The 56536-nt window shown below is 53.5% G+C and carries 66 protein-coding genes (2 of these 66 only partly in view); 1 reads left to right on the forward strand and 65 read right to left on the reverse strand.

The features are described 5' to 3' along the window. The 19 genes from KDC22_RS20675 to KDC22_RS20765 all read right to left on the reverse strand — a co-directional run. Nucleotides 1–87 carry the 5' end (the start) of an AAA family ATPase gene (locus tag KDC22_RS20675; RefSeq protein ID WP_173128979.1) on the reverse strand. 1416 nt of this gene lie to the left of the window's left edge, so the window shows 87 of its 1503 coding nt (coding positions 1–87); its start codon is at nucleotides 85–87; its stop codon lies off the left edge, out of view. Further along, the gene (locus tag KDC22_RS20680) at nucleotides 80–622 is read right to left on the reverse strand and encodes a hypothetical protein (protein WP_173128981.1); all 543 of its coding nucleotides are present in this window, start codon (nucleotides 620–622) and stop codon (nucleotides 80–82) included. The genes KDC22_RS20675 and KDC22_RS20680 overlap by 8 nt, the downstream gene beginning before the upstream one ends. Nucleotides 623–799: 177 nt before the next feature. After that, on the reverse strand, nucleotides 800–1573 hold the full coding sequence (locus tag KDC22_RS20685; RefSeq protein WP_211720194.1) for an aminoglycoside adenylyltransferase domain-containing protein: 774 nt from the start codon (nucleotides 1571–1573) through the stop codon (nucleotides 800–802). 219 nt (nucleotides 1574–1792) lie between these two features. Beyond that, nucleotides 1793–2314, reverse strand: coding sequence for a cell wall elongation regulator TseB-like domain-containing protein (locus KDC22_RS20690; protein ID WP_246552790.1), 522 nt, complete (start codon nucleotides 2312–2314; stop codon nucleotides 1793–1795). 26 nt (nucleotides 2315–2340) lie between these two features. Further along, the gene (locus KDC22_RS20695; protein ID WP_211720195.1) at nucleotides 2341–3642 is read right to left on the reverse strand and encodes an amidohydrolase; all 1302 of its coding nucleotides are present in this window, start codon (nucleotides 3640–3642) and stop codon (nucleotides 2341–2343) included. After that, nucleotides 3629–4282 (reverse strand): redox-sensing transcriptional repressor Rex, encoded by a 654-nt coding sequence (locus KDC22_RS20700; RefSeq protein WP_173128992.1) that lies wholly within the window; start codon nucleotides 4280–4282, stop codon nucleotides 3629–3631. Before KDC22_RS20700 ends, KDC22_RS20695 begins: the two co-directional genes overlap by 14 nt. A gap of 176 nt (nucleotides 4283–4458) precedes the next feature. Further along, on the reverse strand, nucleotides 4459–7320 hold the full coding sequence (gene dinG / locus KDC22_RS20705) for an ATP-dependent DNA helicase DinG (protein ID WP_211720196.1): 2862 nt from the start codon (nucleotides 7318–7320) through the stop codon (nucleotides 4459–4461). Nucleotides 7321–7440: 120 nt separating this feature from the next. Then, entirely contained in the window at nucleotides 7441–8055 is a 615-nt protein-coding gene (locus KDC22_RS20710) for a tetratricopeptide repeat protein (RefSeq protein WP_211720197.1), read from the reverse strand. A gap of 138 nt (nucleotides 8056–8193) precedes the next feature. Then, nucleotides 8194–8577, reverse strand: a complete 384-nt coding sequence (gene panD / locus KDC22_RS20715) for an aspartate 1-decarboxylase (RefSeq protein ID WP_173129001.1) — start codon at nucleotides 8575–8577, stop codon at nucleotides 8194–8196. Then, a complete protein-coding gene (gene panC / locus KDC22_RS20720) occupies nucleotides 8570–9460 on the reverse strand; it encodes a pantoate--beta-alanine ligase (protein ID WP_211720198.1) in 891 nt (296 codons plus the stop codon). The genes panD and panC overlap by 8 nt, the downstream gene beginning before the upstream one ends. Before the next feature lies 1 nt (nucleotide 9461). Next, nucleotides 9462–10328, reverse strand: a complete 867-nt coding sequence (gene panB / locus KDC22_RS20725; protein ID WP_173129006.1) for a 3-methyl-2-oxobutanoate hydroxymethyltransferase — start codon at nucleotides 10326–10328, stop codon at nucleotides 9462–9464. A 325-nt stretch (nucleotides 10329–10653) separates the two neighbouring features. Continuing rightward, nucleotides 10654–11454 carry a biotin--[acetyl-CoA-carboxylase] ligase gene (locus KDC22_RS20730; RefSeq protein ID WP_211720199.1) on the reverse strand — a complete coding sequence of 267 codons (801 nt, stop codon included), beginning with the start codon at nucleotides 11452–11454 and terminating at the stop codon, nucleotides 10654–10656. Next, on the reverse strand, nucleotides 11447–12727 hold the full coding sequence (locus tag KDC22_RS20735) for a CCA tRNA nucleotidyltransferase (protein WP_246552792.1): 1281 nt from the start codon (nucleotides 12725–12727) through the stop codon (nucleotides 11447–11449). The genes KDC22_RS20730 and KDC22_RS20735 overlap by 8 nt, the downstream gene beginning before the upstream one ends. Nucleotides 12728–12737: 10 nt before the next feature. Beyond that, nucleotides 12738–13895, reverse strand: coding sequence for an N-acetyl-alpha-D-glucosaminyl L-malate synthase BshA (gene bshA / locus KDC22_RS20740; RefSeq protein ID WP_173129013.1), 1158 nt, complete (start codon nucleotides 13893–13895; stop codon nucleotides 12738–12740). Between the two features lie 92 nt (nucleotides 13896–13987). Next, on the reverse strand, nucleotides 13988–14692 hold the full coding sequence (bshB1, locus tag KDC22_RS20745) for a bacillithiol biosynthesis deacetylase BshB1 (protein ID WP_211720201.1): 705 nt from the start codon (nucleotides 14690–14692) through the stop codon (nucleotides 13988–13990). After that, nucleotides 14689–15114, reverse strand: a complete 426-nt coding sequence (gene mgsA / locus KDC22_RS20750) for a methylglyoxal synthase (RefSeq protein ID WP_211720202.1) — start codon at nucleotides 15112–15114, stop codon at nucleotides 14689–14691. The genes bshB1 and mgsA overlap by 4 nt, the downstream gene beginning before the upstream one ends. 15 nt (nucleotides 15115–15129) lie before the next feature. After that, the gene (dapB, locus tag KDC22_RS20755) at nucleotides 15130–15933 is read right to left on the reverse strand and encodes a 4-hydroxy-tetrahydrodipicolinate reductase (RefSeq protein ID WP_173129022.1); all 804 of its coding nucleotides are present in this window, start codon (nucleotides 15931–15933) and stop codon (nucleotides 15130–15132) included. Between the two features lie 32 nt (nucleotides 15934–15965). Further along, nucleotides 15966–16487, reverse strand: coding sequence for a tetratricopeptide repeat protein (locus KDC22_RS20760; protein ID WP_211720203.1), 522 nt, complete (start codon nucleotides 16485–16487; stop codon nucleotides 15966–15968). A 59-nt stretch (nucleotides 16488–16546) separates the two neighbouring features. Further along, nucleotides 16547–16876 (reverse strand): nucleotide pyrophosphohydrolase, encoded by a 330-nt coding sequence (locus tag KDC22_RS20765; RefSeq protein WP_211720204.1) that lies wholly within the window; start codon nucleotides 16874–16876, stop codon nucleotides 16547–16549. A 133-nt stretch (nucleotides 16877–17009) separates the two neighbouring features. Here KDC22_RS20765 and KDC22_RS20770 point away from each other — a divergent pair, with 133 nt between their 5' ends. After that, entirely contained in the window at nucleotides 17010–17882 is an 873-nt protein-coding gene (locus KDC22_RS20770; RefSeq protein ID WP_173129031.1) for a YitT family protein, read from the forward strand. A gap of 94 nt (nucleotides 17883–17976) precedes the next feature. Here KDC22_RS20770 and KDC22_RS20775 read toward each other — a convergent pair whose 3' ends face one another. From KDC22_RS20775 to KDC22_RS21000, 46 genes are all read right to left on the reverse strand, one after another. Continuing rightward, nucleotides 17977–18840, reverse strand: coding sequence for a sporulation protein YpjB (locus tag KDC22_RS20775; RefSeq protein ID WP_211720205.1), 864 nt, complete (start codon nucleotides 18838–18840; stop codon nucleotides 17977–17979). A gap of 88 nt (nucleotides 18841–18928) precedes the next feature. Further along, nucleotides 18929–19609: a DUF1405 domain-containing protein gene (locus tag KDC22_RS20780; protein WP_425516956.1), complete on the reverse strand. Its 681-nt coding sequence runs from the start codon at nucleotides 19607–19609 to the stop codon at nucleotides 18929–18931. 68 nt (nucleotides 19610–19677) lie between these two features. Further along, nucleotides 19678–20550: a menaquinol-cytochrome c reductase cytochrome b/c subunit gene (locus tag KDC22_RS20785; protein ID WP_173129037.1), complete on the reverse strand. Its 873-nt coding sequence runs from the start codon at nucleotides 20548–20550 to the stop codon at nucleotides 19678–19680. A gap of 23 nt (nucleotides 20551–20573) precedes the next feature. Beyond that, nucleotides 20574–21245 carry a menaquinol-cytochrome c reductase cytochrome b subunit gene (gene qcrB, locus KDC22_RS20790; RefSeq protein WP_173129040.1) on the reverse strand — a complete coding sequence of 224 codons (672 nt, stop codon included), beginning with the start codon at nucleotides 21243–21245 and terminating at the stop codon, nucleotides 20574–20576. A 5-nt stretch (nucleotides 21246–21250) separates the two neighbouring features. Further along, entirely contained in the window at nucleotides 21251–21811 is a 561-nt protein-coding gene (locus tag KDC22_RS20795) for a Rieske (2Fe-2S) protein (protein ID WP_173129043.1), read from the reverse strand. 221 nt (nucleotides 21812–22032) lie between these two features. Beyond that, on the reverse strand, nucleotides 22033–22458 hold the full coding sequence (locus tag KDC22_RS20800; RefSeq protein ID WP_173129047.1) for a DUF2487 family protein: 426 nt from the start codon (nucleotides 22456–22458) through the stop codon (nucleotides 22033–22035). A 138-nt stretch (nucleotides 22459–22596) separates the two neighbouring features. Further along, the gene (locus KDC22_RS20805; protein ID WP_039309877.1) at nucleotides 22597–22776 is read right to left on the reverse strand and encodes an IDEAL domain-containing protein; all 180 of its coding nucleotides are present in this window, start codon (nucleotides 22774–22776) and stop codon (nucleotides 22597–22599) included. An 18-nt stretch (nucleotides 22777–22794) separates the two neighbouring features. Next, entirely contained in the window at nucleotides 22795–23301 is a 507-nt protein-coding gene (locus tag KDC22_RS20810; protein WP_173129050.1) for a gamma carbonic anhydrase family protein, read from the reverse strand. A gap of 11 nt (nucleotides 23302–23312) precedes the next feature. Beyond that, entirely contained in the window at nucleotides 23313–24401 is a 1089-nt protein-coding gene (locus tag KDC22_RS20815) for a hypothetical protein (protein ID WP_173129053.1), read from the reverse strand. A gap of 90 nt (nucleotides 24402–24491) precedes the next feature. Further along, nucleotides 24492–25079 (reverse strand): histidine phosphatase family protein, encoded by a 588-nt coding sequence (locus tag KDC22_RS20820; protein WP_211720206.1) that lies wholly within the window; start codon nucleotides 25077–25079, stop codon nucleotides 24492–24494. A 105-nt stretch (nucleotides 25080–25184) separates the two neighbouring features. Beyond that, a complete protein-coding gene (locus KDC22_RS20825) occupies nucleotides 25185–25775 on the reverse strand; it encodes a zf-HC2 domain-containing protein (protein ID WP_173129059.1) in 591 nt (196 codons plus the stop codon). A gap of 5 nt (nucleotides 25776–25780) precedes the next feature. Further along, nucleotides 25781–26368 carry an RNA polymerase sigma factor gene (locus tag KDC22_RS20830; RefSeq protein WP_211720207.1) on the reverse strand — a complete coding sequence of 196 codons (588 nt, stop codon included), beginning with the start codon at nucleotides 26366–26368 and terminating at the stop codon, nucleotides 25781–25783. Between the two features lie 563 nt (nucleotides 26369–26931). After that, nucleotides 26932–28026: a prephenate dehydrogenase gene (locus tag KDC22_RS20835; RefSeq protein WP_211720208.1), complete on the reverse strand. Its 1095-nt coding sequence runs from the start codon at nucleotides 28024–28026 to the stop codon at nucleotides 26932–26934. Between the two features lie 54 nt (nucleotides 28027–28080). After that, a complete protein-coding gene (gene hisC, locus KDC22_RS20840) occupies nucleotides 28081–29178 on the reverse strand; it encodes a histidinol-phosphate transaminase (protein ID WP_173129068.1) in 1098 nt (365 codons plus the stop codon). 45 nt (nucleotides 29179–29223) lie between these two features. Next, nucleotides 29224–30045: a tryptophan synthase subunit alpha gene (gene trpA, locus KDC22_RS20845; protein WP_211720209.1), complete on the reverse strand. Its 822-nt coding sequence runs from the start codon at nucleotides 30043–30045 to the stop codon at nucleotides 29224–29226. After that, complete coding sequence (trpB, locus tag KDC22_RS20850; protein ID WP_173129075.1) at nucleotides 30042–31241, reverse strand: tryptophan synthase subunit beta; 1200 nt, start codon at nucleotides 31239–31241, stop codon at nucleotides 30042–30044. Before trpB ends, trpA begins: the two co-directional genes overlap by 4 nt. Then, nucleotides 31238–31918: a phosphoribosylanthranilate isomerase gene (locus tag KDC22_RS20855; protein ID WP_211720210.1), complete on the reverse strand. Its 681-nt coding sequence runs from the start codon at nucleotides 31916–31918 to the stop codon at nucleotides 31238–31240. The genes trpB and KDC22_RS20855 overlap by 4 nt, the downstream gene beginning before the upstream one ends. After that, a complete protein-coding gene (trpC, locus tag KDC22_RS20860) occupies nucleotides 31911–32741 on the reverse strand; it encodes an indole-3-glycerol phosphate synthase TrpC (RefSeq protein WP_173129081.1) in 831 nt (276 codons plus the stop codon). Before trpC ends, KDC22_RS20855 begins: the two co-directional genes overlap by 8 nt. After that, nucleotides 32731–33771: an anthranilate phosphoribosyltransferase gene (gene trpD, locus KDC22_RS20865; protein ID WP_173129084.1), complete on the reverse strand. Its 1041-nt coding sequence runs from the start codon at nucleotides 33769–33771 to the stop codon at nucleotides 32731–32733. Before trpD ends, trpC begins: the two co-directional genes overlap by 11 nt. 143 nt (nucleotides 33772–33914) lie before the next feature. Beyond that, nucleotides 33915–35468 carry an anthranilate synthase component I gene (gene trpE, locus KDC22_RS20870; protein ID WP_173129087.1) on the reverse strand — a complete coding sequence of 518 codons (1554 nt, stop codon included), beginning with the start codon at nucleotides 35466–35468 and terminating at the stop codon, nucleotides 33915–33917. A 353-nt stretch (nucleotides 35469–35821) separates the two neighbouring features. Continuing rightward, nucleotides 35822–36193 (reverse strand): chorismate mutase, encoded by a 372-nt coding sequence (gene aroH / locus KDC22_RS20875; protein WP_173129090.1) that lies wholly within the window; start codon nucleotides 36191–36193, stop codon nucleotides 35822–35824. Then, nucleotides 36187–37290 carry a 3-dehydroquinate synthase gene (aroB, locus tag KDC22_RS20880; RefSeq protein ID WP_211720211.1) on the reverse strand — a complete coding sequence of 368 codons (1104 nt, stop codon included), beginning with the start codon at nucleotides 37288–37290 and terminating at the stop codon, nucleotides 36187–36189. Before aroB ends, aroH begins: the two co-directional genes overlap by 7 nt. 1 nt (nucleotide 37291) lies before the next feature. Beyond that, on the reverse strand, nucleotides 37292–38461 hold the full coding sequence (gene aroC / locus KDC22_RS20885) for a chorismate synthase (RefSeq protein WP_173129097.1): 1170 nt from the start codon (nucleotides 38459–38461) through the stop codon (nucleotides 37292–37294). A 185-nt stretch (nucleotides 38462–38646) separates the two neighbouring features. Then, nucleotides 38647–38823: a hypothetical protein gene (locus tag KDC22_RS20890; protein WP_173129100.1), complete on the reverse strand. Its 177-nt coding sequence runs from the start codon at nucleotides 38821–38823 to the stop codon at nucleotides 38647–38649. Nucleotides 38824–38934: 111 nt separating this feature from the next. After that, entirely contained in the window at nucleotides 38935–39738 is an 804-nt protein-coding gene (locus KDC22_RS20895; RefSeq protein ID WP_246552797.1) for a CheR family methyltransferase, read from the reverse strand. A gap of 27 nt (nucleotides 39739–39765) precedes the next feature. After that, nucleotides 39766–40209, reverse strand: coding sequence for a nucleoside-diphosphate kinase (gene ndk / locus KDC22_RS20900; RefSeq protein WP_173129103.1), 444 nt, complete (start codon nucleotides 40207–40209; stop codon nucleotides 39766–39768). Nucleotides 40210–40316: 107 nt separating this feature from the next. After that, a complete protein-coding gene (locus KDC22_RS20905) occupies nucleotides 40317–41285 on the reverse strand; it encodes a polyprenyl synthetase family protein (RefSeq protein WP_173129106.1) in 969 nt (322 codons plus the stop codon). Then, complete coding sequence (locus KDC22_RS20910) at nucleotides 41282–42142, reverse strand: menaquinone biosynthetic enzyme MqnA/MqnD family protein (protein WP_211720212.1); 861 nt, start codon at nucleotides 42140–42142, stop codon at nucleotides 41282–41284. The genes KDC22_RS20905 and KDC22_RS20910 overlap by 4 nt, the downstream gene beginning before the upstream one ends. A 3-nt stretch (nucleotides 42143–42145) precedes the next feature. Then, nucleotides 42146–42748, reverse strand: a complete 603-nt coding sequence (locus KDC22_RS20915; RefSeq protein WP_173129112.1) for a UbiX family flavin prenyltransferase — start codon at nucleotides 42746–42748, stop codon at nucleotides 42146–42148. Next, nucleotides 42745–43620 (reverse strand): UbiA-like polyprenyltransferase, encoded by an 876-nt coding sequence (locus KDC22_RS20920; RefSeq protein WP_173129116.1) that lies wholly within the window; start codon nucleotides 43618–43620, stop codon nucleotides 42745–42747. The genes KDC22_RS20915 and KDC22_RS20920 overlap by 4 nt, the downstream gene beginning before the upstream one ends. Next, complete coding sequence (locus KDC22_RS20925) at nucleotides 43613–44365, reverse strand: demethylmenaquinone methyltransferase (RefSeq protein WP_173129119.1); 753 nt, start codon at nucleotides 44363–44365, stop codon at nucleotides 43613–43615. The genes KDC22_RS20920 and KDC22_RS20925 overlap by 8 nt, the downstream gene beginning before the upstream one ends. 3 nt (nucleotides 44366–44368) lie before the next feature. Then, nucleotides 44369–45238, reverse strand: coding sequence for a heptaprenyl diphosphate synthase component 1 (locus KDC22_RS20930; RefSeq protein WP_173129122.1), 870 nt, complete (start codon nucleotides 45236–45238; stop codon nucleotides 44369–44371). Between the two features lie 114 nt (nucleotides 45239–45352). Further along, entirely contained in the window at nucleotides 45353–45892 is a 540-nt protein-coding gene (locus KDC22_RS20935; RefSeq protein WP_173129125.1) for a hypothetical protein, read from the reverse strand. A 78-nt stretch (nucleotides 45893–45970) separates the two neighbouring features. Next, entirely contained in the window at nucleotides 45971–46219 is a 249-nt protein-coding gene (mtrB, locus tag KDC22_RS20940; RefSeq protein ID WP_173129128.1) for a trp RNA-binding attenuation protein MtrB, read from the reverse strand. A 102-nt stretch (nucleotides 46220–46321) separates the two neighbouring features. Further along, a complete protein-coding gene (locus tag KDC22_RS20945) occupies nucleotides 46322–46594 on the reverse strand; it encodes an HU family DNA-binding protein (RefSeq protein WP_019909963.1) in 273 nt (90 codons plus the stop codon). Between the two features lie 377 nt (nucleotides 46595–46971). Continuing rightward, on the reverse strand, nucleotides 46972–48450 hold the full coding sequence (gene spoIVA / locus KDC22_RS20950; RefSeq protein WP_173129131.1) for a stage IV sporulation protein A: 1479 nt from the start codon (nucleotides 48448–48450) through the stop codon (nucleotides 46972–46974). Between the two features lie 668 nt (nucleotides 48451–49118). After that, nucleotides 49119–49886: a DUF3939 domain-containing protein gene (locus KDC22_RS20955; RefSeq protein WP_246552799.1), complete on the reverse strand. Its 768-nt coding sequence runs from the start codon at nucleotides 49884–49886 to the stop codon at nucleotides 49119–49121. Between the two features lie 52 nt (nucleotides 49887–49938). Then, nucleotides 49939–50307: a 2Fe-2S iron-sulfur cluster-binding protein gene (locus KDC22_RS20960; RefSeq protein ID WP_173129134.1), complete on the reverse strand. Its 369-nt coding sequence runs from the start codon at nucleotides 50305–50307 to the stop codon at nucleotides 49939–49941. Nucleotides 50308–50335: 28 nt separating this feature from the next. Then, nucleotides 50336–50953: a hypothetical protein gene (locus KDC22_RS20965; RefSeq protein ID WP_173129137.1), complete on the reverse strand. Its 618-nt coding sequence runs from the start codon at nucleotides 50951–50953 to the stop codon at nucleotides 50336–50338. Between the two features lie 79 nt (nucleotides 50954–51032). Then, the gene (locus KDC22_RS20970; protein ID WP_173129141.1) at nucleotides 51033–51212 is read right to left on the reverse strand and encodes a DUF2768 family protein; all 180 of its coding nucleotides are present in this window, start codon (nucleotides 51210–51212) and stop codon (nucleotides 51033–51035) included. 189 nt (nucleotides 51213–51401) lie between these two features. After that, the gene (locus KDC22_RS20975; protein ID WP_173129144.1) at nucleotides 51402–51677 is read right to left on the reverse strand and encodes a stage VI sporulation protein F; all 276 of its coding nucleotides are present in this window, start codon (nucleotides 51675–51677) and stop codon (nucleotides 51402–51404) included. Between the two features lie 66 nt (nucleotides 51678–51743). Further along, a complete protein-coding gene (locus KDC22_RS20980; RefSeq protein WP_211720213.1) occupies nucleotides 51744–52784 on the reverse strand; it encodes an NAD(P)H-dependent glycerol-3-phosphate dehydrogenase in 1041 nt (346 codons plus the stop codon). Further along, nucleotides 52777–53394, reverse strand: coding sequence for a glycerol-3-phosphate 1-O-acyltransferase PlsY (plsY, locus tag KDC22_RS20985; protein ID WP_173129150.1), 618 nt, complete (start codon nucleotides 53392–53394; stop codon nucleotides 52777–52779). The genes KDC22_RS20980 and plsY overlap by 8 nt, the downstream gene beginning before the upstream one ends. Before the next feature lie 12 nt (nucleotides 53395–53406). Continuing rightward, entirely contained in the window at nucleotides 53407–54732 is a 1326-nt protein-coding gene (der, locus tag KDC22_RS20990) for a ribosome biogenesis GTPase Der (protein ID WP_173129153.1), read from the reverse strand. 173 nt (nucleotides 54733–54905) lie between these two features. Next, nucleotides 54906–56087, reverse strand: coding sequence for a 30S ribosomal protein S1 (gene rpsA / locus KDC22_RS20995; RefSeq protein ID WP_425517066.1), 1182 nt, complete (start codon nucleotides 56085–56087; stop codon nucleotides 54906–54908). A 291-nt stretch (nucleotides 56088–56378) separates the two neighbouring features. Then, nucleotides 56379–56536: the final stretch of a lysophospholipid acyltransferase family protein gene (locus tag KDC22_RS21000; protein WP_173129159.1), read on the reverse strand. It continues 430 nt past the right edge of the window; only the last 158 of its 588 coding nucleotides appear in the window; its start codon lies off the right edge, out of view — the gene reads right to left on this strand; its stop codon occupies nucleotides 56379–56381.

Consider the following 56536-nt stretch of genomic DNA (forward strand, 5'->3'; position numbering starts at 1 on the left):
CGGAAAGATATTAATTCCGACAAAAACCATAAAAATCAGCATGACCGGAACAGCTCCGGCTAGTATTTCTTTCCAATACTTAAGCATTGTTCCACACTCCCATCTTGGCTGCCACACGCGGTAAAATAATAAACTTGCTCTCCGTGCCATTGCTCAGGCTCACATACACATTATTATCATCAATCTCTGTTGTAGCGGTAACCCCGCTGTACTTGCTGTCCTGCTCCTTAAGTCCATCAAGCTTGGCGGGGATTAATGTATACTTCCGGCTCTCCATGGCTTCCGCCACAGAGAACATCGCTTTATCCCAATATTCATCCAGCAGAGCGCTGGTATCCTGTTCCACATCAAGCTTCAGTGTCCGGCCATTAATGGCTGCACTGCCTTCCTTGGACACATACTGTACCAGCTCACGTAATTTCGTGCCCGGCTGCAATTCAAGTTTCAAAGTGACTTCATTGCGTTTAATAGTAATATGGGAATCCTTCACTCCCTCATAAGAAGATACCAGCTTATGCAGCGGCTCCTGCACCACAAATTGACGGTAAGCATACCAGCCACCAAATAATAATGCAGCAGACAGCAGAGACGTTAGCAGTACAGGCACAAGACGCAGTTTCAAGAAACGTCCTCCTCTCAATAATGACCGAACATCCATCTATAATAATGACCAACCAGCGTGTCTAGCGCCCATCCGAGACTGACATGCTCTTAAGCATGTCTTGATACAAGTAGTAGTATATCACAGGTGTATATACGATTTTACATAAAAGTGTGAATATATTTAAAATTTTTGATACTAATTTCTGGATGTTTCAGTAGAGAGATTGATTTCCTTAGCCATATACTCAGCGAATTCTATCCATAGCTCAGGGTTGCTGCCTATGCTGCTGACCGCACCGCTATATTGATCCAGACAGTCCTTCAGCAGCCCGTGATAGCACTGTGGCACATGCTTCAATCCCCACTCTCCGCCTTCCTTTTTGGAAGACACCACTTCTTCACGCGCATAATACAGCACCCGGCACAGATTCAGTGTGTAATACACCGGAGCATCAATAATATTCTGCCTGGCATCCTCAATATCGCCCAGAATGGAATCGAGAACATATTGCCGGTCTACCGGCAGGAAGGCTTCGCGTATGGGTTCGCCGTACAGAATGAATCCCCGCTGATAGACGACAGCAAAGTGAGCCGCAAGATCCCCATCCTCCAAACCGCCGCAAATGTAATCCTCCTCCAGACTGTAGCGCTCCAGATGACCCTTCGAGAAATGGAATTCAAACGGCGTCGGATGCACAAAGTTCTTCAGATAACTTGTCAGGACAACACTTAGTTCAACTCCCCCCTGATTCGGCAGGCTATTGTGATACGCTACTATTCTCTTCGCAAGTCTCTTACTGACCTCTCCAGATAACTTGTCATGGACAACAATCAGCAAGTCGATATCGCTGGTATTCGGATTGAAGCAGCCCATCGCCAGCGACCCGTGCACATAAATCCCGGACAGATTTGCCCCGAGTTCCTCCTTGAACAGTTCTACCGCTTGATCCAGATATGCTAAAATTTCCATTTCAAAATTTCCTCCTGCTTCATAAAATTCCGCGTAGTATTGCTGATCCGATATACATGAATGATATTGCTATGAGTGTATACTTCCGTGTAAACGAATGAACAGCAGAGCAGCGTGGAGCCGCTTCGGTAACAAAAAAGCGGGAGAACAGTTGTAACTGTATCCCCCGCTTCTGCTATGGTTCAAGCCCTGCCACCCGGCCGCTTATTATGCAGACGATTAACGGTTAGGCAAACTGTACCCTTCGCCGATGGCGCTGCCGTCTGTGAAGCGGTAGAAGTTGTAATAGTAACGCCCGTCTTTTTTGTAAAATAGCTGCCAGGCATATTCCCCGTTGTACACTCCTGGCAGCAGGCGTTTAATCGTAATACCCGGCAGCTGGGCGGTAATGATCTCGCGCATTTTCGCTTCCGGGGTTCCTTTGCTCAGCTCTTCAGCATATAGATCATTGGCGCCTCCGGCAGGCTTGCCTTCCGTGGTAAAACGGACCCACACCATGATCTCCGTCCCTGCCTCATTCTTGCCGGTCAAGACCCAATAGATTTCATTCTCATTCCAGACTGATTTCTGGGCCTTGGTGACCTCTGTTAACCCGGCACGCGTTCTGGCCAGCTCTTTGGCTTCACTCCGCTCGTTCCACTGATCCTTCATAATGTAGGCATAAAACTGGCTTAGTCCGAACAGAAGGAGCAAAACCAGGGAGATCCCCAGCAGAAGCCATTTTCTCCTCTTCTTCACCATGCAGCTCCCTTTCCAAAACCTCTGTATTACCGTTTAAGCAGGCTCTCGAATGTTTCCTGTGCTTTGCGGCGGATCGCTTCCTCATCGAGTGTCAGGCATTGCCCGTGCTTCACCACCTGCTTGCCGTTGACCCATACATGCTCCACATCCTTGGCACTTGCCGAATAGACGGCGTGGGAGAGCAGATCGCTATGGGGCAGCAGATGCGGCTGGTCAATATCAAGCGCAATGAAGTCGGCCTTCATCCCTGCTGCAAGCCTGCCTACCTGCTTCAGAAAAATAGACTGCGCTCCATACTCCGTCGCCATCAGCAGCGCTTCAGGTGCGGGTACCGCTGTAGGATCGCCGCTTACGCCTTTGTGGATCAGCGCCGCCAGTCTCATCTCTTCAAACATATCCAGGTTGTTATTGCTTGCTGCGCCATCAGTACCCAGCGAGACCTTAACCCCTGCTCTAAGCAGCTCAGGGACACGGGCTACACCGCTGGCCAGCTTCAGGTTGCTGCCGGGATTATGTGACACGCCAACGTGATGGCGGGCCAGGATGCCGATCTCTTCATCGTTCAGATGGACACCATGCGCAATCAGCGAAGGACGGGTGAACATCCCCAGCTTCTCCAGATGCGCTACCGGACGGAGTCCGTAGTCGGCAACATTCTGCTCCACTTCATGGCGCGTCTCGGACATATGGGTGTGCATCGGGAGATCCAGATCATGCGCAGCCTCTACAAATTTCACGAAAAACTCTGGAGGACAGGTGTAAGGGGCATGCGGCGAGAGCATCGTAGTAATTCTGCCGTCGGCCTTGCCATGCCAGTCACGGGCAAATGCAATCGCCTCTGCGAGCTTGGACTTCTGCTCCTCTTCCGGGCATAGCCCGATCACGCCGCGCATCAGCACAGCCCGAATCCCGGATTGTCCGGTCACTTCTGCTACCCGGTCCATATGATCATACATATCGAGGAAAGTCGTCGTCCCGCCCTTCAGCATTTCCAGCACGGACAACGAGGTTCCCCAATATACATCATCACCAGTGAATTTCGCTTCCATCGGCCACATCTTCTCCTGCAGCCAGGTCTGAAGCACCATATCATCACCGTATCCGCGCAGCAGCGACATTGCCGTATGCCCATGGGTATTCACAAGACCCGGCATGAACAGCAGACGGCTGCCGTCCACCACCCGAGCATTCTCTTCCATGACAGGCTCAGCTTCACCTATGTAAGTAATCAGATCGTCCTCAATGGTCATATACCCGCTTAGAACCGGCTTGTCACTGCCCGGAACCAGGAAACGGCCATGCTTGATTATCGTCTTATTGCTGCTCATCTTCGGTCTCTTCCTTTCCATCATGCAAATAATAGGCCAGGCTCTGCAGATCGGTGGTAAAGTCTGCGGCATGAATCCGGATATTGGCAGGAGTCTTGAGAATAACCGGTGCGAAGTTCAGAATAGCCTCGATGCCGGAGTCTACAAGAATATCAGCTACGTTCTGGGCTTCGCTGTCCGGTACGGTAATGATCCCGATGCGGATTCCCTGGGAACGGATCGTATCGCCGAGCTCTTCCATCGGCTGCACAACCAGTGAGTTGATCTGCTGGCCCACCTTCGGCGGGTAAGCATCGAAGACGGCCGTAATCTTCATCGTATCCTTCAGATAGGCATTGTAATTGGACAAGGCATGGCCAAGATTACCGGCGCCTACCAGAGCGACGTTGATTTGCTGGTCAAGCTTCAGGATATGACGGATTTTCTCGATCAGATAGGATACATCATAACCGATGCCTTTTCTGCCGAAATCACCGAAATAAGCCAGATCCTTACGGATCTGAGCAGGGTTCAGATCAAGCTTCTGGCCCAGCTCCTGAGAAGAAACGGTTGAGATTTCGCGTTTTTGGAGATCGTTCAGGAAACGCAGGTACACTGGAAGCCTGCGGACGACAGCCTCCGATATTTTATCCGATTTCATGTTTTCTCCTCCTAAAAGTTTGGATAGCATACGCTTCCTTGTATAACTTCGCTAAACTTGCCTCGAAAGCCAATTATAGGAACCGTGCCCCGCCGCCTGCCTGACTCAGCAGCTACAGCCGGGGCGCGGATCTTCAGGTTAACCATAACTTATTCATCATATCAATAGCAGAGGAATTAGGAAACCCCGCCTTCTTCCAGCCATTCGGCGATCCTCGGGACCATCTGATCCGTCAGCATATGCTCCATCTTGGGGCCGGGCAGAGAATACAGGAAGTATTTGCCATAATAAGATTCAATGACCCTGGTATCATATACAATAACGATTCCGCGGTCCTGCGCCGTGCGGACCAGCCGCCCGAAGCCCTGCTTGAAGCGGATGACGGCCTGCGGGACGGACAGCTTCATGAACGGATTCTTCTTCTGTGCCTGGAGCAGCTCCGACTTCGCCTCAGCCAGCGGATGATTCGGCGGCTGGAACGGAAGTCTGACGATCGCCAGGCAGGTCAAGGCTTCCCCGGGGATATCCACCCCTTCCCAGAAGCTGCTGGTCCCCAGCAGCACAGAAGCCGAGCTGTCCTGGAAGCGACGGATCAGCTTGCTCCGGCTGCCGCCCTCCACCCCTTGTCCAAGCACCGCGATATCCTGCGAGGCAAGCGCCTCCTTCAGCGGATCATAGACCTGGCGCAGCATCTTGTACGAGGTGAACAGCACCAGCATCCGTCCCCGGGTAGCTACAGCGGTCTCAGCAAGGGAATGCACCAGCGTGTCCACAAAACGGGCATCCCCTATACTTCCCTTGACGCTCGGGAAGTCACGGGGGATCACCAGCAAAGCCTGCTCCCGGTATTTGAATGGCGACGGAAGCAGTGCGGTCATCAGCTGCCCTTGCTCCGCAGCCTCGCCAAGACCCAGATTGTCAATCATGAACTGGAAGGACTTATCTACGGACAATGTGGCCGAGGTCAGGATAACGCTCTTCTTCTTGTCGAAGAACAGCTCCCTGAGCTGGGTGCTGACATCCACGGGAACGGCGTACATCTGCAGCGACTTGCCTTTATAGTTGCCGCTTCCCTCCAGCCAGTACACGATATTCTCATCATTCAGATTCATGAAGAAACGAATCTGTTCCCTGATGGAGGCCAGATCCTTGAACAACCCGCTAATATCCGTGACAAGACCGTCCGAGGAGGACTGGCTGTCCGTGTCACGCATCTCACTGAGCATCTTGTCACCCCTGCGGATGATATCGCTCAAGCTGAGGTTAAGCGTATTCTCCAGGGCAGCCAGCTCTTCCCAGTCTTTGGGCTTCTTGCCCGGCTGCAGCCGGGCCACCAGCTGACCGGCTTCCCCGGCACCGGCATCGCTGCGCTCGGGCAGCAGCCCGAAGAGCCTGTCGCTAAGCGCATCCCAGGACTCCTTCACCGTCAACAGATCGGGATAGATCCGGTCGATCACTCCGCTCCATTCGGAAGCCTGCTCACTGCCGGAAGACTGCAGAGCCATGCGAAGAGCAGGCAGCTGGCCGCTCCGGCTATCCTTGTACAAGCGGGTAAGCGTATGGGCAACAGTGAAGTATTTCATCTGCATGCCAAGATGCTTGCCGGCGATATCCTCCAGATGATGAGCTTCATCAATGATGAGATGCTCATAAGCCGGAAGGAGCTGATGGCCGGCCTTGACATCAGCGAACAGCTTGGAGTGATTGGTAACCACAACATCGGATATCCCGGCTTCGTGTTTGGCCCGGTGGTAATAACATTTGCGGAACCAGGGACAGGCCCGGCCCAGACAGGAATCGGTGTCACTGGCAACGGTCTCCCAGAAATCACCGCCGCGTCCGCTTAAGTTAAGCTCCTCGTCATCCCCGGTCTCCGTCTGGGTAAGCCAGACGATCATTTGGGCAGCCGTAAGCGCTTCTTCCCTTGGACTTGTGAAGTCTTTTTTGTTAATTCTGTGTTCAAACTTGCGCAGGCACAAATAGTGCCCTCTTCCCTTGAAGATCGAAGCCTTGAACGGGAACGGCACCACACTGGTCAGCAGAGGGATGTCCCGCTCCCGCAACTGGTCCTGGAGGTTGATCGTATGCGTGCTGACCATAACCTTCTGGTTGCTGCGGACACTGTGATAGATAGCCGGAAGCAGATATCCGAGCGATTTGCCGGTGCCTGTTCCCGCTTCAATCAGCAGATGCTTATCCTGCTCCAGCGCCGTCATGACCTCATGGATCATCAGCTCCTGGGCCTCACGGCTCTCATACTGGGGAAGAGCAGCCTTCAGCCGCTTGGTTACCTCGTCCATATATTCCTGGAAGGTAATGTTCTCCAGCGGATTACTGCTGCCTTCCTCCCGCGGGGAAGGCAGCTCGGCCCAGTCGCCCACGGCAAGCGCCAGCTGACGGTAGAAGGTCAGCTCGCCTTCCGGCTGAAAGGTCTCCATCTCCCGCTCTCGCAGCAGACCGTCGAAATACCAGGCCAGGTCACTGTCTTCGTCCGCGAACAGCTCATTCAGCCGCTGAATCGTCAGGAGCGGCAGACTGTGCAGCTCCTCCAGACATTTAAGCAGCACAATAGCCGTGGCCAGCGCATCGCTGTCCGCCTGATGGGGACGCTCATGCGTGATGCCGAAATGTTGGCTCACCGCGCCAAGCTGATAGGTGCTCAGCGAGGGGAAGCATATTTTGAGAAAATCAATTGTATCCAGAATACGCCCCTGAAACGGCAGGTAGCCGCAGCGGTCCAGCGCATTCTGCAGGAAATGAAAATCAAAGGCTACATTGTGACCAACGAGGACAACATCATCCAGCAGCGGCACCAGCTCCATCATCATCTCATCCAGCTCCGGCGCATCCTGCACATCACTGTCAGTAATTCCGGTCAGGCCCGTAATAAAAGGAGGAATTGGTGCTCCGGGCTTGACGTAGGAACCATACACCCTGGAGATAGTCCCGTCTTCTTCTATAATGGCAAGGCCAACCTGGATGATTTCACCCACAGATTGGGTTCCCGTAGTTTCAAAATCAAGCACGGCAAATTTCATTATAAGTTCTATTCCCTTTCACTTGAGACTCTTTATCAGCATAACAGAAGTTACGAAAAAAGGCGATGCAAACCCCCGGGAAGTGGGGAGGTCGCATCGCTTGAAGGAACCGGAGATAAATTATAAAAGCGAAACCAGCTGATGTCCGAACTGGAGCTTCCCGCCCCGCCTGCGGCACACCTCCAGATTAACGTTCGGCTCCGGAAGGGCCGGATCATGCTGCAAGGCCTGGCTGAACAGCTCACTGGCTTCATTGAAACGTTCCTGCGAAGCACGGATACAGCCAAGCGCATTATAAATCATCGCCTTCAGCTTCGCCTCACGGATCAGGCCCAGCATATGGTTCAGGTGTCCCCAGGCTGTCTCCGCCTCGCCTTCCTGCAGATAAGCCATGGCCAAATATAGGCGGGCTGCCAGACTGTCAGGGTGTTTATCTGTGACCTGCCGGAACTGTTCAATACATTTGCGGTACATCAGCAGCTTGTAATAGCCCTGCCCCCTGACAAAAGCGTCCATGCCAAGCTCAGGCGCTTCCTCTTCGGGCAACTCCTCCGGCGGAACCTGAAAGTCCGCCTGTTCACGGAATTCGCTAAGCTTTTCGGCAAAGACCAGCCACTCATCCATTACATTATCGCTGATCCAGTGGAGCATATTATACTTGGATAAAAGGTCGCTTCGGCGGTCACCCTCCGCAGTAGGGAAGTCGGTTTGGATCTCCTGCAGCATCTTGTTCATCTCAGCAAATAAATGTTGAAACACCGGACATCCCACCCTTACTGATAATGAAGTCAGCTTAAGCTTGCCTGCCTTCATTTTTCACAAGAACAGGTGTCTTCATCCCTGCCATTGATTACATGGCTCAAACAGCGGGATTTAGGCAATCGTCGCGTGTAGCTCATGATCCGCCAGCTTCACCGGCTTATTGTCCGCATCGACAAACACTACAGTGGGCTTGTGTGACGCCAGCTCCTCGGAGGACATCACAGCATACGAGATAATAATGACGGTATCTCCAGGCTGCACCAGGCGGGCTGCCGCCCCGTTCAGGCAGATGACGCCGCTGCCGCGCGGGCCGGGAATGACATAGGTCTCCAGCCGGGAACCGTTATTATTGTCCACGATCTGCACCTTCTCATTCTCCAGCAGGTCTGCGGCTTCCATCAGGTCCTCATCAATGGTAATGCTGCCCACATAATTCAGATTGGCTTCAGTGACCGTAGCCCGGTGGATCTTGGATTTCATCATATGTCTAAACAAGTGCGTGTGCCTCCTTAGGAATAAAAACATTATTGTCAATCAGCCGGGTTCTGCCGAACTTCACGGCAAGTGCGATAATAACTTCGCCGTCCGCTTCGCTCAGCCTGCTGCCGCCTTCCAGACTCTCAAGGTCAGGGAAGGTTAGAATCTCTGCGTAATCAATGACCGCGAGGGAAGATTCAGCAATCACCGAACCCAGCATACCGCGCGCTTCATCCACCGTACTGATTCTGCCCTCTTCAATAGCCTGACGCACTTCACGCAGCGAACGGGACAAGACCAGGGCCTGTCTGCGCTCTTCCGCGCTCAGATAGACATTGCGTGAGCTTAACGCCAGCCCGTCTTCCTCACGGACAATCGGACATGCGATAATCTCTACATTCATGTTCAGGTCAGCTACCATCCGGCGCAGAACGGCAACCTGCTGGGCATCCTTCAATCCGAAGAAGGCATAGTCGGGCTGCACAATATGAAACAGCTTGCTGACCACAGTAGTTACTCCGTCAAAATGCCCCGGCCGGGACGCACCGCAGAGCTGTGTGGTCAGTGAGGAGACCGAAACCCCTGTACGGATCGGCTGCGGGTACATCTCTTCCACACTCGGAATAAACACCAGATCGGCACCCTCGCGTTCGGCCAGCTCCAGATCACGCTGCTCATCGCGGGGATAGGATGCAAAATCCTCATTCGGCCCGAACTGCAGCGGGTTGACGAAAATACTCATCACCACGGTGCCGCTCTTCTCCCCCGCCTTGCGCAGCAGGCTGGCATGTCCTTCGTGTAAATATCCCATTGTAGGCACAAACCCAACGGGACCGTGGCCTCCTTGACGCATATATTCAAGCGCTTCGCGCAGTTCTGCAATTGTTCTGAGGACTCTCATCTTATTTCGCTCCTTTGCCGGCATTGCCGTATAAAGATTCCAGCACCGTCTCGTCCGCATTAAACACATGCTCCTGCGCCGGGAACGAGCGGTCCTTCACTTCCTGAACGTAGCTGCTGATTCCTTCACGGATCAGACTGCCTACATCCGCGTAGGTCTTGACGAACTTCTTCTCCCGGTAAGGAGAGGCATAACGCAGAACGTCATGGAACACCAGCACCTGACCGTCACAATAACGTCCAGCACCGATCCCGATAGTCGGAATGCTGACTGCCTTAGAGATGGCCGCAGCCACTTCCTCTGTCACCAGTTCAAGCACGATCCCGAAGGCTCCGGCAGCTTCCAGCGCCTTGGCTTCATCCATCAGACGCTGTGCATCCTTGGGGTCCTTACCCTGAATCCGGTAGCCGCCGATCATATTGACCGATTGCGGGGTTAAGCCGATATGGCCGAGGACCGGAACTCCCGCAGACACAACTGCGGAGACGGTGGAGCAGATCTCTAGTCCGCCTTCCATTTTGACCGCATGGGCCTGACCTTCCTGCATCAGTCTGCGCACGCCGCGCAAGGTCTCATCTACACTGCCGTGATAGGTCATGAACGGCATATCCGCGATAATAAAAGTATGCTGTGCTCCGCGTTTCACCGACCGGGTATGGTAGACCATATCCTCTATGGTAACCGGTAACGTTGTATCATAACCAAGCACGACGTTCCCCAGTGAATCGCCTACCAGAATCAGGTCTATTCCTGCTTCCTCAGCCAACAGGGCTGAAGGATAATCATAAGCGGTGATCATGCTTAGGGGCACACCATCCGTTTTCATTTTTTTCATTTTGATAATATTCAGTGCATGTTTGTCTGCCATTCGCTCTCATTCCCCTTTTCCATAAAATACGCGTTCTCCGCGCAAACAAAAAAACCCTTTAGCATTAGTCCGCTAAATAGGTCCGAAGGGCAAAAAAGAGTCACTCGCGATCGTCCCTTCTGTCTCGGTCCTTACGGCTCAGAGCAGAATCCAACGTAACCGTCACATCCAGTTATGAAGGTATATCCGGTAACACAACTTCCTGGTATAAGCTTCTCTTACACAAGTACAGCTCGCCAATGCGATGCCGCCTATGAACACAGTATATCAAAAAATTACAACAAATAACACCAAAAAATATGACAAGGGCTGTGACCCTTGCCATTCAGATCATTTCAACTTCACCGGACAGCACGCTGGTAATACCGCCTGTCCCGCTGCGCACCAGCAGTCCGCCGTTATCATCAAGCCCGACAGCAGTCGCCTCGGTGCGTCCCTGGGGAGTGTTCACGCTCACCTGGCGGCCCAGTGTGACCGACATCGACTCCCATAGCTCCTTCACAGGCTGGAAGCCCCGCTCCTGGTACAGGGCATACAAATATTCGAGTTCCTCCAGCACGGCTTCCGCAAGTCTTGTCCGGTCTACCGGAATGCCGCCGCCTTCAATCAGCAGCGAGGTTCCAATTCCCTTAAGCTCCTCAGGATAATCCGCCTCTGTCAGATTGGCGGCAATGCCGATACCGGCGATGCAATAATGAAGCCCGCCTTCTCTAAGCGAGGATTCAAGCAGGATTCCGCAGATTTTGCGGCCTCCCGCCAGCAGATCGTTGGGCCACTTGATTCCGGCAGGTACACCGGTAACCTCACGGATGGCTGTGCAGACAGCCACACCGGCCAGTAAAGTCAGCTGCGGAGTTAAGGCCAGCGGCAGCTCCGGACGCAGCACCAGGCTCATCCAGATCCCTTTGCCATGCGGGGAATGCCATTTACGGCCCATCCTGCCCCGGCCGCCGGTCTGTTCCTCAGCCATTACCGTCGTGCCCTCGGGGGCACCGATCTCCGCCAGCTTCTTGGCTTCCTCCTGGGTGGAGGCTACCACATCCATCCGTACGATCTCGCCAGGCCAGCCCGATACGAAATCCTCCCGCAGCAAGGCGCCCGGAGGCTGAACATGTTTGTTATTCATCTCGATCCATCCTTTGCGCTGCCTGCAGCAGTGATTGGGGGTCATTCGCAAGGTCTCCGGCAGCCACTGCCTGAAGGAGCCGGTGCAGCAGCACGCCCAGCCAAGGGCCGGGCCGCTTATCCAGCACCGCCGTCACCTCATGGCCGGTCACCCCCAGCTCCCCGAGTGTGCGGATCGGCATAGCTGCGGCCCAGGACCGCAGCTGGCTGGTGGTGACCGCGGCGGCTGTGGCCCCCGCCGCCTCGAGCAGCGTCAGCCACCCTTCGGCGGCTGACGTGCCGTGGGCCAGCACGGCGGCGATCCACCGCCGCCGCAGCAGATCCCCGGCGCCCGGAGCCTCCGGCGCCGCCGAAGACAGCGCCGCGTCCCAGGCTTCGCGGACGCGCAGCACGGCGACGACGCCAGCACGCGTCGCCCCGGGGAACGTCCATGCCCGCAGGAGCTCATCGGCCGCAGCGGCCGACGATCCCAGGGCATGCAGCAGGAGCGCCCAACGCAGGCGGGCGTCCTGCAGGTCCCCGAGACCGGCTGTGCGTGCGGCGGCTGCCGCCAGCTCACGGCCGGTCCAAGGGAACGGCGCTTTGCCGCGCGGCAGCAGGCCGCTGCGCAGCAGGAGACCCAGCCCGCGCTGCGGGTGCGGGCCCAGGACGATGCGCTCTACCTCCGCGCGCACCCGCTCCACAGCAATATGCGCCAGCTTGTCCCGCTGGCGCAGCAGTCCGCGCCAGGTATTCTTCGCCACGGCGAAATCCAGCACGGAGGCAAAACGTACGCAGCGCAGCATCCGCAGCGCATCCTCGTCGAAGCGCTCCTCCGCTTCACCTACACAGCGGATCATACGGAGCTTAAGATCACGCTGTCCGCCGAAGGGGTCGATCCGCTTCCCGTCCAGGCCGCAACAGATGGCGTTGATGGTGAAATCACGGCGGCGGAGATCCTCCCGCACATCCCTCACAAACACGACATGCTCCGGACGGCGGTGATCGGCATAGCCGCTCTCCGTCCGGTAGGTCGTAACTTCCAGGCTGTGGCCTGCCTCCAGCACAGTAATAGTGCCATGCGCCAATCCTGTAGGGACACAGCGGGGGAACAGGTCCATAACCTCCTGCGGCAATGCCGAGGTAGTAATGTCTATATCATGCACCGGACGGCCGAGCAGCTCATCACGCAGGCAGCCGCCCACGAAATAAGCTTCATGGCCGCCTGCCAGCAGACCTGCAACTACAACGCCGGCGGCTTCGGCCATGCCGGATGGTGCCATTGTCCATTCCATACGGTGCTCCTTACCCCCGGACTCCATCGAGTCCGAGTACCTTGCGTCCAAGCACACGGTAATAGATATCTTCATATTGATTGGTAATCATATCCCGGCTGAAATCATTGCACGAGCGCTCCAGACAAGCCCGCCGGAAGCTCTCTACCATCGCATCGTCCGACAGAAGCCGGATGGCATAATCCGCCATAGATACTGTATCGCCGACCGGTGCAAGGAACCCGGTCTTACCATGCTGAATCAGCTCCGGAATCCCTCCGGTCTGCGAGCCGACGGTTGGAACTCCGCAAGCCATCGCTTCCAGAGCGACAAGCCCGAAGCTCTCCTTCTCTGAAGGCAGCAGCAGCAGATCCGCCAGAGAGATCACCTGGGCAATCTCGTCCTGCTTGCCCAGGAATCTGACCTTGTCATCCAGGCCCATCTCGCTGATCTTGGCCTGGATCTTCGGCAGGTCAGGCCCTTCGCCGACCAGCAGCAGTCGGGATGGTATCCGCTGGCTTACCCTGGCGAATACATCCACTACGTCACTCACCCGTTTGACCGGGCGGAAGTTACTGATATGCATGAGAATCTTTTCATCCGGCGAGGCGAAATCGCCGCGCAGGTCAGTGACATCGCGGGGATAATACACCCGTTTGTCCACGAAGTTATACGTCAGATCTATTTCGCGCGTAATATCCAGCGCCTTACGTGTTTCGTTGATCAGGTCCCGGGAGACCGCCGTTACGGCATCGCTCTCGTTAATGCCCAGCCGGATCAGATCCTTCAGGGATTCATCCTGGCCCAGAACCGTAATATCCGTGCCATGCAGGGTGGTAACCACTTTGATGTCGTTGCCCAGAATCTGCTTGGCCAGAAAGGCACATACCGCGTGCGGCACCGCATAATGCACATGGAACAAGTCCAGGTTCTGCATTTTGGCAACCTGAGCCATCTTGGTCGCCAGGGCCAGATCGTACGGCGGATAACGGAACACATAATAATCGTTAACCTCTACCTCGTGGTAGAATATATTCTTCTGAAACGTTCCCAGCCGGAACGGGATGCTGTGGGTAATGAAGTGGACCTCATGACCTTTTTCGGCCAATAGCTTGCCCAGTTCAGTTGCCACAACCCCCGAGCCGCCCAGAGACGGATAACAGGTGATGCCTATTTTAAGCCGCTCCATAGCTCCGCCCCTTCATCTAACATAGGTCTATTACTTCAAGTAATGATATGAATTTATTATAGTTGATTTCCGGGCTTTTTCAAAGGCTTCATTTATTGACGGGCAGCATTGAACACATCTACAGTATAGGGCACCTTGCTGGCGAACCCTTCGGCATACGGAATCAGTCTCCGCTGACCGAGCAGCATGTCTCTTGAACGGACGCGGTCTATATACCCTTCGGTTAAAGGAGTTGACACGGCATCCTCTCCGGGAGCGACCGTGAACTGTGAACGGTAGCAGGACAATGCCTGCTCCTTCAGCGGATACTGTGCGGTCACATCGACAATCAGATCGGTCCGTCCAAGATCATTAATGAAATAGAAATATAATTGCGGTTCAGGAATGGAAGGCTTGTCCGGCATATATTTGCGCAGCTTGGCGTTGAACACAGCTTCCTCCACCAGTCTGCTGCAGGCAATATGATCCGGATGACGGTCTTCCCAGTAAGGAGCGAACACAATGGACGGAGCGAAACGGCGGATCTCCGCAGTCACAGCTGCCAGATGGTCCTCTGTCATATACAGGCCACGGTCAGGCAGTCCGAGATTAGTACGCACAACCGCACCCAGCAATTCAGCAGCCTGCTGCGCCTCCTGCTTACGAAGCTCCACGGTTCCGTTCGAGGACATCTCAGCCTGTGTCAGATCACACATTCCCACCTTGAAGCCAGCAGCGGTATGCTTGGCAATCGTTCCCGCCATACCGATCTCGGCATCATCCGCATGGGCGCCGAATACCAGAATATCGAGCTTCATGACTCATCCACACCCGGTTTGTATTTATGTACCAGCTCACGCCAGCCGAAATCTCCGCGGTCGATGGCTTTTACCAGAATCTCTGCTGTGGCAATATTGGTGGCTACCGGAATTCCGTATACATCACACAGACGCAGCAAGGCCGTAATATCCGGTTCATGCGGCTGGGCCATCAGCGGATCACGCAGGAAAATAATCAAATCCAGCTCATCCGTGGCCACCATGGAGCCAATCTGCTGGTCTCCGCCCAGCGGACCGGACATATAGCGGTGGATGGTAAGCTTGGTTGCTTCCATAATACGCTGACCGGTGGTTCCGGTGGAAAATAACTGATGCCCATGAAAGACATGCTCATAAGCGGTAACAAAATTTACAATTTCATCTTTCTTGCGGTCATGTGCGATAAAAGCGATTTTCAACATATAGCTCTCCCCTGTCTATTCTATAAAATGCTCAAACCCGTAGATGAGGCCGGTGTAGCCCATCACCTTCTGGATGCCCAGCTTGACTCCCGGCATATAACCGGCACGCTCATAGGAGTCATGGCGGATCTTCAGCGACTGTCCGAAGCCGCCGAATACCACTTCCTCCTGGGCGAAAACTCCCGGAAGACGTACGCTGTGAATGCGGAAGCCGTTATAATACCCTCCGCGTGAGCCTTCAATAAGCTCTTCCTCCTTGGGATGTCCCTGGCGAAGCTCCTGCCGCGCCTCAGAGATCATCTCTGCCGTCTTGATCGCCGTACCTGAAGGAGCATCCAGCTTCTGGTCTCCGTGATATTCGATAATCTCGAGATGAGGGAAATACTTGGCGGCCTGTGCAGCAAATTTCATCAGCAGAATCGCACCGATCGAGAAGTTCGGCGCAATCAGCCCGCCGATTCCCCGCTCCTGGCATTGCTTGTCCAGCCCGGTGATCTGCTCGGGCGTGAATCCGGTAGTTCCGATCACCGGACGAACGCCGTATTTGATAGCCAGTGCAGTATTGCTGTAAGCGGACTGCGGAATAGTGAAGTCCACCATTACATCCGCAGCCGTATCCGCAAGCGCGGCTTCCAGATTCGAAGTCACGCGCACCCCGCAATCCTCAAGGCCAACCAGACGGGCGGCATCTCTGTCTTGTGCAGATCGGTCAACCGCCGCTGCCAGTTCCAATTCATCATCCTGCAATACCAGCTTCACAACCTCTTTGCCCATTCTGCCTCCTGCTCCGGAAACAATAACTCTGATCTTGTCACTCAAATGAATTCTCCCCGCTTTCCCTGTCTCATCTATTATTGGATATATTTTTGCAGTGACTTCTGCAGATCCTTCATCAGCAGACGCAGTCCGCTGTCATCCGGGTGCAGCGACATCACTTCCTTTAATACAGCAATCGCCTGCAGATGTTCATTCATCCGGCTGTGCGCAATCGCCAGCCATACATAAGCATCCCCATATAAAGGGTCAAGCGATACAGCTTCCTTCAGCAGCGTAATCGGATGGTATGGATTCACCGCTTCCGCGACTTCATCCTCCAGCAGCCGCTTCGCTTCCTGCACGAGCTGCAGCGCCTGCAGATGCTGCAGATGGAGCTGGTACTCCGGTTTGGAACCATCCAGTCTACGTGCGGCTACAGCATGTTCAAGCGCTCTGTCCAGCATACCGCTGCGGGCATAAGTAATAGAGCAGCGGTATCTTACTTCCGCATCATCCGGACTTGCTGCGATGGCCGCCTCGAACAGAGTGATCGCCTCCGCGAAGTCACTGCGCAGAATCGAGCGGTATGCCGCTTTTACATAATCATTATGATCCATATTCTCACCATCCTCACGGCTAAATCCCGTTAGTTTGGTACAGCATATGTAGCATAGGCCTAATCGGTGTTTTTGGGTGTCCAGCGTCCCGCATCCCGGGTATTGAATTTGTGCATCACCTTATCATGGGCTTCGGTTAAGTCTATACCGAGTGAATTGGCGAAACAAACGGTAATGAAGAGAATGTCACCCAGCTCAAGCTCAATTGAATTGTCGGCTTCATCCGCTTTTTTCGGCTTCTCGCCAAATTGATGGTTCACTTCGCGGGCCAGCTCACCGACTTCCTCGGACATCCGGGCCAGCATGGAGAGCGGACTGAAATAGCCTTCTTTAAATTGTGAGATATAAGCATCTACCTCACGCTGAATGTCAGCAAGACTTTTTTCCATAAATTGTTGTTTCACCCCCGTATGTTCTTGCCTTCTGTTTGCCCCTATGTTATCGTAAAGACGTTTTGAAGACAAATCTTTTTTGATCATTACATATTAAATTGCCCAATTAGAGGCATAGGCGAGGGATTATATGAGTTCATCCATTAAATTAGGCACCATCAGCAAAGCAGTGGCCCCCATCATGCTGGGCGCTGCCATTTACGCATTCGGACTACTGTATTTTATAGTTCCCAACCAGCTGATGGAGGGCGGAGTCACCGGGATTACCATCCTGCTCAATTACGCCTTTAACATACCCATCTTTTTGACGACACTGCTGCTCAATCTTCCGCTCTTCCTGGTCGGCTGGAAGGTGCTCGGGGGGAATCAGATCATCTATACCGGAGTGGGTATCGGCTCGCTGTCCTTATTCCTCTGGCTGTTTGAAAGAATGATCAAAGCGGGCTGGATTGTAACGTTCAGTACAGAGCATGATTTCATTCTTGCTTCATTATATGCAGGGGTCACACTGGGCCTGGGGCTGGGGATTGTCTTCCGCTTCGGGGGCACTACCGGGGGTGTAGATATTGTAGCGCGGATTCTTGGACGCAAGTTCGGCTGGAGTATGGGGCAGATCATTCTGGCGGTTGATGTGATCATCATCGGGGTATCCCTGCTCTACATCCCACGCGAAAAAATATTATACACCCTCGTGGCCGTCTTCATCGCATCACGCGTAATTGATTTCATTCAGGAAGGGGCCTACGCCGCCAAAGCCTTCACCATCATCAGTGATGAGGCTCCGCAGATTGCCGAGCTGATCACTGCAGAGCTGGAACGCGGCGTAACCTTGATCCCGGCGATTGGAGCCTATTCCAAGCAGGCCAAGCATATGGTGTATTGCGTGGTCTCAAGACAAGAGATCCGCCGTCTCAGCCTGCTGGTCAAGTCCATTGACCCTAAGGCCTTCGTCATTATCAGCGACGTTCATGATGTTCACGGTGAAGGCTTCCGGGAGACCTGAACCGCGTATCTTCCCGAAATCGCATTCTCAGATGCCCTTACATCCAAAAAGCTCCCTTCATCCGCCTTGCGGGAAGGGAGCTTTTAGCTTTTCGTTACACAGTCTTCATATCCCGTTTCTGGCCGCGGTACTTGCGGTACGCCGCATAGACCAGTACGGTAAGAATGAACGCTCCTGCCAGGAGCCCCCAGCCGCCGTATTGCTGCGGAGCAAGCGGCAGCGACAGAGCCGGCTCATTACGTTCTTTGCCGAACATCACCCGGGCAGCATCCTGTCCGTAGGATACGATCTCCAGCAGGCGGGTCCGCTCCACCGGCTGCTCTGAGCTTGCTGCCCCTCCGGCATAGGATATCCAGGAATCAAATTCCTTCACCGTCTCAGCAGGGCGGGAGATGATCACTGCTGGCCGGATATTCGCATACCTGCTCTGCAGTCTTGCCAGTGCCGCTGTCCAGCTCTTCAGATCACTTGCTGTGGCACTTTGCTCCATATCATTCAGGTCCTCACGGACCAGCTTATAATACTGCAGCCACATCGGCTGCCGCGGATGATTCAGACTGTTGGCGGCAAGCCGCAGCTTGGCTGCAGCGGCTTCCCATCTCTGCGGGGCAGGCTGAGCCGCAGCCAGCTCTGACTTCATATCCAGGATCACGGACGAGAGGGCGTTGACTCCCTCCACGGAGGTTAATCCTTCAAATGACGAAGCAATAAAGATCTGTGAGATCTCCTCTGCTTCCTTCCGGGCCTTAAGCACATCGCCTTCAAGCACATAACCATATAAGGCTTCCGCCGCCGCCTCCAGCCGCTGTGCTCCGCTTCTGGCCGTGAGTGCAGCGGGATCACTGGGGGCACCGGCTGCTTCTATGTATACTTTGCTTACGGAACCCGAATCGGCAGCAGCCGCTTCAGCCTGAAGGCTCCACCCGCCAATGCCGGCCAGCAGCCAGCACAGCATCATTCCTGAGCATATGAATATTCTTCTGCGCGGCATGAGACATCCCTCCCACCTTAATCTATGGCGGAGGGACAAGAGTTAGAACTGAGGATCAGCGCTTCAAGGCAGCTTTGCCCGGAAGCGCCGGACGCCTTGTCCTGCCGCAGAACAGCCAGGCAGCGGCTGTACTGAACAGCGTAAGCCCCATGGTGAAATACTGCACGGCCACCACATCATCCTCAAGCACCGAAGGCAGCCACGGGTATACGCCTGCCGAATAATCCACCATATCATTAGCGAACGTCCATAACAGCGCAACAGGAAGCATTCTCCGGAAGGAGAAGAACCGGGCATAGATCAGTGCTTCTACAGCCATCCCCGTATGCGAGATCATCAGCATCCAATCCTTCCAGGTGATGGAGTCGCCCTGATAACCGCCTGCCACAATCATGCTGACTGCCCAGATCCCATATTTCACAGAGGTCACTACAGCCAGCGCTTCGATTAACTGACGGACCAGCGTTCCTGTAAGCCCCTTCGGCGGATAGAGCAGCAGCAGCAATGCAGCCGTGAAGAACAGGCTCGCGGTAGGACTGTCGGGAACAAACGGCAGCAGCCAGAGCGGTTCAGTCTCCGCTGTGAACGCAAGCTGATTGCCATACCACATGTATCCATACACCGTCCCCAGCAGATTCACTATCAGCAGCAGCCATATGATTCTTCTGTCCCTAAATAATCTCTCTAACCAATGACCCGGCATCTCAACAACTTCCTCCCGACTATGCAGCTTCATTTCACAACCACTTCTTCACACACAAAAACCTGACCGCATTGTACGATCAGGTTTGCGTTAATTTTATTTTACTGTTCGCTTTTTTGTTTGGCAAGCCAGTCGGCCAGCCCGTCAATATCCTGGTCGGTCAATCCTGCTCCTATGGCCGTATCATACATTGGAGGCATTTGCCCTTTGCCTTCTTTGATAATAGCAAGGATCGCCGCCTTGTCATGTTTATCCCCTACACCACGAAGGGAGGGCCCGCTTGCACCCTTCAAGTCCGTTGCATGGCAGGATATGCAAGTCGCCTGCTTGAAGGTAGCCATCGCCGGATCATCCTTGTCCACAATGGCAATGGCCTTTGGCTGAACGGCACTGGTGGTCGGCAAACCTGCAGCCTTGTTCTCGGCAGCTTTCTCCTCACGCAGGATATCCTCAGGGATCATGTTCGATTCAGCCATCTCATGTTTGTACTCTGTCCAGGCCGTATTGGTCAAGTAGATGATGGCCGCCAGGGACACGAACATCAGCGAGGAAGCAATCGGTCTGCGGTAGAACCGGCGCTCCCGGCCTGTATCGAGGAACGGAGCCAACAGCAGCGCCCCGAAGGCTACGCCTGTTACACCCAGCGTTCCAAGCACGATATAATCACCGGATGCGTACGGGAGCTTCAAATATTGATAGAGAAAGAGAAAATACCAGTCCGGGATAGGAATTACCGTCGCTGCCGGATTGGCGGGGAATCCGAGCGGTGCCGGCTCCGAGATCGTCAGAACCAGAATTCCCACCAGCACCACTACGCCAACCATCCATTCCTTGAGCAAAAAGTTAGGGATAAAAGCCTCCGATTTGCCCGGATAAGCCGTGTAATCCGGCGGGGTAATGAACCCGTTCCCTCTGCGGACCCGGGAATCCCCGACGAATACCACCTTCTCTTTGGAGTCGTCTCCGTGTGCCATGACAGTGCCTCCTATACGTTTTTTTACAAAGGACCGGATATGCCTTGTCTGCGGATCATGATGAAATGTCCGACTAGCAGAATAAGCAGCACCGCCGGGAGGAAGAATACATGCAAGGCAAAAAAGCGGGTCAGCGTTTCGGCGCCGGCAATTGTACCGCCCTGCATCAGCTCCTTCAGTACAGGTCCCATGAACGGAACCGAATTGGCAATCTCCAGCGTAACCTTGGTAGCGAAGTAGGCCTTATTGTCCCACGGAAGCAGGTAACCAGTAAGTCCCAGTCCCAGCATGACGAAAAAGATCAGCATGCCCACCACCCAGTTCATTTCACGCGGGGCCTTATAAGAACCGGTGAAGAACACACGCATGGTATGAAGGAACATCATAACAATAACCAGGCTCGCCCCCCAGTGGTGCATGCCGCGGACGATTTTGCCGAAGGCGACCTTCGTCTGCAGATATTCCACACTGGCATAGGCATTAATAATATCGGGTACATAATACATGGTCAGAAACATGCCGGACAGAATCTGAATTACGGTGATGAAAAAAGTAAGTCCGCCGAAGCAGTACACAAAGGCTGAGAAGTGGTGTGCCGGATTGACATGCTCAGGCACTTCGTGGTCGGCAACATCTCTCCAGATCGGTGTAATATCCAGACGTTCGTCAATCCAGTTATATACGTTTTTGAACACGCCGTTCACGCCTCCTTCTTGGCTTCCGTATTAGGAACGATTTCACCGAGATAGACCCAGCCCCCGTCAATCTTGGTGGTGTACTGGTCCAGCGGCTTCGCAGCCACCGCCAAATGCTGGCCCTGCTTCGTATAACGGGCGCCATGGCAAGGGCAATGATATTCATCAGGGTACGCCTTGTCATTGTTCCAGCCCACCGTGCAGCCAAGATGCTTGCAGATGGGTGAAAGCGCATAAATTTCTCCGCTCTCGTCTTTGCGGATCCATGCCGTCAGCATCGCTGTACTGGCATACCAGCCGTCCTGCTGTGGAAGCTCGAAGGTGAACTCCTGGGGTACGTCGGTAATTTTGGCCGCTTCCGCTACCTTGATGAAGTCTCCTTCGCCTTTTTTATGTAAGATCGGGTCCACGGCAAATCGAATCATCGGCAGGATAACTCCGGCTCCCATAAAAGCAGTCGCGCCGCCTAACGTATAGGTCAAAAACTGTCTGCGCGACATCTCATTTCGGCGAGGCGGTTCTGCTTCTTGCGGAAGTGACTCTTGCTCTTCATTAAGGCTGCTCATACTGTGTGTAACCCCCTTTTCAAAATGTGAGAAGGCTTCTGCAGAGTTATTACATAGACATCTAAGGTAAAAAATCCGTTTTCAATGAAAAATATCACATAACATATAAGTTCATCCTAATCATAGCTTAGGGTCTAAAACCCGTCAAGAATATTGTCTAAATTGTGACAGGCGTTTGAGGCTGTTTTTTAACAAATTGTTGATTTTCCGTCACATTTACTTCATTTCCCCTTCTGCCATAAGCCCTGAATTTCACCCCGCACATGCGTGCTGACCGCTGTCCGGGAATCCGCCGCTATCTCAGGCAGGCTAAGCAGTAAATCGCTTTCATAGATCTCCTCCCCGGACAGCCGCTCATTGGCAGACAACACAACGGCGTACTGGAAGCCACTGGATTTGACTTTTCGGCAAAGCTCATTAATCAGAGCCGCACTGCCGGGTCCCGCATACTGTACCGCCGGGTATGTAACTACCCGCCCCTGAAACGGCTGTTCGATCAGCTCCAGGAAATCCCGCTGGCGCTCTAGCAGCGATACGGTCTCAGGAGGAGTCTCGGTACCCTGAAGTCCGCTAAAAGGAATTACACAAGTATCATAGAAGTGCCCATCTGTCTCCCAGCTTTTAGTATCAAAATCACTGAATTTCATAGACTTGCCTCCTCATGCCGAATCCGGCAACGATAATCATCACGCTAAAAGCATCATAATCAAGTAGAATCGACTTGGCAATCTTTAATATCGAGTGCAACATTAATTCAAAAAAAGAAATGCGCCAGGCGCATTTCCCTATGCCAAACTTTTCAGTTCTTCAGTCAGGTTCCGGAAAGCCGCCTCATCTCCGGCAGCCAGCGCCGTGTCGATCTTCCGGTACAAGATGTCGGTACGACGCTTTCTTAACGCTTCATCCCAAACCATTTCTGCAGCAAGCCCCAGCATCACTTCATAAGTAGCCTTCATTTTGTCCATTCGATACACCTCCGCTGTTTAAGAAATTCCGTATTCCAATGCCTTTTTCACGTAGCTTTCACTTGTGCGTGCCATTCGCAGCAGATCCTGCTGCGTCAATTCGCGGACCACTTTGGCCGGTGTGCCCAAGGAGAGCGTGTACGGAGGAATGATTTTGTTCTCGGTTACAACGGAGCCGGCTCCTATTAAAGCATATTCACCAATCTCTGCTCCGTTCAATACAATTGCACCCATTCCGATTAATGTGCCCTTGCCTATCCGGCAGCCGTGAATGATTGCTGAATGGCCCACCGAGATATCATCCGCAAGCACCAGCGGCAATCCCTCCGCTACATGGCCGACAACACCGTCCTGAATATTGCAGCGCTCCCCGACGATCACCGGAGCCAGGTCCCCCCGCAGAACGGCATTGAACCAGACACTGGATTGTTTGCTTATCCTTACATCGCCAACGAGCTTAGCGCCTTCCGCCACATATACTGATTCATCAAGCTGCGGTATGTAACTCCCATATGCAATCCGCATCTCTCTCCCCCTTACCTGAGCAGATGCTTCGGCACTGCCGCCTCACATCCCCAGGGCGTCATCATGACCACTGATCCTCCGGCATCCTCACCCAGCCTAAGCATACCCAGATGAAGCATCATCCGCAGAACACGCTGTTCCAGAATCGAAACGGCGTCATCGTAATAAAACGGTTTGATCAGCCAGCCGATCCCCTCAGCGAGCGAGGCTGTGGTCACCCATTTGTCTGCACTAAGACTGATCCAGTAGACCAGCGAGGGTAAATTTGGAATCGCCCCTTTATACAGTCTTAACCAAAAGGAGAATAACTGCATCAGCTTTTCCAATTTCCCCTCCTCCAGAAAATGACTGCCTGCGGCTGTAAGCTGCAGCCTGTAACCCTCCTCGGAGATCCAGCGGCGGTGGCGGGCATAATCATACAGCAGGGCAAATCTCGGCGGATAATGCTCACATGCTCTGCCGTAGCCGAATCTCCAGCCGCCTTTGCCGAGCAGAGGTTCCGCAATCTGCAGCGCATTCATCACACCCTGCTGATTACGTTTGTAGAGCGCGCCTTCCTGGTTCAGCTCAGGCTCATTCTCCTTCACATACCGCAGGAACAGCAGCAGATCCCCCGACAGCAAATCCCCCTCGCCCCGGTACATCGCCGGTTCCGGACTTTGAACAATGCGTTCCTTCAAATGCTCCCCCATCCGTTCACGGAAGCGGTTCTTCAAATCCAGCGGAACCTGGAACAGATACCTGTTCTGCTGGGAAGCGCCATTAAAGAGCCATCCCCCGTTCTTGAACCGGCTGACCAGTTCACGGTAGTCCCCGCTCTTGCCGGGCGCAGTATCGAAGGACGCCTGCCGGGCTGCGGCAAGCAGGTCTTCCAGGCTGAATTGGCTGCGTTCATCGAAGAGCAGCGTATTCAGAAAACGCAACTCTCCCGGGGAACTCCCCTTGATGTGGGACTCCATGAACTCCCGGCTGCCCAGGGTGATTAATATACTCTGAATCAAATCATGTTTGGAATTCCGTTTGCACTCACACTGGTAGCGTCCCGCAATGGCGGTAAGCTGACCAATGTCTGCGTAAGTGAGCATATCCGCCAGATTCATCTCTCATCGCCTCACCGTTTTACTACCATTATGGGAAATACAGCCCTTTTTATTCCTTTTGCCGCAAAAAAAATAACCCGAAGGGTCGGGTTAATGCTGTTGTTGTAAAACATGACGGGTACAATTGTACAGTAACGGATTCCATTCCTGCTCGTTTTTCTCCAGAATCGTCAGCGAGAGATTGCCGAGCCGTTCCGAGTATTTGTCTTTGTAGAGTGCCGTGTACAGCTGTGCAAGAAACCCTCCATGGGAGATGACAAGTACATTCTTGTCCGGGAACCGGGCCGTGACATCCTCCAGGAACGCAAGCCCCCGGATCTGAAGCGCCTGATCGCTCTCCTGTCCCAGAGACAGCTCTTTCCAATCCTTGCCCCACTTGGCTTCGCGGGCGGCAGCCGTCATGCCCTCTACCTGGCCATAGGCGCGTTCGCGGATGCGTTCATCGGGGTCCAGCAGAGGAATGCCCAGCTTAGCGGCAACAATCTTGCCGGTTTCTGCTGCACGGGAAAGACTGCTGGTTATACAGTAGTCCCAGTGGTAGGGCTCCTGCAGAAGCCGGTCACCCAGCATCTCAGCCTGCCTGCGGCCTTCATCATTAAGCGGGATATCGCTTTGTCCCTGAATTTTGCCTTCCGCATTCCAATCTGTCAGCCCATGGCGTATTAAGCCGATCAGCATCGCCTATCACCGTTCCCTTCCATTTATGTTTGCTTAATAATGTAACACGAATGCAAACAAATGTCACACAAAAGCCCTCTTCACTATGATTAGGGAAGGGGGCTTTCATTGTCTGCGGTACCGGTTCAGGCGTACCAGCAGGAATATAGACAATCCGACACCCAGCGTCGACAATACCATCCAGTATTGCGGGTGGGTAGGACCCATATTGGCCACCAGCGGTTCAATAATGCCGCCTTCAGCTTCCACCGGATAAGAAGAGGACCAATCCAGGGTTAGACCTGCTACACCTGTCTCGACGATCCCGCTCTGAGCCGCAGTGGTATTCGCAGGGGTCTGAAACACCGTAAAATATAAAAAGCTGGAGATAAACACGGCCAGAAAACAGGCAATCCAGAGGGTTAAGCGGTGGCGGAAAACCGTTGAACTCCCCGCAGACTTACCATCGCCGGGCATAAGCCACGGACTCTCCAGGTAGATCCGCTCCATAACCTTAAGGTTAATGACTTCTGCCCGCTCATCACTGACATCAAATCTTGTATCCTGCATAAGCTCGCTGGTCTCCTGCCACAGCGCCCATTCGGCACTGCAGTAAGAACAGCCGGCAATATGTCTCTCCAATCGAATCCGCCTGGGATCTGTGGGGGGAGCGTCCCACAAATGTGGAATGGAATCCTGCGCTTCCCTGCAATTCATAGGCCTTACACCCTCTCAGCCTGCTCTTCAGCTTCAGGCTCATAGAAATAGGATTCAAGCTGCAGCTTCACACTGCTCCTCGCCCGGAACAACAGTGATTTCACCGAGCTGACACTTTGATCCAGAATCACTGCAATTTCCTGATAATCCATCTGATCATATTCACGCAGAATAAGCGCAGAGCGCTGCTTCTCCGGGAGATTGTTTATCGCTTCCCGTACGAGTTGCATCCGTTCCTTACGCAGTGCTGCCTGTTCCGGGGCAACCTCCAGCGGTGCCACAGGAGTATATCCGCTCTCTTCAAGCGATACATTCCCGGCACGGTTCTTGCGCAGCTCGCTAAGTACGGTATTGCGGGCAATGGTATACAGCCATGTAGAGAAAGAAGCATCTACTTCACGGAAGGAATGAAGACTCCGGAAGGCTTTGTAGAAGGTCTCTGAACAGAGGTCTTCGGCAATCAGCTCCATATGGGAGTTCTTCAGCATGTGATACACAAACGCCAGTATTTTGCGTTGATAACGGCGCATCAATTCCGAGTATAATTCTGTATCTCCTTGCTTGATTAGCTGGATCAACTGGGAATCCGTCATGGTGAGTCGGCCCTCCTCGCCCTTGCACGTGTAATCCCGTCCGGTCCGTATCTACTTATACCGGGCAGGTAAGAAAAAGTTGCGGCATTGCTTCAAATTTGCATGACTACATCCAATACTTCCTATGTATATTCAACTCACCGTTATTTAAGGCTTGGTGTATGTAAATACAGAAAAAAAACGCAGACTTACAAAACTCAGATTCCTTTTCAAAAACTAAAAATGTTCCTATACCTGGAAAGAATCTATAAACATACTTAACCCAGTATAGCATAGTTACTAACAGGATTGCATTACTAGACTCCTAGACTAGAAAAAGACCGGAGGATGAAAGCGGTGTTATTTAGTTTGAATAAAGTGTTGACAAAATGTAAACGGATACATATAATAAAAGTACAGTATGGTTTCTCTCCACTCCTATCCAAACACTGCACGGTTCCAATTAATTGTGAACTGTAACCGCTTATTATGTAAGCGGTCTTTTTTTTGCCCATTTTTGCGAACAATTGGGGGAATGCCCCCCACAGCATAAGTAAAGCCGGGGCATCCGCCCCGGCTCCACGTTACATATATACGGTGTAATCATTCTCCTGCAGCAGAACTTTGGCCCGCTCCATATCATTCTCCTGACGGAAGGAGAGGCGCATGATGCCGGGAACATCCTCCCGGCTCTCAATAATCTGCACGTTGCTAAGGTTAATCCCCTGATCGCCCAGCTCCGTAGCAATACGTCCGATGATGCCCGGATGATCGGGAACATCAATATGCAGATCGAAGAGCGGAGCTATCATTCCTTTGCGCCGCTCAGGGAGCTGGCTGCGGAAATGATTCGCCTCATGGAAGGCCGACTCAATCCCCTCCCCATCCCCGCTCTCCAGCAGATGAATAAATGAAGCTACCTCATCGTTCCAGTCCTTAAGCAGACGCAGCATCACTGAGCGGTTATTCAGCAGAATATCACGCCAGATGATCGGATCGCTTGAGGCAATCCGCGTAATATCGCGGAACCCCCCCGCAGCCAGTGTGCTGTACAAGGAGTCCGAATTATCATAGGCCTGAATCTGATTCACCAGCGCTACGGCAATGATATGCGGCAGATGGCTGATCGCTCCAACAATCTCATCGTGGCGCTCCGGTTCAAGCCGGACAATCTGCGCTCTCGTATGTAGAAGCAAAGACTCCAGCGCCTGGTATGCAGCTTCCGGCACACCCGGCGGAGGCGTAAGCACATAGTACGCGTTCTCGAACAGTAAGGAGGAGGCCGCTTCTACGCCCGAGCGCTCCGATCCGGCCATAGGATGACCGCCGATGAAATGTACTCCGGGCAGATCCAGCGTAAGGGCACAAGCGGCAATACTGGCCTTCGTGCTGCCGACATCTGTAATAATGCAGCCGGGCTTCAGCGGCAGCTTGCTTAACTGCTGGAGATAGTCCTCAAGCCTGCCTACAGGCACACACAGAAAGATATAATCCGCGTCCAGCGCAGCTTCCTCAAGCGACAGTGTAGCCTGATCGACTACACCTCTGTTAAGATATTTGGTTGCAGATTCAGGGCGGTGGGCATGGCCTACAACGGTCAGGCCCTCCTTGCCTTTGAAGCAAAGGGACAGTGAGCCGCCGATCAGGCCGACACCGAAAATTGCTATTTTTGTCGTCATGTTCTTAGAACTACCTGCCTTCTGTGGTATCGTCTGTTCAGCTTCTGCGTGCAGTTATGCACGAATTTCCTGTTCCTGAAGCGCCAGCTCCAGAGCGTTAATGAAGGCTGTGTTCTGCTCGGCGGAGCCCACGGTAACCCGAAGGTAGGTCGGATAGCAGTGAAAGCCCGTTCTCACGATTAGACCCTGCCGCAGCAGGGCATCGAAGACTTCCGAGGCCGGCTTACGCACATCCACCATAATGAAATTACCGTGAGCCGGGAAGGATTCAAGCCCCATACGCTTGAATTCGGCTTGAAGCTGCACAATTCCCGCACTGTTCAGTGCGCGGCACTGCTGCACGTACTCCTGATCGGAGAGTGCCGCGACAGCCGCGACCTGGGCCAAACGGGTAGTATTGAACGGCTCACGCACCTGGTTAATCAAAGAGATGATCTGCGGGCTGGCTACGCCATAACCGATGCGGAGTGCAGCGAGACCGTAAATTTTGGAGAAGGTACGGAGTACTACAAGGTTAGGATAAGTATCAATCAGCTTAATCCCGTCAGCGTAACTCAGATCCGTCACATATTCAAAATAGGCCTCGTCCAGTACAACCATCACTCCGGCAGGCACCGCATCCAGGAACGAAATTAGAGCCTCCTCAGGCACAATGGTTCCGGTTGGATTGTTCGGATTGCAGATCCAGACGATCTTGGTCCGCTCTGTAATCTTAGCCAGCATTCCATCCAGATCATGCGTTCCGTTCTTCAGAGGGACTTCAATGGATACCGCCCCTTCTATATCTGCATTGCTCTTATATACAGAGAAGGTCTGATCGGCCATAATCGTCTCATCACCAGGCAGGAAAAAGGCCCGGGCAATCAGGGCAATAATCTCGTCCGATCCGCATCCGAAAATAATCCGCTCATCCGTAACACCCAGATGCTTAGCAAGCGTTGCCGTCAGCTCGGCGGCAGAGCCGTCCGGATATAAATACAGGTTATCCAGCTCAGCTATAATAGCAGCCTTTGCACTTGGCGCAGCCCCGTAAGGGTTCTCGTTGGATGCCAGCTTAATCACTTCGCTTAAGCCCAGTTCCTTCTTGACTTCTTCAATCGGTTTCCCCGGCTTATAGACAGGAAGGTCAACGATATTCGGTTTTGGATTCATGGGTGATCCTCGCTCTCCAAAGGTTAATTAGGTCTAAAAAAACCATTATGGTCTTAATTGTGCCACAAATTCACGAATTTGCAACAGTCCGGCGCTTCTCGTCTGCGGCTCGGCCAGCAAAGGAATGACCTCCTCCACCTTGCGGACAATCGCGCTTCCGACTACTACCCCATCGCAGATCTTGGCAAACCGGGATACCTGCTCTCCGGTGGAGATCCCGAAGCCTACAGCGATAGGCAGGTCGGTAGACCGGCGCACAGACGCAATGAACTCATCTATTCCGCTGTGGAAGGCAGACCGTTCACCGGTCACCCCCAAGGAAGATACACAATAGACAAACCCGCTGGCACCTGAGACAATCCGGGCAATCCGTTCACTGGAAGTCGGGGCAACCAGCGGAATGAGGTTCACTCCGGCCGCACGGCTGCGTTCACGCATCTCCTCTGATTCCTCAACAGGCAGATCGGGAATGATCAGCCCGCTGATCTCATGGGCATCCAGCGCGGCAAAAAATGTATCGAGCCCCATCTGCATCACCGGATTATAATAAGTGAACAGGATGAACGGCAGTTCACTGCCGGCCTGGCGGGCTTTCAGCGCCGTCTCCATACAAGTACGGAGATGAACGTTGCTGCGCAAGGCTCTGGAGGAGGCCCGCTGAATGACCGGACCGTCAGCAAGCGGATCGGAGTAAGGAACGCCAAGCTCCAGCATATCCGCACCGGCAGCCTCCAGCTCAGCAATAATATCCAGGGTAGTCTCAAGATCAGGATCACCTACCGTCAGGAAAGGAATCAGAGCAGCCCGGCCTTCTGTCTTCAGCTTTTGAAAGGTCAGATCCATCCGGTTCGTGGTTTCGGTTGTCATTGGTTCTGCGCCCCTTCCGTGTACGCCATGATGGATTCAACGTCTTTGTCGCCCCGGCCCGACAGGCAGATGACCACAACATCATCCTTGGTCAGTGTCTTGCCCAGCTTCACCACATGGGCAATGGCATGAGCTGATTCCAGCGCGGGAATAATCCCTTCCGTCACGCAGAGCAGCTTCAGCGCGTCCAGCGCTTCCGCATCCGTAACCGGGACATACTGGGCACGGTGAATATCCTTCAGATAGGAGTGTTCAGGTCCGACACCCGGGTAATCGAGTCCGGCCGATATGGAATGGGCCTCTATGATCTGTCCATGCTCATCCTGCAGCAGGTAGCTGAGCGAGCCCTGGAACACCCCGCGGGTTCCCTTGCTCATGGTTGCCGCATGGAACGGTGTATCAATGCCTTTACCGGCCGCTTCTACACCGATCATCGCCACCTGCTCATCCTCCATGAACGGATAGAACATGCCGATGGCATTACTGCCTCCGCCTACAGCGGCAACCAGCAGATCCGGCAGACGCCCTTCCGCCTCCAGAATCTGGCGCCGGGTCTCATCTCCGATAATCCGCTGGAAATTGCGGACCATCATCGGATAAGGATGGGGGCCAACCGCAGAACCGAGCACATAGAATGTATCCTCAACATTGCTCACCCAGTAACGGAGTGCCTCGTTCCCGGCATCCTTCAATGTTCTGGAGCCGGAGGTCACCGGAATGACCTCTGCACCGAGCAGCTTCATCCGGAAGACATTCAGCGCCTGGCGGCGGGTATCCTCTTCGCCCATGAACACCTTGCATTCCATGCCGAGCAAGGCGGCCACCGTAGCTGTAGCTACTCCATGCTGGCCTGCGCCGGTTTCGGCAATCACTTTGGTTTTGCCCATTTTTTTGGCCAGAATGCCTTGTCCAATGGCGTTATTGATCTTGTGGGCACCCGTATGATTGAGGTCCTCGCGCTTCAGGTAGATCTTGGCGTCGCCCAGATGCTTGCTTAACCGCTCGGCATAATACAGCGGGGTCTCGCGGCCGGAATACTGCTTCAGCAGATAATCTATTTCCTCCTGAAAGGCCGGGTCTGCCGAGAATTCGCGGTAGGCCTCCTCCAGCTCAATCAGTGCAGTCATTAAGGTCTCAGGAACGAAGCGGCCTCCAAAAGAACCAAAACGTCCGTCCTTGTCCGGTACTTGTATCATGATTGCTTCACCCTTTCTACGAAAGCTGTCATTTTTATAATATCCTTACTGCCGTTACTCTCCACTCCGCTGGATACATCCACGCCATAAGGGGAATATCCGTCCAGCAGCTCATTCACGTTGTCCGGGTGAAGTCCTCCGGCTATAAATAAAGGCAGCCTATGGTTCGCCGCCGCTTGCTGGTATAGGGGGATTTGCTCCCATTCAAACGTACGGCCAGTACCGCCGCTGCCCTGTGGATCATAAGTATCCAGCAGCAGCGCGTCGATGGTGCCTGCGTAGCTGTCCAGGAGCGCATGAATGTCTTCCGCAGCATTAGTATCACGGCCGGCAACCGACAGAGCCTTCCACACCTTAACTTGCGGAAATGCCTGTCTGACCTCCGCGCAAACCTGCGGACTCTCCTGTCCGTGAAGCTGTACGACATCCAGCGGAACAGCTCTCAGCAGCTCTGCCAGCTCTTCGCGATCCGGGTTGACGAACACGCCCACCGAGCGGGGCGCTGTCTCAGACTCCCAATCCCGCAGCTCGGCGATCAGCTCCGCAGCCGCTTCAGCGGTAACTCTGCGGCGGCTGGGGGCAAATACCAGGCCGACATAATCCAGCGGCAAACTCTTCATAGATTTTAGCACTTCAACGTCCTGAAGTCCACAGATTTTTACCTGCGTATCAGCCATGCCGCTCACGGTCCTTCCCTGCAGGAAGGGGGCCGAGCAACTGATAGACGGCTTGCTCCACATCCGGCTGGCGCATCAGATATTCCCCCACCAGCACACCGGTTGCCCGGGTCTTGCTAAGATAAGCGATATCCTCCGGTCCGGTGATCCCGCTCTCGCTGATTACCGGAAGACCCTCCGGAAGCAAGGCTGCCAGCTCCGCCGTAGCGGAGAGCGACGTCTCAAAGGTCTTGAGATTCCGGTTATTAATGCCCAGCAGGACACCGGGATGTCCGGCTCTGCCGGTAGCGAGTACCATTTCCAGCTCGGCACGGTCATGAACCTCAATGAGGATGTCCAGTCCAAGCGCGGCGGCGGTATCCGTGAAGCCTGCGAGCTGCTGCGGTGATAGAATCGCCGCAATCAGGAGAATGGCATCCGCTCCAAGCAGGCGGGCCTCATAGATCTGCTTCTCATCAATGATGAAGTCCTTGCGCAGCAGCGGAAGCTTCACCGCCTCTCTTACCTGCTGGAGATATAACCCGCTGCCCTGGAAATAATCCTTGTCCGTTAATACAGACAGACAATCGGCTCCTCCCGCTTCGTAGCCCCTGGCAATCGCTACCGGATCAAAATCGGCACGGATCAAGCCCTTGGACGGCGAGGCCTTCTTCACTTCGGCAATCAGTCCCATCTGCCGGTTCCGCCGTTCCATCAGCGCTGCACGGAACCCCCGGGTTGCAGGCAGCGCTGCAATGGAACGCTCCGCTTCGCTAATCGACAATCGCGCGCTTAACGCTTCAACCTCTTTTACTTTGGTGGCAACAATCCGGTCAAGATACATAATCAAGCTCCTTTGTCATCGCTTTTAACTGTTCCAGTTTGCGGAGTGCCGCACCTGAATCCACAACTTCTCTTGCACGGTCAACGCCTTCTCTCAGGGTAGCTGCAAGTCCGGCGACATAGATACAAGCCCCGGCATTCGCTAACACGATATCGCGGTACGGATTCATCTGGCCTTCCAGCACGGTAGTAATAATAGCCGCGTTCTCGGCTGCGTCGCCGCCCATGACATCCTCCAGCGGATGCTGGCTGAGGCCAAGCTCCTGCGGCGTAATTTCATACGTGGTGACTACGCCTTGCTTCAGTTCGGAGACCTGTGTCGGTGCGGAGATGCTGATCTCATCCAGTCCATCCAGGCTGCTGACAATCATCGCCCGTTTGGAGCCCAGCTCACCCAGTACTCTGGCCACGGTCTCCGTCTTGTTAAGGTCATAGATGCCCATAAGCTGCCGGTCTGCTCCTGCCGGATTGGTCAGCGGGCCCAGCATATTGAACACTGTCCGCACTCCCAGCTCACGGCGGGGAGCAGCGGCATGCTTCATTGAAGGATGATAGATCTGGGCGAACAGGAAGCAGATGCCGATACTGTCCAGACATTGCCGCGCCTGATCTGCGTTCAGATGAATATTGACGCCTAGCGCCTCCAGCACATCCGCGCTGCCCGCCCGGCCAGAGGCCGAACGGTTGCCATGCTTGGCAACCCGCACAGAAGCGGCGGAAGAGATGATCGCCGAAGCCGTGGAAATATTGAATTTATGGATGCCGGAGCCTCCTGTGCCGCAGGTATCCAGCAACTGGCTCCGCTCTGTAAGCACATGAGTCCCGTGGCCGCGCATCGCTTCGGCGAAGCCGGTGATTTCTTCCACGGTCTCTCCTTTGATCCGCAGAGCCGTCAGCAGTGCCCCGATCTGGGCCGGAGATGCCGCCCCCTCCATAATAGTGCCCATAATCTCACGGGCCTGTGTGCGGGTAAGATCTCTGCCCTCAATTAGACCGGCAATTCCTGACTGTATTAACTGGCTTGCTTCCATAGTGTTGTCCTCCTAAAAGTTTTGTTAGGGGTACTTCCTGAATCAGCTTCGTACAAAACTGGCTCCGAAAGCATACGCTAAAAGTAGTATGGAGCATTCTCTGCTCGGCTCGGCTTCGTAATAACTTCTCTGCTATTCCCGGCTCACGGGGTATATTCGTACATGTAATCCTGGTTAATGACCTGCTTCTCCTTCACCTCGGCAGGGAACATGGCCTCAGCCATCCGGATCGCCTTCAGCATCCCCTTGGCTTTGTTCACCGTCTCCTCGTATTCCTTCTCCGGAACGGAATCCCAGACAATCCCTGCTCCAGCCTGCACATAGGCCCGGCCTTTGCGGAAGATGATCGTGCGGATGGTGATACACGAATCCATATTCCCGGAGAAGCCGAGATACCCGATGGCCCCGGCATAAGCGCCGCGCGCTTCCTGCTCCAGCTCGGCTATGATCTCCATCGCCCGCAGCTTCGGTGCGCCCGATACGGTGCCCGCCGGAAGGCAGGAGAGGAAGGCATCGAAGAAATCCTTATCCTCTGCCAGGGTTCCGGTTACATTCGAGACCAGATGCATCACATGCGAGTATTTCTCGATCTCCATGAATGAATTGCATTTCACGCTGCCGAATTTCGAGACCCGGCCCAGATCATTGCGGCCCAGGTCTACGAGCATCAGATGCTCGGCGCGTTCCTTCTCATCCTCCAGCAGCTCTGCGGCAAGCTGCTGGTCCTCTGCCTCTGTTGCTCCGCGCGGCCGGGTTCCGGCGATGGGCCGGGTCTCCACGCGGCCGCCGTCCACCTTAACCAGCGCTTCCGGTGAGGTGCCGACGATAATCTCCTCATCCATTTTCAGATAATACATATAAGGCGAAGGGTTCAGGGTACGCAGCATCCGGTACACATGCAGCGGGGATACCTCAGTCTCTATATGCATCCGCTGCGACAACACTACCTGGAAGATATCACCGGCACGGATGTATTCCTTGGCCTGCTCCACATTGCGGATATACTGCTCCTTCGTCAGGTTGGAGTGAATCTCGCCCAGTTCAATATCCTGCGGAATACTGCGGCGGTTGACGTTCTCCTTCGGGCCTTCCTTCTGCAGCTCCTCCGCCAGATTCTCTAAGCGGCAGCTTAACTCCTCATAATTGGCCCGGATATCGGAATCGGTATCGCCATCCTTGATATGCAGATTGCCCACGAGCAGGATCTGCTGCTTCACATGGTCGAAGACGATAATGCGGTCACAGAACATGAAGCGGATATCATCCATATTCAGATCATCCACGGCATGTGCGGACAGCTTCTCATAATACTGCAGCAGATCATAGCCGAAGAATCCGATGGCCCCGCCCGTAAACGGCGGCATCCCGTCCAGCTTGGGACTGCGGTAAGAGCGAAGCAGCGCTTTGAGCTCCTCTACGGGTTTGCCTGAGAGCTGCTTTTTCTCACCGCCGACCTCCACATGGATTAACCCCTTTTTACCGGAGATCATCAGGAACGGATCACTGCCGATAAAAGAATGGCGCGCCCATTGAATGCCGCCTTCTACGCTCTCCAGCAAAAATGCGCGATCCTGCTCGGCAAAACGCTGGAACAGGCGGATAGGCGTTTCCATGTCAGCCAGCAGTCTTTTCACGACCGGGATCAGATTATATTCGCGCGACAGCGACACCACTTCTTCAATGCTCGGATTCGTCACTTGGGTAACCTCCTAGGGTTAGTTAAGGTATTGTCCGAAATACAGAAAAACCTCTACCGGAGTAGAGGTTTGTTGGTAGTCAGTATGTGATTAAGCGCCTCGGACCGGCATGAACCCAATCGAATGCAGCAGATTCTCCTATGGATACAGGAATAGCGTGTGTGCAACACATAAGTTACCGCTATACAGGTATGCCAAAAAAAGAACACTGACAATCAAAGGTCTGCCCTATCATAAAGTCCTGCACTCAGCTCAACTATACTCAACTCAACTCATTCTAAACTCTGCTTTACTCGGCTAACTTCACTATACATGATGACAGAGGTCATTGACAACCCCGTATACGTAATTTATTACTTGCTCTGTGAGAGATCCGGGCGGAGCCGCTGGGCTTCGTTCAGATACACGTGGCGGATATCCCGCTGGGATTTGTCCGTATTCACTTGCACCATCAGGCGGATACAATTCGGCAAACTGCCCTTTACAGGAATCTCAACCGAACACATCAGCGGCACCATTTCCCAGCCTTCAATCTCGCGGATGGCCCGCGCCGGGAACGTCGCATCCAGATCCCCGGTCATCGTAATCCACACACTGCAAATATCCTCTGCGATAACGTCATTACGCTCAACAATTTCTCTAAGCAGAACAACCGTTTCACGTAAAATTTCCGTTTCATCATTTTGGGTTACGGTTGTTGCACCGCGTATGCCCCGGTTCACCATGGGCTCCCCTCCTTCTTAAGCTGAGCTATGACTTCACGCACATCGCCTGCCTGCACATCGTTCACGATGCTGACAGCACCAATGGCTTCGGGTACGATAAAAGTCATTCGGCCTTCCTTGAACTTCTTGTCGTGCATCATCGCTTCCATCAGCTCTTCCTCGCTATACTGCGACGGGAGCCGGGTAGGCAGTGACAAGGCCGTCAGCATGGACACCGTATCTTCATAGATCTGTCTGTCCCGCCCCAGCTTCGCTGCCAGGAGAGCAGAACCGGCCATGCCGATGGAAATAGCCTCGCCATGCAGGAAGGTGCCGTAACCGCCGACCGCCTCAATGGCATGTCCGATGGTATGTCCCAGATTCAGAATTGCGCGCTGCCCCTGTTCCCGTTCATCATTGCCGATGACAGCCGCCTTGATCGCGCAGCCGCGTTCCAGCGCATATCCAAGCGCTTCCGGGTCCAGAGCCAGCAGCTCACCGGCATGCTCAAGGCACCAGTAAGCGAACTCACGGTCCAGGATCAGCCCGTGCTTCACCACTTCCGCCAGGCCTGAAGCGACCTGCCGGGGAGGAAGTGTAGCCAATGTGTCCAGATCATACAGTACCATGGACGGCTGGTAGAAGGCGCCCAGCATATTCTTCGCCAGCGGATGGTTAACAGCAACCTTGCCGCCGACACTGCTGTCATGAGCGAGAATGGTGGTTGGAATCTGCATGAATCCGATTCCCCGCATATAAGAAGCTGCGACGAATCCGGCCAGATCTCCGACCACTCCCCCGCCTAGCGCCAGCACCGCAGAGCTGCGGTCCAGTCCGCCCTGAATCGCTGTCGAGATGACTTCTTCATACACCGCCAGGGATTTGGATGCTTCTCCCGCCGGAATAATGTGGCTGACCACCGTATATCCGCAGCTCCGCAAGGAAGCCTCTACCTGAGCAAGATAACGCGGAGCCACTTCACTGTCGCTGACCAGCAGCAGCGGACTGCGCTGCGCGAACCCGGCCTCACTACAGCGTTCGCCTATGCTGTTCAGCAGGCCGCTGCCGATATGAATAGGATAAGAACGTTCTCCCAGCTCTACTGTAATGCTGCGCATCTTAGTAGCTCTCCAGCTGAGCCAGGTAGTTATTATAGTTAGCGCGGATCTCCTCCAGGGAATCTCCGCCGAATTTGTCCAGGAACGCCTTGGCAATCTCCCAGGCAACCACATTCTCCAGGACGACACAGGCAGCCGGAACGGCGCAAGCATCGGAACGTTCCACCTGGGCAGTGAAGGGTTCCTTCGTATCAATATCTACGCTCTGCAGCGGTTTATACAGCGTCGGGATCGGCTTCATCACTCCGCGGACAACTACCGGCATTCCGTTGGTCATTCCGCCTTCGAACCCGCCAAGCCGGTTGCTTGCCCGGTAGTATCCCTTAGAAGCTTCGTACATAATCTCGTCATGGACCTGTGAGCCGCGCAGCTTGCCGGCCTCGAATCCGATCCCGATCTCCACACCCTTGAAGGCATTGATGGACATAACCGCTCCGGCAATGGCACCATCCAGCTTGCGGTCTGACTGCACATAGCTGCCAAGGCCGACAGGCAGGCCTTCGACAATACATTCCACAATCCCGCCGATGGAGTCGCCTTCTTCCTTGATCTTGTCTATGTAAGCCTCCATCTTCTGCTCGGTCTCCTTGTCCACTACCCGCACAGAGGATTCTTCAGTCAACGCGATCAGCTCATCGGCGGACAGCCCGTTAGCCGGCGCTTCAATCTCTCCGATCCGGATCACTTGTCCGGCAATCTTCACCCCGAATTCGGCAAGCAGCTGACGGGCTACTGCACCTACGGCTACTCTCGCTGCCGTCTCGCGGGCACTGGAGCGTTCCAGGACATTACGCAGATCAGTGTGGTTATACTTGAGTCCCCCGTTCAGGTCAGCATGACCGGGACGCGGACGGTTCACCCGGCGCTTCTCTTCGTCGCTGCCGGGAACCGGTTCAATATTCATAATGTTCTTCCAGTGGGTCCAGTCTTTGTTCTCCACCACAAGTGCGACCGGAGCTCCGGTGGTATAACCATGGCGCACACCGCCAACAATCTGCGCGGTATCCTTCTCAATCTGCATCCGCCGTCCACGGCCGTAGCCCTTCTGTCTGCGGTGCAGCTGGAAATTAAGCTCTTCAAAGTTAAGTGTCAAATTACTGGGCAATCCCTCAATAATGGCTGTAAGCTGGGGGCCGTGCGTTTCCCCCGCTGTTAAATAGCGTAAACTCATGCTGCGTTCCCCCTTCACACTTTTAGACTGTAAACCGCTAAAATGTTAAATGTCTTTGCTTATTATAGTATAGGCTCCCGGCTTTGACAAGAATGCAATGGCCTTATCAGCAGCAGCTCCAGGTACAAAACAAACGCCGCTCCTGCTCTTTCGAGTAGAAGCGGCGCTGCTGTGCGCGTCCCCGTTCAGGAGCCTGTCTCCAGCCTATCACTGCCCGGTGCAGGAAGGCGGCTGGAGGTTCTGCCTTCTTCCACGGTAAGCAGGCACTGCAGCTGCAGCTCCTCCATCCCGAGAATTTGCCCGCATTCGCGTATCGTGAGGAACCCCCGTCTATACGCGGTTATAACCATGCTTTTGTCCATCTGGATTAACGACCTTTCACTTGGCGTTAGGTTTCTTCCTACTTCTCATTATCACTGAAAAGCGGTTAAAGTATACCTGAGCCAAGTGATCACGCCCCAGTGCTCCAGCCGTTATTTCTTGCGGTAAAAGAAGGTTTCGGTAGACTCGAAGCCATACTGTGCAGGTGTGAAAATCTGCTCCGTGCTGCCCACAAACAGATACCCTCCGGGCCGCAGACTGGCCGAGAATTTGTGGTACAGCTTATTCTTGGCTTCTTCCGTGAAATAGATCATCACATTACGGCAGATGATCAGATCAAAACCTTCATCGAACTTATCCAGCAGCAGATTCTGCTTGCGGAAGTCAATATTCTTCTTCAATCCGTCACTGACCTTGAACACAGGGCCGTCCGGAGTGAAATACCGCTCCGCTACATCTTTGGGCACATCCTTCAAAGAACGCTCCAGGTACAGCCCCTGCTTCGCTTTGGCCAAAGCTCCGTCGTCGATATCTGTAGCCAGAATACCGGTCTGGGCCAGAATATTCTTGTCCGACAGGATCATCGCCAGCGTATAGGGCTCTTCCCCGGTGGAGCAGGCGGCACTCCACAGCTTCAGCCTGCGGCCGGAACGCTGGAGATCCGGCAGAATCACATCCCTGAGCACCTCCCAGCGGTTCGGGTTACGCCAGAATTCAGAGACATTGATCGTCATGCGGTCCAGGAATTCATAGAATAACGCCTTATCCTTCATCATTGCCGCAAAAAAATCATTAAACGTGTTGTACCCGTTCTTCATGCGGAGCGTCGTCAAACGCCGCTTCATCTGTGCTTCCTTATACTGGGCTAGATCAATGCCTGTGCTTTGTTTGATATTATGAATAAATCCGGTGTAATCCGGGTCCGGGGCCAATGAGGATTCTTCACGTTCAGCCATAATATTCTCCTGTCTCCCGCCCGGATCTTACATCCAGGCTGCGATGTCTTTATCATACTGTGCCAGTTCATCCGGAGCGAAGAAATTAGCGATTTCACGTGCTGCGCTTTCTGGCGAATCCGATCCGTGGATTAGATTAAGGGGAGTGTGGCTGGCATAATCACCGCGGATAGTGCCCGGCAATGCTTCGCCCACTTTGGTTTTGCCGATCAGCAGACGGGATAACGCTATGACATCATCGCCTTCCCATACCATGGCAAACACCGGACCCGAGGTAATGAAGCTCACCAGCTCCGGGAAAAAGTCCTTGCCTTCATGCTCTGCGTAATGCTTCTTCGCCTGTCCCTCTGTAACGGTGATCAGCTTGGCAGCAACCAGCTTGAATCCCTTGTCCTCCAGGCGGGTAACAATGCGCCCGATTAACCCGCGCTGTACACCGTCCGGTTTGATCATCAGATACGTTTGTTCCATAGAGTCACTCTCCAATTCCCCTTATTCTAATGAATAGGCTGTTTATGGTCACATATTATCAGAAACCCCGGCATCTGTGAACGTAAATTTGCATGTGTGTTATAAGTCTAATACGCGCGGCCGGTAATAAAAAAGGCGATGTCGCGCAAATTGCGCTTAGTCCGGTTGCGGGGCAGCTGGTCCAGCGCTTCTAGCGCCTTGGCGATATAGCGGGAAGCCAGCTCCTCCGCACGGGATATCCCTTCTCCGGAGAGAATCAGATCAATGGCCCGTCCAGCCCCGCTGCTGCCTTTCCGAATCCGGTCAAGCTCTTCGAGCAGCCCCTCGCGGAGCCTCGCATCCTGCAGGCTGTAGATCACTGGCAGTGTGATATTCCCCTGCCGCATATCACTTCCCGGAGGCTTACCGATTTGCTTCTCCGTTCCGGAGAGATCGAGCAGATCATCACGGATTTGAAACGCCATACCTACGTTGTATCCGTAATTATAGAGCAGCCGTGCCGTTTCCGGCTCCGCATCCGCTGCCAGAGCGCCAAGCTGACAGCTGACGGCAATCAGCAGCGCTGTCTTGCGGCGGATTCTCCGCAGATAATGGCGCACACTCTGCCCGCTGTTGAAGAAATCGCGGATCTGCTCCATCTCTCCGATGGACATCTCTACCATGGCTTTGGAGAGAATCTGATGAATCAGGGGATTCTTCAGCCCCGAAGTCATCACGAGGGCCTTGGCATAAATATAGTCCCCGGTATACATGGCGATCTTGTCGCCCCATTTCGCCTTGACGGTCGGCTCTCCCCGCCGGAGATCCGCATCGTCAATGACATCATCGTGAACCAGCGAGGCGCTATGAATCAGCTCCAGCGGGATCGCCACGCGCTTCAGCTTATCAAGGTCATATTCTCCGAATTTGCCGCCCATCAGGACGAATACCGGCCGGAGACGCTTGCCTCCTGCTTTGAGCAGGTGCAGCGAGGTTTCGCTGAGCAGGTCATCGTCCCCCTGGACGCTGCGGTACAGCTCTTTCTCAATCTGATCCATGTCTTTGTTCAGCAAGCCGAACATTTGCAGTCGCTTCATTCTTTCACCCGTGTCAGCAGATTGTGGCTCCAAAGCTCCATCTTCACTTCCTGCGGCAGCAGGCCCATGTCATAGGCATAGCGGAAATAGAGGTTCAGACCTTCCTGCTGCCTTTCCCCAAAGTCATAACATAAATTACGGAAGTAATCATTCCAATAGGAGGTTGTGCCTCCGATAGTGCAGCAGGCTTCTTGAATTACAGGTCCCAGATTACTCAGGCCGCGTCTCTTGCTTAGCTCGAAGGCTTCCGCAATCTCGGCAATAACCTCCGGATTACGGGCTGCCGCCGCCCGGTTAACCGCCCATACGGCAAAGGTCATGCTACAGCCCGTCCATTCCTTCCACAGCCCGCCCAAATCCGTTACATGATATCCCTGATCCTGCCACGAAGCGCGGATGGCATGATCACCAATCAGCAGGCAGGCATCCCCCTGGTTCATCATAACGTTCAGATCGGGATCGGCACTGATGTACTCCGGGCTTGCACCTATGGCCTTGTGCATCAGAATCTTCAGCAGATTAACTGAGGTAGCCGAGGTATTCGTTACGGCGATCCTTGCATTACCTATTTGATGTACCGGCATTTTGGAGAAAAGAAAAATAGATTTGACCGGCCCGTCCGCACTGACGGACAGGCCGGGAAGCAGCACCAGCCGGTCGCTGGCTGCTGCATAGGCGAAGGAGGATAAAGCGCCTACATGGATATCCCCCGCTGCCATCCCCCGGTTAAGGACAGCCGGTACTTCACTCACCATTTCTGCAGGAAAACTTAAAGAAGAAGGATGGAAATGATGATAGACCGGCCATGAATTGGTATAGCTGATTTTGCCGATAACGGTGCGTTCCGGCTGTGTCATCCTTCATTCCCCCCATCTGCGAAATAAAGTATGTTCGATATTGAAGCTGTCAAGCACCTTCCCGACCATGAAATTCACCAGGTCATCCATGGTCGAAGGTCCATAATAGAATGCCGGCATCGCCGGAATCAGCTTGACGCCCATGCGGGACAGCTTGAGCATATTCTCCAGATGGATAGCATGCAGCGGAGTCTCCCGCGGAACAAGGACGAGCGGACGGCCTTCCTTCAGCATGACATCCGCAGCCCGTGTCATCAGATTATCCGAGCTGCCATGTGCTACAGCAGACAGTGTTCCCATGGAGCATGGCATAATAATCATGCCCTCCGTCCGGAAGGAGCCACTGGCAATCGAAGCGCCGATATCCTGTACAGGGTGATACAGAAGAGAACCGGGATAGCTGCCGAACAGCCCGGTTAACAAGCCTTCCCGGTCGGAGACAGCATAGCCCAGTTCTTCCTTGAAGACACGCCAGCCCGCACCACTCACCACCAGATGTACCGTGTAACCGAGCGAGAGAAGCGTCTCTGTCAGCCGGATGCCATAGACCGCCCCGCTGGCGCCGGTAATGCCGACCACGAAGTTTCGAGTCTTAAGTTCAGTCATTTGTAGAACTGCACCACCAGGTCAATCAGAGTAAAGGAAAAGACAACAATGCTCAGCACGCCGTTCATCGTAAAGAATGCCGTCTGCAGCTTGCTCAGATCACTCGGAGACACGATATAGTGCTCATAAAACATAATAATATAGGCAATCAGCATACCGGCGACATACCACCAGCTCAAATCGGTAATAAAGAGCAGCGAGATGAAACCAAGGGCCGTCAGCAGATGAAAGACCTTGGCAATGCCGAGCGCACGGGCTACTCCGAAGCGGACCGGTATGGAATACAGACCTTCCTTCCGGTCGAAGTCAACATCCTGACAGGAATAGATGATATCAAAGCCCGCTGTCCAGAACACGATGGTGAAATAAAAAATCATGGCTGTCCCGTCCACCGTTCCTGTAACTGCTACCCAGCCGCCGAGCGGGGCAAGGGCAATCGTAAGGCCGAGGATCAGGTGACAAGCCCAGGTGAAGCGTTTGGTGAACGAATAGAAGACCAGCAGGAACACAGCGATCGGCAGCAGCTTCGCCGACAACGGATTAAGCTTGAAGGCCGCCCAGAACAGCAAAAAGAACGAGAACGCGATAAACAGCGATACTTCTCCAACCTTCAACAGTCCTGCCGGGATGGCTCTCCCCGCTGTCCGGGGATTCTTCGCATCACTGATCCGGTCAATTAACCGGTTAAGCCCCATGGCCGCGCTGCGTGCGCCGAACATGGCAATAATCACCCAGCCGATCTGGCTCCAGGAGGGCAGTTCACCAAACATAACTACAGAACCCAGCAAAGCTCCCATAAACGCAAAGGGCAGGGCAAATACCGTATGCTCGAACTTGATCATTTGTAAAAAGATGCCGATTTTCTTAACCATTACAGTTCTCCTTGAGTCCAATATGTAATGCCGCGATGCCACCGTTCAAGGGGAACGATTCCACTTTGGTAAGTCCGGTATCCCGGAAGATCACTTCCAGCTGTTCCCTGTCCGGGAATAACGCGAGGGATTCAGGAAGCCATTTATATTGTTCATACCGCTTGGCGAAAAGCCTGCCCAGCAGCGGAAGCACACGCTGGAAATAAAAATAATAGATGCCTTTGAACGGCTGCTTCATCGGCTTGGACAGCTCCAGGCACACCACCATTCCGCCCGGCTTCACCACACGCTTCATCTCGTTCAGCACCTGAACGGGATCAGGCACATTGCGGAGCCCAAAGCCGATTGTGGCGTAGTCGAAGGAATTGTCGCCGAACGGCAGCTCCATCGCATTGCCTTGAATCAGGGAGATGCGGTCCTGGAGTCCCCGCGCTTCCACCTTGCGCCGTCCTACTTCCAGCATACCTGCGCTGAAGTCCAGCCCCATTACACATCCGGTCTCACTGGCATCCGCCAGGGCAATGCTCCAGTCGCAGGTTCCGCAGCAGAGGTCCACTGCCGAGTCCCCGCGCTTCATGCCCATCTTGCGCATGGTGAACTTCCGCCATGCCTTGTGGCGGCGGAAGCTCAGAATATCATTCATCAGATCGTATTTGCCGGCAATGCTCTCAAATACCGAATGGACAAACTGCTCCTTCGGCTTGTCGCCCTGCTCACCTATTACGGTAGCTTTATCTACTGTCATTCTCTAACCCTCCACGGCAGCTTGTCCGGAAATTTTCATTTGCAGAAGAAGGCGGTCCAGTGCAGCTCTAAGCTGGCCGGCCAGTTCCTCGTCCCTGATGCCCTGCAGCAGTCCCTGAATGGACTCAAGCGACCCGTGCAGCTTGTCCGTCAGCTGGGCATCGCATTTACATCTCAGCTTAAGCTTCTTCCAGTCCTTAATATCCAGCGTCTGACCCTGAAGCTGCTGACGCTCCTCTTCGGTGGCCGACTCCATCACCCTCCAGTAGGCATAGCCCCCCAGCGCACTTGCCGGGGCTGCTCCCCGGCGCAATTCCTGCGCTACAGTCTCGCACTGGCTGAATTCAACCAGCAGCTTCTCCCAGATGTCTCTCAGCGATTCTTCAATCATCGGTGTAAAAGAAAGAAACAGCCGCATATTGAGCTGTACCGTGTGCTTCAAGTATTGTTCAGCCGGGACAAGCCTTCCGCTCATCTGGCCGTACAGATTGGCCTTCATCACGTTGAAATCAGCGATAGCCGCGCTTAACATACCCACCATCTCAATCTGTCCCTGTCTCGCGAGCAGATGGTAGAACCAGCTGCTGAAGTAATCACCGGCCAGTACTTTGAGCTGGCGGGTGCGCATGACATCGCCCCCGGGCTCATCCTGATAACGGTCGATGCTCTCATGGGTATCCAGTCCAAGCTGGACAAGGCTGGTCACCAGCGTGAACAGCTCCCCCTGCTGGAATCCGGTCCCCCGGCTGCAGCCCAGAAAAATATATAACAAATGACCCCGCCCGTCTGAGAACGGCGGCAGTTCCGTATGCCGCTGAATCATGTCGTAGTCGGTGTAGGGTTTAGCCAGTTGCGGTATGCGGTACGGTTTCATTTCAGCCTCCGAAGCCATTGACGTTTGACTATATCTTTGTTCACAATCTTGTCTATTATATCACATGTTTTTTTGTCACGCACGGTTGATGCATTCCAGTTTCATTTACCCGTATTAGGGATAAATGAACTGCTTTTTCCACAGCTCGCTTTCACTAATGCGGAATCCGTTCTTAAGCGGGTCAGGAAGGGGGGTATTGCCTGCATTCCGGAGTGTTTCCTGCAGCTGAGGAGTCCATTCACTCCGGCGGATGTCTCCGGCAAGGAGCAGGCGGCGGGTATTCAGCCATTGATCCTCTGCCACTACACGCAGCAGCAGCTGATCCACGTTCCCCGTCTCCTGAATGGCGAAAGCGATAGCCAGAGCCATATTCTGATATAGCTCCTGCGGTTCATGGGCATCACCGTTCACCTTCAGATCCAGGGACAATACGCCGTTCTCCCAGCCGGCCTTGTCAATCATCAGACTAAATGGAATCCCGCTAAGCGCATCCACCAGATTATCATCCTCCAGGATCACAGCACCTGGTCCGATAGTCTGCAGCACGCCATAATTCCCCCGGGCAGTTAGAGCGTTGCCGGCCAGCTGCGGCAGCACCAGAGTAGTGGCCGCACTGAGCATTATTGCCGTTCCGATTAGCCAGTTCCGGTTCATGACAAGCCTCCCTTGCTCCAACCTGTAATACTCATGTTTCTAGTTATATTTTGAAAAAAAGCAGGCTATGCCTGCTTTTCAGCTTTCACTCTCTAATTGGCCGTGCTTGCTCCAGATTTCTGCCTTGCCGCGGATTTTCATTGCTGAGGTGTGATCGGTGAACTGGGCGATGAGCACCTCGCCTTTATCCAGCTTCTCCGTGTGGTGAAACCGTGTGTCCAGCCCTCTGGTCAGCCCGATCACCTGGACACCGTTCTCCTTGGCCTTCACTACGATGTAGTCGCTGCCGGACGGTACAGGATTCACTTCATTCTTCTTCTCAGTCATTGTGATCCTCCTCAAAGTTTATAAGCCTTTCAAAAACAAATGCCGCCTTGGAGGGCGGCATAGTTGTTATTCAGAGACTATGGGGCAGATATGTAGAAATCTTTATTTGATTCCGTCTTTCAGCGCTTTACCGGGTTTGAATGCCGGTACTTTGCTCGAAGGAATTTCGATTTCTTCACCAGTCTGCGGGTTGCGGCCTTTACGTGCGGAACGTTCGCGCACTTCAAAGTTTCCGAAGCCAACCAGCTGAACCTTATCTCCGCTTTGCAGGGCACCTGTGATCGCTTCAAAAACGGCGTCTACCGCTTTAGTAGCATCTTTCTTGGGAAGTTCAGTTGCTTCTGTAACTACGTTGATCAAATCTGATTTATTCATGTCTTCTCACCTCCCTGGGTAAAAGTTCCGGTATCATACACTGTTTCCGTTTCAACGTAAAATATACGTGATAATCCCGTTTATTACTAGATACTGGCACCTCTCTTCTAGAAGCGCAACAAACTTATAGTAATACAGCCCACCCATAATTTCAAGGCGTTCCTCAAAAAAGGAGCAGAAAGTAGCAGGTTCACGCTGATTTTGCTTCATCCGCGCAGTCTATTACTGCCAATTATTCCGTAAAAACGGAGCCTTTCCAGGGAGAATTCCCCTTTTCAGTCTACCATTCATGGATTCACAGTTGAAGCCCGCCAAGGTCCAGACCCCGCAAAAAGAGCGGGAAAGGCTCCCGCTCTGAATGGAAATCTTATTCAGCTTTAGAGGATGATGGCGATCAGGCCGCCTGAGCCCTCGTTGATAATCCGGCCCAGTGTTTCCTGCAGCTTGTAGCGCGCATTGTCCGGCATCATCGCAATCTTGCCCTGGATGCCCTCGCGGACTATGGAATGCAGGGACCGGCCAAAGATATCCGATTCCCAGATTTTGATCGGGTCATTCTCAAAGTCCTGCATCAGATAGCGCACCAGCTCCTCGCTCTGCTTCTCTGTACCGATAATCGGCGAGAACTCAGACTCGACATCCACCCGGATCATATGAATGGATGGAGCTGTAGCCTTCAGCCGGACTCCGAACCGCGACCCTTGGCGGATCAGCTCCGGCTCATCCAGAGCCATCTCGGCAAGGGAAGGAGCGGCGATGCCGTACCCGGTCGTTTTGACCATCTCCAGCGCTTCCGAGAAGCGGTCATACTCACGCTTGGCATGGGAGAAGTCCTGCATCAGCTGGAGCAGGTGGTCCTTGCCGCGAATCTCTACGCCGACAACTTCCATGAGTACCTGATCATATAGCTCCTCCGGAGCGTAGAGGTCAATCTCGGCTACGCCCTGGCCCATATTCATTCCGCTGAGGCCTGCCCTGTCGATAAAATCATATTCCGTGAACTGGGACACAAGCCGGTCCACATCACGCAGGCGGCGGATATCCTTCACGGTATCGCGGACAGAATTCTCATAGCTGCTGCGCAGCCAGTGATTCTCTCCCAGTACCATGACCCAGCTTGGCAGATTCACATTGACTTCGTGTACCGGGAATTCATACAGCACTTCGCGCAGTACACCGGTTACATCGTCCTCCGTCATATTCGCTGCACTCAGCGTCATGACCGGGATATCATATTTGAGGGCAAGCTCGCTGCGGAGCTGCTGGACTTCCTCGCTGCGCGGCCGGGTGGAGTTAATGACAAGCACGAACGGCTTGCCGACCTCCTTCAGCTCTGCGATGACGCGTTCTTCGGAATCGACATACGAGTTCCGTGGAATCTCGGCAATCGTACCATCCGTAGTTACTACCACACCCAGTGTAGAGTGCTCCTGAATCACCTTGCGTGTCCCGATCTCAGCCGCTTCCTGGAAGGGAATCGGTTCCTCGAACCATGGAGTCGAGATCATGCGCGGACCATTCTCATCCTCATACCCTTTTGCACCTTCAACCGCATAACCCACACAATCGACCAGCCGGACGTTGACCTCCAGGCCTTCTGCCACCTTGATCTGCACCGCATTGTTGGGTACAAACTTCGGTTCAGTCGTCATGATTGTTTTGCCTGCCGCACTTTGCGGCAGCTCATCAACCGCTCTTACCCGGTCTGCTTCACTAGTGATGTTCGGGAGAACAATCGTTTCCATGAAGCGCTTGATGAATGTCGATTTCCCCGTGCGAACCGCGCCGACGACGCCGAGATAAATGTCTCCGCCGGTACGCTCGGCAATGTCCTTGAAAATATCCACTTTTTCCAAAAGAGATCCCCTCCTCATATTACTCCGAAGAAAAAATGCCTGAAGAGCATCGACTTCGCGTTCCGCCGGCAAACTGACCCTTGCAGGACAACCACCGGACTAAGCTTTGCCCGCCCGAAGCCTAGCTACTGCCTGAGGCGGAACATGTTGCCCCGCGCTAAACTCCGAATGCTCGGACATGCATTTGGACTAGTATCATCATATGTATCCGTAATGGATTTATGACCAGCGTCCGCGCATTTTTGCATCTGAAATTTCGTATGCCCGCTCTAGCTCGCCACTGCGTCAAGACGCCCGGAAGTCTTCTCATCAATTCTATGAGGCCGGTTTGCTGCCTAGAACTGCTGTTTATCGTGCTATCCAGTAGGATCAACGTTGGCGCTTGGGGGGACGCTACGTGAACGGACCGTTGTTCCATCGCTGTTGTCCCCAGATTTTATTGATTCTCCTTAGCGGTGAAAATCCGGGGACAAAGGCGACCGCTATCGCTTTTCCGCGGGTCGTTCCGTCCTCTCCGCTGTTTAAGCGTGAAAAGTTTCTAAATTCAGAAGTTTGCTATTTTGCTTAAGCATGCAAAACAACGATCTCCAATAACCGGAGATCGCTGTTTTTGTGTCTGCATATACTATAAAGGTAATAAATTCCTGATAGGAGACCGCCTGTAGCTTCTACTGCTGCGGCGCCTGCGGGACGGGACGGCCATCCACCCACAGGTAAGGGAGCGACTTCACAGGCACATAATAGGAGGCCTGCACCAGCTCCAGCCGCAGATCACGGTCTGCCTCAGGCACACCGTCATTCTTATCCATAGCTGAAGTGATATCCGCGCCGTAATCTACATAGACGGTCCCCTCCTTGTCCATCAGGAACCCGAGCGGCTGTCCGGAATATACACTGTTCAGCTTAATCCCCTCCGTCCCTGCCCGTTTGGAATCAATAGCCGACAGGCCCGGATACATCTCGTCTTCCGCAGGCAGCTTCCCGCCGTGTGCAGACTTATACTGGTTCACCTTACGCTGGATATCGTTTACCTTCTGTACGGTCACCAGGTCCATCAATTTAACCTTAGGGTCAGTCTCTTCATCCAGAATAAGAAAATAAGCGCTGCCGCCCTTCTCAAATGCAGCAGCCGGGATCTCATCGAGGTATCCCTCCTGCTGGAGCTTGTTCAGGTCAATCACAAATTTCTCATATCTTGGCGTGGCTTCCCCGCTGGTCAAGATCGGAAGCAGCCCCTCCTGCTCCTGATAATCGTCTACCGCGGCCTGCACCCGCTTCACACTCTCGCGGGCTCCGCCGCCGGGCTTCTGCTGGTCTCCGGGGTACATACAGCCGCCAAGTGACAAGATCAGCAGGATGAGCACCGGCAGCATCGCTGCTCTCCTCCGCCTCTTCCTCTGTCTCTCCGTGAGCTTCACCTGCTGTCTGGAGTCCATTCACAACCTCCTCTTTGTTGGTTTCTCTGCGTGCAGACGTCAGCCTTGACTGTCACCACAGCTCCTCCGCTTCTCCACGGCGCGCCGCTTCCAGTCTGCGGCGTACAGCCGCCTTAAGCGGGTCCTCAGGAATACGCACGCGAACATCGCCCCACACGGCGGCCTGACAAGCCAGGCGGACCCCTTCATCCAGCAGACTGCCCAGCTTGCGCTTCTCCGCTTCGGCAGGAGGTCTAAGCGCTGCCTGCTCCGTACTCTCCACTGACACTTTGCACATCATGCATCCAGCCTTGCCGCCGCAGCGGGTAGGCAACACGATTCCGGCCTTGCGTACGGCCTCCAGCAGCGAGACTCCAGGCTTAACGGAGGCGCTCTTGTTATCCGGAAGGAAAGTAACCGTTATTTTAGATTGAGCGTTCATTCTACATGCGTCCTTTCCTGTCATTCACTTAGATCTGCAACGATTCCGATATCCCCAGAAGCCCGTCCAGTCTCGACTGCACCTCCGGTTCCAGGTGATTCTCCTCAATGAGCTGGTGCAGGAGCGGCAGATGGGCAGCCACATCCCCCTTGATGAGTTCCGCGATGGCCAGGCAGCGATCCTCCCTGCCGCGCAGGAGATTGAAGATCAGCTCATGGACGACCGGCATCAGTGACAGACGGCCAATCCCTTCATAATGACTTGTAGGGGCATGTTGCTGCAGCGTACCGACATCCACAGCATATTGCAGGGAGCCGGCACCGATTCTGAACCCGCCCACCAGCTCAACCTTCACTTCTCCAATGAAATAGAGCCCGCGCATGGAGAAGCAGCTGCCGCTGAAGTCCTCTTCCGGGCTGCTTACGGTATACCTCAGCAGTGCCTGATGAAGCCGCAGGGTATCCTCCAGATCGCAATAGAGATCAATATCACGCGGGAGAGTATTCAGCTGAACCCCATGCAGCAACAGTCCGCAGCTTCCACCAAGCAGCCACACCGGCGGCTTGCCGAATCCGCAGAAGTCTAATTTCTCCACGATGCTGCCAAGCGCGGTCTCCACTGCATAAGGAATTCCTGAACCGGCCATTGATCACACACGCCCCATTCCTGTAAAATCATCTATCGATTCTGTCAGAAATACGTCTGTCTGAATATAATGTAAATGCTTACATAATTGAAGCGGCCCCGCCCAAAATTCCGATCAGCAGGAATACAAATGCGATCACGGAAAGAACGGCTCTAAGCAGGCCTCTGGTCTTGCTGCGTGCAAAAGTAATCAAAAAAACGGATAAGCCCATAATCAGTACCGCTATCAGTGACAGCCACATTTTTGTCATCGGGTCCATATTTCATGCGCCTCCATTTCACTTTACCGGGATTGCGACTATTATAGCGTGAAATCCGAACTTTTTTAAGTATAAATTTCAGGCCGCCACAAAAAAAGGCATAAACCGCGAAATCAGAATGATTCCGGTGTCTATGCCCAGTCTGAACAGCATCCATCCCGGCGGGGATGGATTTGCCTTACGGATATGCTATTTTTTCAGCATCATTTTCATTAATGACTCCATCGTACCGGAACCGGCGCCGCCTTTTTTAACAGCATTGACGATCTCCTGCACGGTAGCCTCGCTGACCGGTACCTTGGCCATGGCTGACACCTGTTTAATTAACTGGCGGAGCTGGGCTTCATTCTGCGTGGTCCCCGGCTTGACCGTTCCGGCCAGCTTTTTGATGGCGCCTTCGGAGATGTTTTTGCCCGTCTTCTTGTTGATGGCGTTCAAAGCATCCTTGGAAAAATCTTTGCTCACTGTTCATCCCTCCTCCGTAAGTCCCCATTACAACATATGAGAACCCCCGGTAAAAGGTGAACGTGATCAGGAATGCCACTGCTCCCAGGTCTCCTGAGAGATAACTTCCATCTCAGTCTTGCGGTCACGGCCCATCAAGGCTTCCACAGCATTACGCGGTGTTCTGCCCTTGAACAGCACATGATAGATCTGGTCTGTAATCGGCATCTGCACTCCCAGCTTGAGTGAGATGGCATAAGCGACCTCCGTAGTCCGGATGCCTTCGACAACCATGCCCATGGATTCCAGCACCTCCGCCAGAGGCTGACCCTGGCCCAGCATGGAACCGGCACGCCAATTCCGGCTGTGCTGGCTGGTTGCAGTTACGACAAGGTCACCGAGTCCGGCAAGGCCGGAGAACGTCAGAGGATTCGCCCCCATCTCCACACCTACACGCGAGATCTCGGCCAGGCCGCGGGTAAGCAGCGCTGCCTTCGCGTTGTCCCCGAAGCCCAGACCATCGGACAGTCCTGCACCGAGCGCGATAATGTTCTTCAGCGCACCAGCCAGTTCTACCCCGAGCTGATCCCTGTTGGTATACACCCGGAAGTCATTGTTAATGAACAGACCCTGCGCCGCTTTGGCACGGCTCTCATCCGGCGAAGCCACCACAACAGTCGTCGGGCAGAGCCGTACAACCTCCTCAGCATGGCTGGGGCCGGAGAGCACAACAATATCGCCTTCGCTGCAGCCCAGCTCCTCCGAGATCACTGTCGACATCCGCTTCATGGTCTCGGTCTCAAAGCCCTTCGTGGCGTGAATACAGAGCATGTCTTTCTTCCAGAACGGCTTCAGGCTGTGCGCAACCTGGCGCATCCCGGAAGAAGGCGCCACAATGACCACCGCCTTGGAGCCGGAGACGGCAGTCTCCATATCCGTAGTGGTTATAATATTCCCGGGAAGCTTGATCCCCGGCAGGAAATGATGATTCGTATGCGCCCCGTTAATCTCGGCAGCCTGTTCAGGCTTTCGCGTCCACAGATAAACCTCCGAGTGGTTAGCCGCCAGCACAGTAGCCAGCGCAGTTCCCCAACTGCCCGCGACCAGCACGGTTACTTTATCAGACAACGCGATTCCCCTCCTTGGCTTTGGAGCCGATTTTGTTCTCACGGCCCTGCGAGATCTTCACAATATTGCTGCGGTGACGCCAGAACGCGAACAGTACGATGATCAGACTTCCCCACAGCTCTGGGGCCGTATAATCCGTGAACAGCAGGAATACCGGAGTCAGGGCCACAAAAATCAGTGAACCCAGCGAGACATACCGGGTAAGAACAATAGCGAGAATGGCAATAACACCGGCAATAAGCGCAGGCCAAAATACAAGCGTAGCCATTACGCCAATCGTCGTAGCAATGCCCTTTCCTCCGCGAAAGTGAAAATAGACCGGCCAGTTATGCCCGATGATGGCAGCGAGGCCACAGGCCACTGCCACCCAGGTTCCCCAGCCGCCGGCCCATGTACCAAGCCAGACTGCGGCAATTCCCTTCAGTACGTCCAGAAACAGCACCAGTATGGCCGGTCCCTTCCCCATCACACGCAGTGTATTGGTCGCTCCTGCATTGCCGCTTCCATATTGGCGGATATCAATCCCTTTGAGCAGCCGGGCGAGCAATACGCTGAAGCTGATGGAGCCAAGCAGATAGCTTATAACGATCACCAGAAGTTCAAACGCCACTACTCTTCTCCCCTAACCTTCGTTTTCGGATTTGCGCCGTGTAAAGAGACGGATCGGTGTACCCTCGAAATTGAATGCTGCGCGCAGCTTGTTCTCCAGGTAACGTTCGTAGGAGAAGTGCATCAGCGAAGGATCATTGACGAATACCACAATGGTCGGCGGCTTCGTAGCAACCTGGGTTACATAATTAATGCGCAGACGGCGTCCTTTGTCCGTTGGCGGAGGATTGATCGCCACGGCATCGGATACGACATCATTCACCAGATGCGTTGTAATGCGGAGAGCGTGCTGTTGAGCTACATGCTGTACGACAGGCAGCAGCTTCTGCAGACGCTGTTTCGTAAGTGCAGACAGGAACACGACCGGGGCATAGCTCATGAACAGGAAGTGATCCCGGATATTGCGTTCAAAGTTCTGCATGGTCTTGTCGTCTTTCTCAATGGCATCCCATTTGTTGACGACAAAGATTGAGGCTTTGCCCGCATCATGGGCATAACCGGCAATATGCTTGTCCTGGTCAATAATGCCTTCTTCGCCGTTGATCACAACGAGTACAACATCCGCGCGTTCAATCGCCTTCATGGCTCTCATAACACTATATTTCTCTGTGTTCTCATAGACCTTGCCGCGTTTGCGCATACCTGCAGTGTCGATTAGCACATACCGCTGGCCATCCCGTTCAAAAGGCGTATCAATCGCATCGCGCGTAGTACCCGCAACATCGCTGACAATGACGCGTTCTTCGCCAAGAATAGCATTCACCAGCGAGGATTTCCCTACATTCGGACGGCCGATCAATGCCACCCGGATGACATCATCATCATATTCCACCTCAGTCTTATCAGGCAGACGTTCAACAACCGCATCGAGCAAATCTCCGATTCCGGTTCCGTGGCTTCCTGAAATTCCGATCGGATCGCCAATTCCAAGGCTGTAGAATTCATAAATATCTTCTGTGCGCTTCATGTTATCCACTTTATTAATAGCCAGAACGATCGGCTTGCCGGAACGGAACAGAATCTGTGCGACTTCCTCATCCGAACTCGTAAGTCCGCTCTTCGCCTCGCACATAAAGACGATTACATCCGCTTCTTCGATAGCCAGCTCCGCCTGAACGCGGATCGACTTCAGAATAGCGTCTTCACCGTCAATTTCAATCCCGCCAGTATCAATGACACTGAAGGATTTGCCGTTCCAGTCTGATACTCCATATATCCGGTCGCGTGTAATCCCCGGTTTATCTTCTACGATGGCCAGTCTATCGCCAATCAGCCGGTTAAATATCGTCGATTTACCGACGTTAGGCCTGCCTACGATGGCCACTACGGGTCTTGCCATATACATTCCTCCTGTCTTCCTACGTTACTCATCATAGCAAAAAACCTTACAATTGGCTAACTGCCTAATCACTGTCCTGCCAATCTGTATTAGCCCTGTAAAACACAATCGGCGAACCCTCTTATCGAGGGCTCGCCGATTACTTTACCCGTTATGATGAGATAACAAAGGGATTAGTTGTTACCCTTGAATTTGTCCAGCTTGTCGCCGAAACGTTCAGCCAGTGTAAAGCTGAGGCCTTCGTTGCTGAGCGATACGTTAGGATTGTTCAGCACTTCCTTAGGCGCTCTGTCTCTGCTGTTGCTGCGTTCTGGTCTGGCCGAAGGAGCCGGAGCTTCTTCTGTTTCCTTGATGCTCAGGCTTACGCGCTTCTCGGATGGATTGAAGTCAAGGACTTTCACTTGTACTTCCTGTCCTTCTTTGAGCACTTCATGCGGAGTACCAATGTGCTTGTGGGAGATCTGGGAGATATGCACAAGGCCTTCAACGCCTGGAAGCAGTTCAACGAATGCGCCGAAGTTCACAAGACGTTTAACTTCGCCTGTAACTACATCGCCGATGTTGATCTGTCCGGAAGCGGAATCCCAAGGACCTGGAGCTGCTGCTTTGATGCTGAGGCTGATTTTGCCCTTCTCAGGATCAACCTTAAGTACTTTAACGCGAACCTTATCGCCTTCAGATACTACATCGGATGGCTTCTCCACGTGGTTCCAAGCGATCTCGGATACGTGAACCAGTCCGTCAACGCCGCCAACATCAACAAATGCGCCGAATTGGGTCAGACGTTGAACCGTACCTTCGATGATTTGTCCTTCGGACAGCTCAGCCATAATCTTCTGCTTGTTAGCTTCGAATTCTTCTTCCAGAACTTCTTTGGCGGAGAGAATCACCTTGCTGTTCTCACGGTCAAGCTCTTTCACTTTGACACGCAAAGTGCGGCCTTTGTAGTCGCTGAAATCTTCAACGAAGTGACGTTCAACCATGGAAGCAGGGATGAAGCCGCGCGCTCCAACGTCAGCCACAAGGCCGCCTTTGACAACGTCAGCCACAGTAACTTCAAAGGATTCCTGGGAAGCAAAATATTTCTCCAGATCTTCCCATGATTTCTCGCTGTCGATTGCACGCTTGGAAAGCACCAGGCTCTCCTTGTTGTCGTTGATGCTGACAACCTTGCATTCCACTTCTTGGCCGACTTCTACCGCTGCTGCGGCATTGTCCAGCTGAACGGAAGACAATTCGCGAATAGGAATAACGCCGTCGTATTTATATCCAATGCTTACATAAGCTTGGTTATCTTCGATTTTGACGATTGTTCCTTTCACGGTATCGCCTTTTTTCAAGGAAATAATTTCCATACCTTCTTGGCTTGTCACTTCTTCTTCAGTACCTGCAACAGCTTCTGTCACTTCCACGGTTTCGTTGTTCTCAACGTTATCCGCAGCTTCTTGATTCTTGATTTCTTCAGACATGTGATTACCCTCCTCGATTCAAAACCCCATTTATTTAAACCCGCGTAGAGCAGAGTTCAAAACAATCATTACGCTTGGTAAAACCAATTTCACTTTGTAAATTAGTATGTTCCAAAAAATAGCGGTTATGCTGTTATTAATAAGCTATTCAAGGAACCATGAAATCCTGCCCTTATCTTACCGCGAACTGGGCTTGCCGGTACTGATCATTTCGTGGATACGGCCCATAATCACATCGGTTACCGCTTCCAGAGAATCGCTTCCCGCACCTTCAAACGAACTGAGGTCAATGGGTTCACCATATACCACAGTCATCCGGCGAAACGGCTTGTAGG

Origin of the sequence: Paenibacillus tritici (genome assembly GCF_018207515.1) — a bacterium.
Classification (GTDB): Bacteria; Bacillota; Bacilli; order Paenibacillales; family Paenibacillaceae; genus Paenibacillus_AQ; species Paenibacillus_AQ tritici.

Coding starts and splice junctions, on each gene's coding strand:
- KDC22_RS20685 (WP_211720194.1), bottom strand. CDS start 1,573: ATGGAAATTTTAGCATATCTGGATCAAGCGGTAGAACTGTTCAAGGAG.
- KDC22_RS20690 (WP_246552790.1), bottom strand. CDS start 2,314: ATGGTGAAGAAGAGGAGAAAATGGCTTCTGCTGGGGATCTCCCTGGTT.
- KDC22_RS20695 (WP_211720195.1), bottom strand. CDS start 3,642: ATGAGCAGCAATAAGACGATAATCAAGCATGGCCGTTTCCTGGTTCCG.
- KDC22_RS20700 (WP_173128992.1), bottom strand. CDS start 4,282: ATGAAATCGGATAAAATATCGGAGGCTGTCGTCCGCAGGCTTCCAGTG.
- dinG (WP_211720196.1), bottom strand. CDS start 7,320: ATGAAATTTGCCGTGCTTGATTTTGAAACTACGGGAACCCAATCTGTG.
- KDC22_RS20710 (WP_211720197.1), bottom strand. CDS start 8,055: ATGAACAAGATGCTGCAGGAGATCCAAACCGACTTCCCTACTGCGGAG.
- panC (WP_211720198.1), bottom strand. CDS start 9,460: ATGAGAGTCCTCAGAACAATTGCAGAACTGCGCGAAGCGCTTGAATAT.
- panB (WP_173129006.1), bottom strand. CDS start 10,328: ATGGCAGACAAACATGCACTGAATATTATCAAAATGAAAAAAATGAAA.
- KDC22_RS20730 (WP_211720199.1), bottom strand. CDS start 11,454: ATGAATAACAAACATGTTCAGCCTCCGGGCGCCTTGCTGCGGGAGGAT.
- KDC22_RS20735 (WP_246552792.1), bottom strand. CDS start 12,727: ATGGAATGGACAATGGCACCATCCGGCATGGCCGAAGCCGCCGGCGTT.
- bshA (WP_173129013.1), bottom strand. CDS start 13,895: ATGGAGCGGCTTAAAATAGGCATCACCTGTTATCCGTCTCTGGGCGGC.
- bshB1 (WP_211720201.1), bottom strand. CDS start 14,692: ATGAAGCTCGATATTCTGGTATTCGGCGCCCATGCGGATGATGCCGAG.
- mgsA (WP_211720202.1), bottom strand. CDS start 15,114: ATGTTGAAAATCGCTTTTATCGCACATGACCGCAAGAAAGATGAAATT.
- KDC22_RS20760 (WP_211720203.1), bottom strand. CDS start 16,487: ATGGATCATAATGATTATGTAAAAGCGGCATACCGCTCGATTCTGCGC.
- KDC22_RS20765 (WP_211720204.1), bottom strand. CDS start 16,876: ATGGAAAAAAGTCTTGCTGACATTCAGCGTGAGGTAGATGCTTATATC.
- KDC22_RS20770 (WP_173129031.1), top strand. CDS start 17,010: ATGAGTTCATCCATTAAATTAGGCACCATCAGCAAAGCAGTGGCCCCC.
- KDC22_RS20775 (WP_211720205.1), bottom strand. CDS start 18,840: ATGATGCTGTGCTGGCTGCTGGCCGGCATTGGCGGGTGGAGCCTTCAG.
- KDC22_RS20780 (WP_425516956.1), bottom strand. CDS start 19,609: ATGAAGCTGCATAGTCGGGAGGAAGTTGTTGAGATGCCGGGTCATTGG.
- KDC22_RS20785 (WP_173129037.1), bottom strand. CDS start 20,550: ATGGCACACGGAGACGACTCCAAAGAGAAGGTGGTATTCGTCGGGGAT.
- KDC22_RS20795 (WP_173129043.1), bottom strand. CDS start 21,811: ATGAGCAGCCTTAATGAAGAGCAAGAGTCACTTCCGCAAGAAGCAGAA.
- KDC22_RS20800 (WP_173129047.1), bottom strand. CDS start 22,458: ATGAAATTCAGTGATTTTGATACTAAAAGCTGGGAGACAGATGGGCAC.
- KDC22_RS20805 (WP_039309877.1), bottom strand. CDS start 22,776: ATGGACAAAATGAAGGCTACTTATGAAGTGATGCTGGGGCTTGCTGCA.
- KDC22_RS20810 (WP_173129050.1), bottom strand. CDS start 23,301: ATGCGGATTGCATATGGGAGTTACATACCGCAGCTTGATGAATCAGTA.
- KDC22_RS20815 (WP_173129053.1), bottom strand. CDS start 24,401: ATGAATCTGGCGGATATGCTCACTTACGCAGACATTGGTCAGCTTACC.
- KDC22_RS20820 (WP_211720206.1), bottom strand. CDS start 25,079: ATGCTGATCGGCTTAATACGCCATGGGCTGACAGATTGGAATGCGGAA.
- KDC22_RS20825 (WP_173129059.1), bottom strand. CDS start 25,775: ATGAATTGCAGGGAAGCGCAGGATTCCATTCCACATTTGTGGGACGCT.
- KDC22_RS20830 (WP_211720207.1), bottom strand. CDS start 26,368: ATGACGGATTCCCAGTTGATCCAGCTAATCAAGCAAGGAGATACAGAA.
- KDC22_RS20835 (WP_211720208.1), bottom strand. CDS start 28,026: ATGACGACAAAAATAGCAATTTTCGGTGTCGGCCTGATCGGCGGCTCA.
- hisC (WP_173129068.1), bottom strand. CDS start 29,178: ATGAATCCAAAACCGAATATCGTTGACCTTCCTGTCTATAAGCCGGGG.
- trpA (WP_211720209.1), bottom strand. CDS start 30,045: ATGACAACCGAAACCACGAACCGGATGGATCTGACCTTTCAAAAGCTG.
- trpB (WP_173129075.1), bottom strand. CDS start 31,241: ATGATACAAGTACCGGACAAGGACGGACGTTTTGGTTCTTTTGGAGGC.
- KDC22_RS20855 (WP_211720210.1), bottom strand. CDS start 31,918: ATGGCTGATACGCAGGTAAAAATCTGTGGACTTCAGGACGTTGAAGTG.
- trpC (WP_173129081.1), bottom strand. CDS start 32,741: ATGTATCTTGACCGGATTGTTGCCACCAAAGTAAAAGAGGTTGAAGCG.
- trpD (WP_173129084.1), bottom strand. CDS start 33,771: ATGGAAGCAAGCCAGTTAATACAGTCAGGAATTGCCGGTCTAATTGAG.
- aroH (WP_173129090.1), bottom strand. CDS start 36,193: ATGGTGAACCGGGGCATACGCGGTGCAACAACCGTAACCCAAAATGAT.
- aroB (WP_211720211.1), bottom strand. CDS start 37,290: ATGCGCAGCATTACAGTAGAGCTGGGAGAACGTTCTTATCCTATTCAT.
- aroC (WP_173129097.1), bottom strand. CDS start 38,461: ATGAGTTTACGCTATTTAACAGCGGGGGAAACGCACGGCCCCCAGCTT.
- KDC22_RS20890 (WP_173129100.1), bottom strand. CDS start 38,823: ATGGACAAAAGCATGGTTATAACCGCGTATAGACGGGGGTTCCTCACG.
- KDC22_RS20895 (WP_246552797.1), bottom strand. CDS start 39,738: ATGGCTGAACGTGAAGAATCCTCATTGGCCCCGGACCCGGATTACACC.
- ndk (WP_173129103.1), bottom strand. CDS start 40,209: ATGGAACAAACGTATCTGATGATCAAACCGGACGGTGTACAGCGCGGG.
- KDC22_RS20905 (WP_173129106.1), bottom strand. CDS start 41,285: ATGAAGCGACTGCAAATGTTCGGCTTGCTGAACAAAGACATGGATCAG.
- KDC22_RS20910 (WP_211720212.1), bottom strand. CDS start 42,142: ATGACACAGCCGGAACGCACCGTTATCGGCAAAATCAGCTATACCAAT.
- KDC22_RS20915 (WP_173129112.1), bottom strand. CDS start 42,748: ATGACTGAACTTAAGACTCGAAACTTCGTGGTCGGCATTACCGGCGCC.
- KDC22_RS20920 (WP_173129116.1), bottom strand. CDS start 43,620: ATGGTTAAGAAAATCGGCATCTTTTTACAAATGATCAAGTTCGAGCAT.
- KDC22_RS20925 (WP_173129119.1), bottom strand. CDS start 44,365: ATGACAGTAGATAAAGCTACCGTAATAGGTGAGCAGGGCGACAAGCCG.
- KDC22_RS20930 (WP_173129122.1), bottom strand. CDS start 45,238: ATGAAACCGTACCGCATACCGCAACTGGCTAAACCCTACACCGACTAC.
- KDC22_RS20935 (WP_173129125.1), bottom strand. CDS start 45,892: ATGAACCGGAACTGGCTAATCGGAACGGCAATAATGCTCAGTGCGGCC.
- mtrB (WP_173129128.1), bottom strand. CDS start 46,219: ATGACTGAGAAGAAGAATGAAGTGAATCCTGTACCGTCCGGCAGCGAC.
- KDC22_RS20945 (WP_019909963.1), bottom strand. CDS start 46,594: ATGAATAAATCAGATTTGATCAACGTAGTTACAGAAGCAACTGAACTT.
- KDC22_RS20955 (WP_246552799.1), bottom strand. CDS start 49,886: ATGGACTCCAGACAGCAGGTGAAGCTCACGGAGAGACAGAGGAAGAGG.
- KDC22_RS20960 (WP_173129134.1), bottom strand. CDS start 50,307: ATGAACGCTCAATCTAAAATAACGGTTACTTTCCTTCCGGATAACAAG.
- KDC22_RS20965 (WP_173129137.1), bottom strand. CDS start 50,953: ATGGCCGGTTCAGGAATTCCTTATGCAGTGGAGACCGCGCTTGGCAGC.
- KDC22_RS20970 (WP_173129141.1), bottom strand. CDS start 51,212: ATGGACCCGATGACAAAAATGTGGCTGTCACTGATAGCGGTACTGATT.
- der (WP_173129153.1), bottom strand. CDS start 54,732: ATGGCAAGACCCGTAGTGGCCATCGTAGGCAGGCCTAACGTCGGTAAA.
- rpsA (WP_425517066.1), bottom strand. CDS start 56,087: ATGGAAATTATTTCCTTGAAAAAAGGCGATACCGTGAAAGGAACAATC.